Origin of the sequence: Mesorhizobium sp. M0018, from assembly GCF_040323955.1 — a bacterium.
In the GTDB taxonomy this organism is placed as follows: Bacteria; Pseudomonadota; Alphaproteobacteria; order Rhizobiales; family Rhizobiaceae; genus Mesorhizobium.
In genome coordinates this window covers 1-49419 of record NZ_JAMYVL010000031.1, presented here as the reverse complement: position 1 = coordinate 49419, position 49419 = coordinate 1, and the positions used below count along the sequence as shown (strand labels likewise).

Sequence of the window (49419 nt, the reverse complement as noted above, 5' to 3'; positions counted from 1 at the left end):
CGCTCTTCATCGACGCCCAGGCCTCGATCAGCGTCCCGTCGACCGAGAAGTGATCCGTCGACAGAAGCCTCTTGACCTTGGGCTGCGCCAGCACCGCGCTCAGGAACTTTGCGGCGATGTCGCCCTCCAGCAGCCGGTCGCGGTTCTTGGAGAACACAGAATGATCCCAGGCCGCATCGTCAACGCCAATCCCGACGAACCAGCGGAACAGAAGGTCGTATTCCAGCCGCTCCATCAACAGCCGCTCCGAGCGGATCGAATAGAACGCCTGTAGCAGCATCGCTCGCAGCAGCTTTTCCGGCGGGGTCGAAGGCCGCCCCATCGGCGAATACAGCGCCGCGAAGTCCCGCTCCAACGCCGAAAGCGCCTCGTTCACAATCGCCCGAATGCGGCGCAACGGATGATCGCGCCGCACCCGAGCCTCGAGATCAACATAACTGAACAGTTCGCCAGACCGGTCGTCCCCGCCGCGCATGCCTCGTTCTCCGAATCTCTCCGGAGACACTGAATCACGGCTCACTGCCTCGCTGCGAGCCACTTTTTCAACAGCCTGCTAGGGCCCGCAGGGTGGCGATCAAGCGACCTGAGAAGCCTTCAAATATTCTCTCCTTTGCGGCGGCTCCTTTCGACCTAGCTCCGGTAGCGGTGGCTTTTTGCAACGAGCGCAGGTGTTGCGAATAGACCCGGACCGCCGAGTGCAAGACTTTCAACTCCGCCTCCGTGAACCCGGTCTCCTTCTTTTCCTCCTTGCCCTTCGTGTTCGTTGCAATCTGATGCCGCACTGCCTTAAGGCAATGTCTGCGGATCAGCTCAATTGCTGGATCGAATTTTGCAATCGACATATCATTCTCCATTTTGTGAAGTTAACTTCATTTCCGCGGCAGACACCTGCGACGTCGAGTAGCGACGCCGCCCAGCAAGCCAAGCGTCGAGGTCGCTCATGTTATAAAGCACGATGCGATGGCCAGCCTTCATGTAGACGGGTCCGTTCCCCCGCATGCGCAGCTTTGCGAGCATGGAACACGAAACGCCGAGATAGCTGGCTGCTACCTTGCACCGAACGAATGTTGTAGGCGAATGCATGGGATTTATCCGGGTCCTTGATGAAAGCATGGGGACGGTAAGGCTGTTTGACCGGGCCACGCAAGCATCGAGCGTCGACCTGGGCCCAAACTAAGACCGGCTGTAGACGGCAGCGTTTCAGCGAAGGAGACCTAGTGCGCTGATCTACTGAGGGAATTGGTCCCCGGCTAAAATTCGATAATTGCCAAAACCAAGCGCGAGACGCTCCATAAGTAAAGCCACAGGCCGATTTGAGCCGTAGCGAGGAACGCAAATGCATCAGAGCGACCGGATGAAGGAGGCCCTTGTGTTATCGGCAGCGCAGCCCGATCACTCAATCGAACTTGCTCGATGTCTTGCCGAATTGAAGGCGAACAAGCTACTGCCCGAGTTTATTGCTGCGTCGGGATCGAGTCGTCGGAAATCATATTACTTGGCGCAGATCGGCAGGGAATTGGAAAAGTTGTCGGGGATTCCCGATGACCGACTGACCGCGATAGGGTGGACGAAACTCCAGATCGTCCTCCGGCATATTGACGACAGGGATGCCTTGGACCTTGTCGAACTCGCGGAGAAGCACAAAGCGCATGAACTGAAGCGGATGCTGCCGAAGGACCCTCTCGTGGGGCATTCTAGATGCGTGGTCCTGTATTTCAGCCCCGATCAATATGCCGATTTCGAAAAAGCCATTGTAGCGAATGGCGGCAAGCGTAGTCGTCGGGGACTAAGCCACAAAGAAAAAGCGCTCATCGCCATGATCGGCAGATTGAATTCGATCCACTCGAAATGAGGCCCGGAAATAGGGACATTCTGTTGTCACAGGGACACAAGCAGGTACACCCGTATTGACGAGATTACAGGGGGTTCGGAGAGTTCGATAGATACGCTATTTCAATGACTTACTCGATCGAACGGAAAAACCGTGCCGAGCGTCGATTTTTGTGGAAGAAAGCGTCGGGTTTCGGATTGTCGAATATCACCATGCAGGTCGTCGAAGAATTTCTTGCCGGAGACACTTTTGTCCCGCACTGTCCTTCCGGGTGAACTGCCTCGACAACAGCCGCTTTGAGTAGAACGTTGCCTTTCGAGTCGGACGGCCGGAACGGGCAGGTAGCGCCAATTCTGGACTTTTGCCTGTGATCCCGCGAAAGCAATATCTCGACTTTCAGACATCAAGAATAGTTCGTACAGTCTAACACTCCTCAGCGCATTGACTGTGGGATCGGTATGGCGGAACAGACGACGCGCCGGCTATCGGCCATCCTCGCAGCCGACGTTGTCGGCTACTCCAGCATGATGGGAATCGACGAGGCAGGTACCGTTGCAGCACTGCGGGAGGTTTGGCAGGAGACCTTCAATCCCGCTGTCACCGCTCGTCACGGCCGCATCGTAAAGATGATGGGCGACGGAGCGCTAGTCGAATTTCCAAGTGTGGTGAGCGCTGTGGAATGCGCAGCGGCGATCCAGCGTGCGATGGGGCAGCGCAATCTCGTCGCTGGGGCCCCAATTCAGTTCCGTATCGGTATCAATCTTGGCGACATCATCGTTGAGGGCGATGACATTTTCGGTGAGGGCGTAAACATCGCGGCGCGAATCGAGGCTATCGCTAAGCCCGGTGGCGTTTCGGTGTCCGCTTCTGTTCGGGAAAATGTCGGCAATAAACTCGAACTGGCTTTCGAGGATACCGGCGAGCACAGTCTTAAGAATATCGAGCAGCCGATGCGCGTGTACAATGTCCTTTTGGACGGTGCGTTACCCAAGACCGCCGCCATGCCGCGTGCTTCGGGGACGCGGGCGGGCAGCGTAGCCGTGCTGCCTTTCTCCAACATGGGAGGAGATCCGGAGCAGGATTACTTCGCTGAAGGCATCGCGGAAGACATTCTGACTGAGCTCTCGCGCTTCCGAAACCTGTTCGTGATTGCCCGAAATTCATCGTTTTCGTTCAAGGGGAAGGGCCTTGGCACTCAGGAAATCGCAAGGGCACTGAATGTCGAATTTATCGTAACTGGTGGCGTGAGGCGCATCGGCAAACGGGTCCGCGTGGCGGCACAGCTTATCTATAGCCCCACTGGTCAGGAACTCTGGGCTGAACGCTATGATCGCGAACTTGAAGATATCTTCGTCGTCCAAGACGAAGTTGTCCGGACCATTGTTGTCACGCTTGAATCGCGCCTTCAATTGGCCATAGCCAATGATGCGAGCAAGCGGAACATCCCGAGCCTAGCGGCCTATGAATGCGTTCAATTGGCAAAAAAATATGTTGCCTTGCACGATGCTCCACGAGCAATGCCATTTGTGGACAGGGCTCTCCAACTGGATGCTGAATACGCCGTTGCTTATGCTATGCGAGCCGCCACGTTCTACGTGCAGTACCTCCAAAACGCGCAAGCGAGCACGCTCGACGAAATGGCAGCCGCCGCTCGAACCGCCATTGGCTTGGATGAAGGCGACTCCATCGGGCATGCGCTACTCGGAATGGCCCTTATTCTCAAATGGCAATACGAGTTGGCAGCCTCTCACCTGGAGCGGGCCATCAGCCTAAATCCGGCCAATGCCGTTGCAATAGCATACCAGGCAGAGTTGTTCTTGCGAAACGGTGACTTCGCAATAGCGCTCAAGACGATGGATGAGTTGCTTCAGCGCGATCCAATTCCGGCGACATGGCACTGGGAAATCCGGGGCATGGCTCTGCTAATGCTGCGACGATATCAAGAAGCGATCTTGGCATTTTCTCGGCAGGTCCACCCGTTTTGGTACATTCATGGCGACTTAGCGATGTGCCATGCACGCCTTGGTCATGTAGGTGAGGCAAAGGTGGAAATTGAGAAACTCATGTCGGTAATGCCTGAGATGACAATCGGCCGGTATGTCGAAATCGACCCATTTCGAAAACAGGAGGATCGCGACTTCATCGCCGAGAGTCTTCGGCTGGCTGGACTGCCCGAGTAGCGATGCTGCCGGATTGGCGCGAGTGTTCGCGATGTCGTCCTAAGGTCAGGATTTGCCTATGCCCCGGCCTCGGGGAAGGTCCGCGAAGGGTTCGTTCTTGCCATCATTTACGGCTGCTAAGCGCGTCATCATCGAGAAAAACCGAATAATAACTTGCACATAGGTGAAATTCACCTACGCTCATAGTGGGACTGAAGTTCTCAGCTCTCCCCTTGAACTCTTCAAGGAGGAAGGCAATGAACGGTCCCGATATCCTCGCCAGCCTACGAGCTGATCTGGCGCAACAGGTACGACACTACACTCCACCTATTCCCGACCCACTCGAAATCTCGCCTTGGCTGGCGATGGCTTTGTTACAGAAGGCAATCCGGCGGGGGCATCGGCAATTTGCAATGCAGGCAGCCGCCACGCTACTTCGCCAAGCACACGCCGGGTTTTGGCGTCGCTGCGGCGTCATTGCATTCGAAGATGTGAGCGTGGCCGATCTCGATACTGTGAGCCTCGTGGTCGCGGCCCTGGCTGGGAAAACGTTCCGGTCGAGGGTCGGTGGGGAATGGGGTGTCGCGAGTTTTATTCTCGAGCGGCTGGTGAACGCACCGAAGTGTCGCGCTGCTGATGATCTCCTCATGGTTGCCGAGCGTCATCCTGCTTACGAGCATTGCAGGCTTGGCCTCACCTACAGCACGATGCCTGAACTGCTGCGGATCGCGGACAGCAATGCCTCCCTGCCGAAGCGAGCTTTGGCCCTTTGGTACGCCGTGGGAACCGACCGTTGCCCATCGCCACATCTGCGCACAAGAAAGGGGGATCCGCAGACGGTCTTCGATGCCATGTGCGAGACCGCTTATCCACATACCCTGGTCGAGGTTGCGCGGGAAGGGTTTCGGCGTACCAGCCAGGTCCTCTGTCCGCTTGTCGTCTTGATCTCGACGTTGAAGGCGGGCGGGCCAATGGCGGTCGAAGATGACGACTTTCCGCCGGCGACGATGTGCGGGGTCGTGCCGAGCTGGGCGTTGGATCGATATTCGAGGGAGGGACGACATGCGCTGCAAAGGTTGCTCAGTCGCGATTGTCAGACGGCCCGCTGGATCCGGCGGCACATCCCATCTTCGCAGCAGGTCAACTTCCTCGGAGATATTTTATTTGCAGTCGAAGGCGAGCGCTTGCGGAACCACTATCGGTGGCCGGTGGCGGACGAACTGCGACGGTCCTGGGAAATGGAATGCCAGGGGCCGTATTGCCCCCACGCGAGCGAAATTATCTCAATGCTTCGCGCCGACATCTCGATCCTGAACGAGGAGCGCCAACATGTTCTATAGTCGGCTAACAGCGGATAACTCTCATCTAACACGACTCAACAATGGCCAACGCGATCCAAATGCAGAGGCGGTGGACGGGGCAGACAAGAGGTGCGCGGAGAATGAAGTTAATTTCACTTGCTTACCAGATAGAGTGACCACGTACGTCGAGCAGAGTCTAGCGGCAAACACGAAACGCGCTTACTTGGGCGATCTCGCGCATTTCGAGGCCTGGGGAGGGACCATCCCGGCAACCGATACAGCTATTGCTAGCTATCTCGCGGAATATGCGGAACGCCTATCCGTTGCTACGCTCTGCAGGCGTTTGGCGACGATCTCGAAAGCGCACACCGCGAAAGGACTGATCAGTCCAACAGTGTCAGAACTAGTCAAATCCACCATCAAGGGGATCAAAAGAAGTCGCGGAACCGCACAAGCTGAAGCCAAGCCCCTCCTCCGCGACGACTTATTCGCCGTGTTGGAGCAGACTGGTAGTGACGTAAAGAGCGTCCGGGATCGAGCCTTGCTCCTGATCGGCTTCGCCGGAGGGTTCCGACGCTCCGAACTCGTCGGCCTTAATGTGGAAGACATCGAGCATGTCCGACAGGGTATAGTCGTCTTGTTGCGCCGATCCAAGACGGATCAGGAAAGCAGTGGGCGTAAGATCGCTATCCCATTCGGACGAACGCGCTGGTGCCCGGTGGCCGCTCTCGATCAATGGCTGTCTAGGACCGCTATTGCTGCCGGAGCAATATTCGTGGGGGTCAACCGCCACGGCCACTTGAGCGAACAGCGGCTTTCCGCAGAAGCCGTCTCGCTCGTGGTGAAGGAGCGTGTGGCCGACGCGAACATCGACCCGTCACGCTTCTCCGGCCATTCGCTTCGAGCTGGGTTCGTTACCAGCGCGGCAATGGCCGGGGCAAAAGCCTATAAAATCAGGGCACAGACCGGCCACGCCAGCGATGCCATGCTCGGTCGCTATATTCGGGACGGCGACCTGTTCAACTGCAACGCAGCGGGCACAATATTATGACGCATCTTCGTCGGCCGTGCATCCGAAGACATGCCAAAGTTTGAAAGTTCTGGTACTCTGATCGCGCAGTATCGGGGGGCTTGCGACCGGCGAGTCGGGAGAATTCCGGCTCCGATCACATTTAATAAGCAGCTCCCGTAGCGATGGGCAGACGGAGAGCAATGTCGTGGGCATATTCTGTCGTTCGCACGAGAATCGATCTGTGCTCCGGCTAGCTCTTGCCGCCGCACTGTTGCTCCTCTCTCCGGGCTGCAAGACACCGGTTGTGGCTCTGCACTCAAGAAATGTCGATCAGCGGCATGTTGAGACGTTTTTCATCAATCGGCGGGACGGCGCCGTGTGCGGTGTCTATCCTGTGTCTGATGTTGACTATCACCAGATCTGCGAGCTTGGCCGTCAGAACTGTGGTAAACATCCGACATTCTTCAACGATCAAACGGCCGACTACGAGAGCGGACGATACTGCCCCGGCGCATTCCATCCCGCCGGGTGGCCTGCATATCTGTGTCCACCTCACAAAGGTCTAGAGTCAGCTCAGGAGGTCTACGCGTCACGAAGCGGGGCGGCGGCGTGTTACTACAGTCGCTACCGGAAGACTGTGGCTACGTGTAGTGCCATATGGCACATGATCAATGCGGTCTGCGGAGACATCTCGTTTGGGGTCAACGTCTCGGTCGCTACGCGGGCGACGATGGGCGCCGATCTCAAGGATGCAGCCCTCGGGCGAATGCTGCTCGCCTATAATCTCCACAGCGTTTTCATCCCCAGTCGCGCTGCATCTTTCTTGCAAAACTGCATCTGGTACCGGTACGACAAGAGTAATTTTTCCTCAATAGCGGACTCCATGAAGATTTACATGGATACGCTCACGACCTCGGTCTCGGAAAAGACCTTCGTTGATGCCTTGAACAACGCTGGATGTTGACCGTGATGAAAGGGACGTTACTGACCTCGTGCCAAGCGGCAGGCGGGGTGACACAGGCCTCGATAGCAAAAATATCAGGTTAGACCAGTCACCGCCTGCGATGCCGTGCTCTCCCGTTACCTACCTGCCGAATAGGCACCGGTTTGCCGTCGGTGTACTGACCTTGATCGACCTTCGACAATTGCGCGGGCTGCAAACGATAGCTGAGGCAATGCCATCCGAAAAGATCCTTCAGCGTGCCGCCATGGCTTGGGTGACCGAACACCGTGGGGTAGCTATTCAGCCGCCCCTGGCCTAGCCACGAGTTTCTCGACTAGTCGTTTGAGTTCAGAAGGTGTCGTGTGACCGCCGACAATCTCGTGATAGCTGATACCTGCCCGTCGCAGGGCTTCTTTCTTGACGGCATCACGCGCTGCTGCCGTACCTTGATGATGCGCAATGCCTTGGTATTCGACTACATGTCGAGGCTGACAGGTCTCGTCCACAAGAAGAAGGTCCACTCGTTTCGAGTTGATGCAACTGTAAGCCTCTGCATTCGTGCTACGCAGAATTTCGCCCAATGACACTTGGGCCATTACTTGCCATCCGGGATTGCAGCTGATCACCATGCGGTCAAGTTCCTTGAAGACACGTACCTCGCTTTTGTTGAGAAGCGGCTGAACGGTGAATTGGGCTCCCATCACAATGCGCAACTGGTCGGCAGGATCAGTTAGTTTCGGTGGCGCCGAGACAGGCTTGGGAGTGACCCAGAGTCCGCTAAGTATGTCGCCACCACTACGCTCTTTCGCCCCGCGCCAGCGGTTCCTTTCCTTCCATGCCTGCCTCCGCTTCCTTGATAGGGAGCGTTCCAATGCCATGCCAGTAAGGACGCCAGCTAGCAGAATGCCGAATAGCAGAAGGACTTGCTGCATTGGCTCACTAAACTCGGGTGGCATGCAGAAAAGCTACCTCCGCGATGCAGATCGTTCGTTGGCACCTGAGGTTAGCTTATAGCAGTAAAGAGTCGAGCGGTCTGCAACGACGATTTTGCGGTGGCAAAGGGCATGGCCGTTGGGGCGACCGGGACGAGGTGCGAATTGATCCCTCCCATTACTCCCTGGATGCCGCCACCGACATAAAGGGGCGTGCATTCGTCTAGCTTGCGCGCACTCCCACAAATCCCGCTGGAAGCCAAAACGCGGCGACTCGCACTGCCTGCGCCGCCCGTAACAGCGGCGTTCTCAGGCGGTCGCGTCATCTCCTGATGCCGGTTCCTGGAATCGCTTTGCCGCCGCGAAAAGCCGATCCTGTAGCCATGCCTTGAACGCCTTGTCGGTGTTGTATAGCGCGTAGAGGTCGGTGTGATCGGCCAAGCTTCCGAGCAGCTCGTCATCAACCGCTCGGTCATGTTCGATCCGGGCGTTTTGGGGATCGCTGTTTCGCAACGCGTTCTGCACCCGGTCATTTGCGCCGATCTTTTCGGGCAGTTCCTCGAACAGGAAACGCGTGACGCGATCCTGATCGCGGAACTCTGTCGCTCCAAAACGCTCGTTGAAATCGCGGATGACCCTGCTGAGCTGGTCGATTTCAGGTTCGGGGCGACCGCCAGCGGCACCGGCAGGGACTGGATCAATCTCAGCGTCCGCATCGGCCAATGCTATCTCGATAGCTGTCTCGACTTCGACGCGGTAACTATCCATGTCGATGGTCTCGAGCACATCGACAGGCGTTTCGTCGCCTGCGGGACTCGGCAACTTCGGGATGAGCAGGGTCAGAAATGTCGACAGTTTTTCCCATTCAGGGACAGCGTATCTCAAGATCGCGCCGAGGAACGCGTAGGTCCGAACGAACGCCTTGGCCGAGCCCTTGAAGGCGATCTGATCGTCTTCCGGTAACTGCTCATATTGCGCCGAGCATGCATCCAGAATCGGGTCGAGCCGGTCCCGCGCTGCCGCCTCCAGGAATAGCGATACGATGTTTCCGACAACCTCATCAGTATAGATGCCGGCGCCGTCGAGCCCCCGCTTGAGATCGTGGAGCTTGTTGGGGTCGGTCTCTCCAGATAGGATCGTGGTCCTATAGAAATCCGAGAAGGCAGCCTCGATAACGGCCGGATCATTGCGGAAATCCAGCACGAACGGTTCCGTCTTTCCCGGCCGGGCCCGGTTGAGACGGGACAACGCCTGCACCGCCTTCACTCCCGCGAGTGTCTTGTCGATGTACATGGCGAACAGCTTCGGCTGATCGAAGCCGGTTAAATATTTGTCGGCCACCACCAGGAAACGATAAGGATCGGCTTCAAACCTCTCCTCCAACTCACTGCTTGGAAATCCGTTGAACGATGCCTCCGAACGTTGCTCGCCCGCATCGTCGACTGTGCCCGAAAACGCAATGATGGCCTTGTATGGCGAACCCCTCTTAGTGAGAGCGGCGTTGATCGCCCGCCAATAATCAATTGCACGCTCGATTCCGTCCGCCGCCATAATAGCGCGCGCCTCGCCGCCAACTTTGCGTCGTGCGATCACCTGGTCGAGGAAGTGATCGACCACGATCCCGGCCTTGGTGGCGATGGCGTGGTCGTGCCCTTCGACATAGTGCCGCAGCGACTTCAAGGTGCGCGAGACGTCGACTTCCGGGTCGTCCGCCGCTGTCTTGGCAAGCCGATAATAGCTGGAGACCGGTGTGTAGTGGGCGAGCACGTCGAGGATGAATCCTTCCTCGATCGCCTGCTTCATCGAATAAAGGTGAAACGGCCGGTGCTTGACCACTCCTTCTTCCTCATAGCCCTCGCCGAACAGTTCGAGGGTTTTATTCTTCGGCGTCGCGGTGAAGGCGAAGTAGCTGGCGTTATCCAGCATCCGCCTGCCCTCGATGACTGCGAGGATTCGGTCCTCGGTGGTCATCTCGTCATTGTCTTCTGTATCGCCGAGCGCCCGATTGAGCGCTCCTGCGGCACGCCCACCCTGGCTCGAATGCGCCTCGTCGATGACGATTGCGAAGCGCCGGCCGCGGTGCAAAGACCCCATTTCGTTGTAGATGACGCTGAATCGCTGGATCGTGGTGACGATGATCTTCTTGCCTGCCTCGATCAGGCTGCGGAGCGACTGGCCATCTTCCGCATGGCCCATCAGCCGGGCTGTCTGCCCGAAGCCGCTGATCGTGTCCTTCAGGTTCTTGTCGAGTACACGGCGATCGGTCACCACGATCACGGTATCAAACACCGGGGTGCCTTCGCGTTCCAGCCCCACGAGCTTGTGCACCGTCCAGGCAATCGAGTTTGACTTGCCCGAACCTGCCGAATGCTGGATCAGGTAGCGCTTGCCGGCGCCCCCATCAGTCGCGTCAGCGCACAGCGCCCGCACCACATCGAGCTGATGGTAGCGCGGGAAGATCGGCTTGCGCGCGGTGATCCTGCCGCGCGCGTCCCGCTCTTCGACGATGCCCGCGAAGTTTTCAATGATGTCGGCGAGGCTGCGCTTGGCGAGCACCTCGCGCCACAGATAGTCGGTCTTGATGCCGTTCGGATGGGGCGGGTTGCCCGCGCCATCGTTCCAGCCGCGATTGAAAGGCAGGAACCAGCTCTTCTGTCCGCAGAGCTGGCTGCACATCCGCACCTCGCGATCGTCTACCGCGAAGTGAACGGCACAGCGGCCGGGGCGGAAAATCAGCTCCCTCGGGTCGCGGTCGGTTTTGTACTGCGCCTCCGCATGAGCGGCTGTCTGGCCGGTCAGGCTATTCTTCAACTCGAACGTGGCCAGCGGCACTCCGTTGATGAACAGGCCTAGGTCGAGTGCGCGCCGCGCAGTATCGAGTGAGTAGCCGAGCTGGCGCGTGACCGAGAAGCGATTGTCCGCGAAGCGCATTGCCGCCGTGACGTTTCCCGGCGACGGCAATGAATAGTAAAGCCGCACTTCATAGGGACCGTGGCGGACGCCGGCACGCAGCACGTCGATAACGCCGCGCGCGGTTATCTCGCCGCGCACGCGCGCTAGGAATGAGCGCCGCACGGGCGTGTCCGCGTCAATCGACAGCGGACCGACAAGATCCGGCTGGGTGGCGTGGATGAAGGCTGCGAGTTGGGCGATGTCGAGCGCGTGGACCCGATCGAAATCGTTGGGGTGTCCCTCGACATAGTCGTTGGGGCCGATGTATGGGCTACTCTCTTCTGCGACGGCGGCCCTGGGGAAATCGTCTGTTGATGACGCGCCAGTCAACGTGCCGACGATCAAGGATTCCAGCCCCCCTTCGCTGATGTCAGTCGATCGGCTCAAGCTCGTCCTCCATTTCCTCGTCGCCCAACGGCTCGGCGGGAGGGACGTTCACCACCTCGCCCGCGGGTAGCCTCGCCTCCCGTACATCCAGTTGCCCCATTACGACCGCAGCGATTAGGGAATCGCGATACTCTAATATCAGATTGATCTCGGTACCGATGCGTTCCTTAGCAACGTCGAGAGGTTTCGTTTCCTCACGAACTGCATCCAGCATCGACTTCTGGATATTGGGGGCGGGTACCCGAATTTTCATAGCCCCTAAACGAGATCCAGCTATCTCCTGAAAAGTGGTGCCAGTCGCCAGAACCCTCATTTCAGGAACAAGACGACTAATGGCGAGAGCTAAAAACTCTGTCGAAATTTTGGAACGATCCGGCACTAGCGCTTTGCATCCTTGGTTGGTGGCAAGGGCAACGTCGGCGATTGCGATGTTGCCGACTGGTGCGCGTGTTGTGAGTATGACTGAGCCTGGCGGGACGATCGAAGCTGCACAATTGCGCAGCCCCGCCTCTGTCAACTTACGGCGTGAGTCAGAAAGGCGGTTAGACGCACTAATGTCAGGTGGAGTAACCCAGATAATGTCACCACCCCAAAAATCAGTATTGGGCGATGGTGTCGAACCTCCGACGATATCGTGCAACGCCCGTTTGAGCATCATTTCGATTCCGCTGCTGATATCATGCTTGGTCAGGACAGCTTCGATGATTTGCGCACGCTGCTCATCGAGGATAGCCACGGTTCGGCGTTTGGCAGCGACAAGGCGTTGCATTTGGGTCGTGTACGCGTCGAGGAAATGGGCGATCCGGCGCTGCTCGTCAGGCGGCGGCCTCGGAGAAAGCAGCGGCTTGAAGTATTGCCAGTAGAGACGGTTGCGATCCGGCACGATGCCCCGCGAAGCGAAATCTACTTCGCGCATATAGGCGGTAGTTCGAAACAGATGGGCGTAGAATCTTGGATCGACGCCGTCCTGCGGGCGGGCGACCACATAAGCTGGGCTGATAAGCCCGTCGCAGGGCGCAACGCCCACCGCGCCCTGCCACATGCGCATGATGTTATAGGCAATGTCGCCGTGGACCGCGCGCTTGTACTTCGCCCGATCTGCCATTTGTTGCTTGCGACCCCCCTCCATATCCCGGACTCGCACGCCCGTGCGCAGCGAAACCTCAAGGATAGGTAGGTCGGGGAAACCTGTTTCGTTCCGCTCGGCGAACAGCCGGCCGTTCCGGACGACATCCCAATGCGCAGGGATGCGACCGAGCCAATCGATGCCGCTGTCCCGGTATTCGGGATAAGGTCTCAACCTGGTGCTCACGCGCCGGCCTCGACCAGCACGGCATCGAGCAGTTGCTGAGTCTGGCGTTCCAGCGCGTCGATCTCTGCCTTGATCTCCGCCAGCGGTCGGGCCGGCTTCGGTTTGTAGAAGTGGCGGGCAAAGGATATCTCGTAGCCGATTTTCGTCGCGCCCCGGTCGATCCAGGCATCCTTCGCGTGTGATGCGACCTCGCGCTCGAAGAACGTCTCGATACCACCGGGCTCGTCGAAGGCGACTATCTCGGTATCCGACAGCATTTTGTCAGGCTCGTAGGCAACGACCGCCGCCTTGCCTTTCTGCGTGACAGCAAACAGGCCACCGAGTGGATCGGCAGACTTTGCGGACGGCTTGTGCGTTGCCTTCACGATCGGCTTGGCAACGTGGGAACGCCAACTCATCGCCCGTGCGATCAGCCGCGCCTCCGCAGGCTTCAGTGCAGGCGTGCGCACTTTGGCTGCCTCGAGCACCTTGGCCTCGAACACGCCATAGTCATCGTATTCGTCCTCGCCGACCGCCTTCATCAAAGCCTCGGCCGCTTGGTGCAGCCGCCGGTCCCGCGCCCAGGTCGACGGATCGAGCAACTTCTTCACCGTCTTCTTCGGAATGCGCGGCGTCGCCTCGACAGCCTCGGCGGACTCGTCCTGATCTCCTTCAGCTTCGTCGGTATCGGGCTCGGACGGATCGAGATGCAATCTCAAACGCTCGGCCACCGACGCGAAGTCGTCGAACAGAACGTCGCCGAACTCGGCGAGCAGCGCTTCGCGCAAGGGACGGTGCCCGCTCTGGAACCGAAGCGCCTCGATTCCCTCGCGGGTGAAGCGCGACGCCAGCCGCAACGGATGCTCCACCAAGATCTTCCAGTAGCCAAAGGAGTCGTTTGGCAACACGACGGAGATGTCGCTCGGCTTCATTGCAGCATACGCGCTCAATACCGTCTTGATGTGCGTGGGGGCCATCTCGCAATTACGCTTGCCTAGGTTCCGCGACAGTGGCTTGAAGAGCTTGGTCGCATTGATCAGCTGGACCTTGCCCTTGCGCGCTTCCGCCTTCCGGTTGCTCAAAACCCATACATACGTGGCTATGCCGGTATTGTAGAAAATGTTGAGCGGCAGCGCGATGATCGCTTCCAGCCAGTCGTTTTCGATGATCCAGCGCCGTACATTGCTCTCGCCGGAGCCGGCTTCGCCTGTGAACAACGCCGAGCCATTGTGAACGTCCGCGATACGCGAGCCCAGGGGCGTATCCTTCATCTTCGACAGCTTGTTGACCAGGAAGAGGAGCTGTCCATCGGACACGCGCGGAAAAAGGCGGAGCCGCTTGTCATCGCCCGCCACGCCATGGTGATCGACCACGAAGCGCGGATCGTTCGCTGCCGCTTTGCCGCCCATCTCGGCCAGATCGATCTTCCACGTTGTCCCAAAGGGCGGATTGGCCATCATGAAATCGAACTTCAGGCCGTTTCTTCCGTGAGCATCCGCCGACAAGGTCGAGCCGAAAGCAATATTCCGGGCCTCGTCTCCCTCGCCCTTCAAGAGCAAATCTGCCTTGCAGATCGCGTAGGTCTCGGGGTTGAGTTCCTGTCCATACAGGTGGATTTCAGTTTTTTTGCCTTCCTTGCGGGCAAGATCTCGCAGCTTGGCTTCGCCGACGGTCAACATGCCGCCGGTTCCGCAAGCATCGTCGTACAACAGGTATGTTCCGTCGCCGATGCGGTCCTTGATGGGACGGAAGACCAGCTCCGCCATGAGTTCTACGATGTCGCGAGGCGTAAATTGCTCACCAGCACCCTGATTGTAGTCTTCGTTGAACTTCCGCAGCAGTTCCTCGAAGATCGTGCCCATCGTATGATTGTCGAGCGCCGGAAGCCGAACCCGGCCCTGATCGTCCCGCACGGGGGTCGGTGCTAGGTTGAACCGTTCATCGCAGAACTTTTCAATGAGCGCGTGCAGACGATTGTGTTCGGCAAGACGACCAAGTTCCTCACGGAACTTGAATCGCGCGATGACCTCGCGCACGTTTTCTGAAAAGCCGTCCAGATATTCCTCGAAATCGGCCTTCTGGGTAGCAGGATTAGGCCTCGCAAGAAGCTGTCTAAGGGAGAATGGCGAGCGGTTATGGAAAGCTTGGCCTGCGGCCCGATCAAGCGCAGGCCCCTGTGCCGGTTCGGGCACGCCCGCCGCATCCAATTCGGCCTTGCGCGCGAGAACCTTCGCGCGCGTCGGCTCCAAGACCGCGTCCAGCCGACGGATGACTGTCATAGGCAAAATGATATCGCGATACTTGGTCCGGTCGTAAACGTGGTGGAGCACATCATCAGCGATGCCCCAGATGAACCCATTGATATTCATGCCCTTACCAGCCCGCCGGAAGAAACTAAGTGTGCGCCACGAGCGTCCCGGCGGTCTTCGAAACCGTCGATTGCCCTGATCACAGCTTGCTGAATGATATCACCTGTCGGCATTTCGTCGCTTCCCTTGATTGTCCCTAGCATCAGCTAGTCCGCGCGGTTTGCATCCAAACGAAATCGCACGCAGCCTTGTGAAATCGGCAAGGCTGGCATTCTCTCCCAATGGTGGGTACGCCGTGTCAAGCGGATCCAAGAAGAAACCGCTTGGCCCCGCGGCGAGCCAAGCAGCCTTCCATGAAGATGGCGGAAAAATAGATGTCGAGATTTGTCCTTTGATCCCATTCGAATCCGGGCCACAGCTTACGTGCTGGGTTCTGACAAGCGCAGCACCAGCAGGAAGTGAAGGCGTTCCGTCGTTGCGCGTTAAATAGGGGGGAACATGAACAAGATTTTCTGGACCAGCAGCACCGCTTACAACGCCAATCTGTTTGATGGGCTTCAGGCTGGACTAACCGTAAACATGATCATGACGCCTCGTGCGGACATTCTAACGTGTAAGTCCACTGAATCCATACCAGGCGTATTGGAGAGGAACCCTGACCGGTTCAGCTACATTCCAGTTGACGACAATGGCAGACTAATCGGCCTTTTTCATGCGGAGCGATGGTTTTCGAAACGAGCTCCAAATGAACAAGTCGGTAGCTATTTTGAACCCCTTTCCGAGGCAACCTTAATTGGCGCGAACGCAGGGATCATCGAATTTGTGCGACGCGCAGATGAACAACCATGCCAATTGGTTGTCTCCGGTTCCAGGATTGACGGTCTGGTCAGTCTTTCAGATATGCAGAAACTGCCAGTTCGGGCTGCATTATTCGGCCTTGTGACCGGAATGGAACTCACGATGTCGGAACTTATTCGCCGGCACTTCCACGATACCAAGGAATGGCTATCTGCCTTAAGCCGAGAGCGTCAGAGCAAAATATCCGATGAGATCGGACTATCAAGGCAAGCTGAAGGTTATGTCGATGATATTTTGTTCACTCAGTTCTGCGACAAAGCCGATATTATTCGGAAGAAGATCATATCGGGAAGCAGCAAAGGCTCACTTGATAAGAAATTCAAAGCCATACAACAGCTTCGTAACGACTTGGCCCATGCGAACGATTACGCGGCGACACCGCGCGCGGCGCACAGTGTTGCGGAGGTAGTGAGAGGCATTTTCGATCTGCAATCCAGATTGTCCAACCTCATCGATTGCGGGGCTACATCCGCCTCACCAGCGCAGGCTTAAGTAGCCGTCAAGCAAATGAAAGGCCCCTAAATTGCCGATACCTGACTACCAGACCCTCATGCTGCCAGTCCTGCGTCTAGCTGCCGAAGGTGAGAAGCGGGTAGCGGATGTCGCAGACCGTATTGCCGACGAGTTTGGCCTTTCGCAGGAGGCTCGCCAGGAGCTTCTCCCAAGTGGTCGACAACGCCTCCTACACAACCGCATCCATTGGGCAAAATTTTACATGTCAAAGGCGGGGTTGATTGCGTCACCCGCTCGGGGACGGTTCATCGCGACGGATGCTGGTCGAACCTTGCTGGTTACCAACCCGAGTCGCGTTGATGTCAACCTGCTGATGAAGCAGCCATCTTTCCAAGAATTCTACAAGGCCAGCAGCCGAGCCACTGATGATGCCCCCACGGGCCAGATCAAAGCCGATGTTTCTGATACCGCTATGGCGACACCGGAGGAGCAAATTGAAGCCGCTCATCAGACTGTCCAGTTAGCGTTGCGGGCGGAATTGCTGGAACGCATTGCTCAGAACAGTCCCGCGTTCTTTGAGCAGTTGATCGTCAATCTACTCGTCGCCATGGGCTATGGTGGTTCCCATAAGAATGCCGCCGCCCAACTTGGTCGATCTGGCGATGGCGGAGTCGATGGCGTCGTGAACGAAGATCCCCTCGGTCTCGACAGGGTCTATGTTCAAGCGAAGCGTTATGCAGAAACCAGCACAGTGGGCCGTCCAGATGTTCAGGCCTTCGTGGGCAGCCTTGTTGGGCTGGGTGCAACGAAGGGTGTTTTCGTCACAACATCCACCTTCAGCCCGCAAGCACGAGACTTCGTGAAGCATCTCTCCCAGCGCGTGATATTGATCGACGGTCAGCATCTCTCCGATCTCATGATGGAACATGGGGTTGGCGTGCGCATCAGCCGCGCCATCCAATTCAAGCGTCTCGATGAGGATTTCTTTGCCGAGGAAGACTGATGACCGGGGCAGGATCGCAACGGCTCAGCGCTTGCCGAAGGCCTCTATACGCTGAGAAGCTGATGTGAGGCTACGAGGGCATCAAGAAGAACCGGACATTGGTACCGTTCTCGCCGTTTCCCAACCACCACTATCGGCACCATTGCCTCTCCAGGGTTCACATGCCCTGCCGTCGCCGTCGGGATCATGCGAACAGCGTCGTCCTGGATGGCGGGACTTTCGTCTGCTCTTTGCGCAGCGAAGCCTCGCCCCGCAAACGGACCTGACGCAATGGAGCACAGGGCGGGGAAACTCGGATTTGGTGCTCTCTTCCTGGCATTCATTCCCACGCCAAAGGCCGGCAAAGGCACGCCAGTCGCCGATTTTACCCAGCATCCAATCCATCAGCCCATCTTGAGCAAGGCCGCCCAGAGCGAAATCACCTCGGTGTAGGCGATTTTTGGGGTCAATGGCACTGTTGCCTTGCTCGAATACCGACGTGCCGAAGCTGCTAAGCCCTTGCATCTCTAGAGCAAGCAGACCAGGCGGGTTAGGCAGGTCGTCGCTACCACCTCGGATCATCTGGACTGGGCACGTGAGCGGGCCGCCTTGCTCAATATTGCGTCTTTGGAAGATGCGGTTGTTTCGCTCAGCGAACGATTGTTCCAGAGAATATGCGTAGACAAGGCAGACCTCCGGTGGTGAACTGAAGCGTTGAAAAGAGAGGGCTGTGCAATGAAGTACCGTGCCGTAAAGTACCTGCTCGCGTTGCTCCCCCTGACGACGGGAACGATGGCTGTCGCCGAGGAAGGTCGAGACACACTGTTCGAGAAGTCCGACAAAATACCTATGGCCGCACCAAGTCCTCCGGACGCAGTTGTCCGGGTCTCAAGCTCCAACAACACTCCCGTCGATCTTGTCGATAATAAATACGCCACGCTCTGCGAGGTGACGATTACCCCGAGAGGGGGCGACGTTAAAATCGAAGGCCATGCGGTGCTACAGAACCTCTCCTACAGTTACGATGAGGCGCTTGGATCGTCTAAGAACAACATTACCGTGCGGGCTGCCATTAGGATCTTAGACGCTGACGGCCATCACGTGGGTGTCAGTGAGACCGGAGGACCCGCAGTTGACGTTCTGAATTCCGTCTTTGCACAGTGGTTCACTGTCCAACCAATGCTGTATTATCGCGCGCCTGCTGGAGTGCCGATCACCTTTGAAGTCGCGGCGGTCACTAGCTATCATCCTTATTATCACTCGGGTAAGATCGTCGCTAACAACTTGGGAAACCCGTGCTACATTTCGGCAACGGATTTTCCGAAGTAAGGCGGGGCATGACCCACGACCGCTGCGCTGAGGCAGTTCGCTAGTTCGTCATAATGCTCCCGCGAAGCTCGCAATTGGGTGCTATCGGGGCCAGTTCCTCGCCCATAGCAAGGGTGACAAGCCTCGTCAGGCAGTGCCGAAACATCCGAAAGGGCGAGCTGGCTCACATACTCCTTAGAAAAACATCGCGCCTCAGCGGCATTCCCTAGGCTTCAGTGAGGTTTTCAGAATTTCGAGCCGACGTTGCAACCGACGGCGAATTAGGCCGACCTTCGACTGAAATTGCGCGGGAAACCGACAGCGATTTCGTTCCCGTAAGTTCTCACTAAACCGGGACGGCTTGTTCATTTGTCACGGCCTTGCGCTCCACCTCCGTGTAGAGCATCGCCAGCCCTGCGGCGTGCCCTGAATTTGGCCGGGCGCAGCAAGCGCAATAGGTCTGTGCTACACTCTACCGCGTAAGGGGGGCATAGATGCGGGTTGTTCGATGGATTGGAGTAGGTTGTGTCGGGCTCGTGGCCATATTTGCCGGCCTAGTATTCCTCAACAGTTGGCTCAGCCAGAATAGCCCCCACGCGATTAGCGTAACTGCGGATCGTCCCGGTGCCTCAGAGCCGACGTTTGCAGCCTCCGACCCAAAGCACCCACCGTCTGAGGCGACGACGGCCGAAGAGCCCACAGCAATCGAGGTGGTGCGCCACCCCACAATCGACGCGCCTGATGAAGTCGTCGCCGGGGAGACGGTGACCGTATCGATCGCACTGACCGAGGAACAATTGACGCCCGAAGCGACGGTGATGGCCGCGCCGGGATCGTCGGTGACGGCGGACGGCGCGTTGACCATGGCGATGCCGGCCGGGACCGACCAATGGCCGATCGACATCGATCTGTTCGCAACCGGCTTCGATCTTGCCGATGGCGGCAAATGGAGCCGGCAGACGACGCTCTATCGTCAGAGCGATAGCGACTTCGTCCGCTTCGACCTCAAGGCGCGGCCGATCACCAAGGACAGCAAGCCAGGACGGTTCATCGCCCGCATTTACAATGCCGGCCGTTTTCTCGGCTCCGCATCGCGGCCCGTACTCGTCAAGCGATCACAGCCGGCAGGGCCGTCTGTCGAAGCCACCGCCAACGCAGCGCCTCCTGTAATGTTGCTCGCCGCACCTCCACAGCCGGCGGTGACTGGCAGTGTCGAACTCGGCGCAACCAATCCCGGTCATGTGCCCGATCTCGATGCGACGATCCTCTATGACGATCCGAGTGGGCTCGGCCCGGGGCAGATCATCATTCATTCGCCGTATCTGGCCGGTCCGGTGATGGACACATTCTCGACGCCGCCGGAAATGGCGGCATGGCTGGACTCAGAGTACCGCCGCCTTTTGCAGTTGGGATTGAGCCTGCGCGGCGCGACCTCGCTGCAGCAGCCCGCCACAAGCACCGACGCGGACGCACAAAAGCGTTTTGTCACGCTGGCCGCCGAAGGTTTTGGTGACGCGCTCTACCGCGACTATGTGCCCAAAGCCTTCAAGGACGTGTTCTGGTCGCTGCGCGACAAGGGCGAACTGCATTCGATCCAGATCACCTCGAACAGCCCGACGCTGCCCTGGGAACTGATCCGTCCGCAGAGTGGAGACGGCGCGACCCGAGATGGCTTCCTCGGCATGAACTATCGGCTGGCGCGCTGGGCACCGCGCAGCACGTCCTCGCAGGTCGACAATCCGCTGGACCGGATGGCCTTCACCGGCGTCGCGGCGGTCGCTCCGTCCTATCTCGACAAGCGGTCGCTGCCGTTCCAGCAGGTCGAGATCGACGCGCTTAGCAAGCTTGCCGGCTATCGCCGCTTCGACGGCGACTTCGCCTCCTTTGAAAGGCTTGTCGGCGAGGTCTCGACGGGATTCATCCATTTTTCCGGCCATGGCGAGGTCAACCAGCCGAGCAGCGGCCGGCCGGTGTTTGCCATCGACCTCGTCGACCAGTCGCTCGACCCCGATACCTGGCTCGCGCTGGTCATGGCCGCGCACGGCAAGGGCAACCCGTTCTATTTCTTCAATGCCTGCGACAGCGGACGCTCGCAGCTGCTCGGCGGCTTCGTGCAGGGCTGGGGTCCGGCGGTGCTGGCGGGCGGCGCTTCAGGCTTCATCGGCGGCATGTGGCCGCTGACCGATCGCGCGGCCGCAGCCTTCTCGACTGGTTTCTATGGCGGCATTACCGCCGGGCTCAAGGGCGGGCCGGTCTATCTGGCCGAGATCCTGCAGGGCGTGCGAAAACGGTTCTACGAGACCGGCGATCCGACCTACCTCGCCTATACGTTCTACGGCAACGCCAACTTGCTAGTGACTAGGTGAACTGTGGACCAGACCGGTATTATGGCGCCACGGGAAGTGAATCCGATCTGACCCTATCTTTCGGCCATGGATCACAAACCCGCACTTTACGCCTTGCTCCGCCTTCATGCTGAAATTGGCGGCAAGATCAAAGACAACAAGACCCAGGCTTTGAAGCTCATTCAAGACATGAAGCATGTCGAGGCGGTCTTGCACATGTTGGAACCGGGCTTCAATGCCCGCACCATCGCGCCGAAGCGGCGCAACAATCCAAACCCGCTATTCAAGCGAGGCCATGTCATTCGCGCCGCCATTGACGTTCTGAGGACCGCCACGGCTCCGATGAGCGCTGAGGACGTTGCGATGGCCTTGTTTCAGTCCAAGGGCGTGAAAGCGCCGACGATGGCCGAGACGCACCGCCTGTACGGGCGCTGTCAGCGCATCGCTTCTGAACAATAAGGACGTGACCCTGCATGAGGGGCGTCCGCGCCGCTGGATGCTGGCGGGGGAACTGACCGGCCCCAAAACGGTTCCTTAATGTCTTGTGACACAATGTTGGCAGGATAGTGCGACGCGGGATCTTTGCCGCACTGCACAATAACACCATATTGTGTGCATATCATATCCGGCATACTGTCCCGACTCGAAGCTCACGGGAGACTTCTTCGGATATGGGGCCGGAGAATGGAGCGCAGCGGGATGTTAATGCCAGGATATGATGTTGTGAAGGCGGCACAGGCTGCTGCGTTCTTTGCGCTGAAATCTGGCGGCAAAATAAATGTCCTGAAACTCGCGAAACTTCTGTACCTGGCGGAACGCGGCTTCATGAGCCGCTACGACGAGCCGATGTTTTACGATCATCTCGTTTCGATGCCTGACGGGCCGGTCACATCCATCACATTGAACCTGATTAACGGCGACGCCGAGGACGATACATGGCCCAAGTTTGTCGCGCCTAGGCAGGGCTATGACGTATCCGTCGCGGATGGTGTCACACTAGCCAATCTCGAAAATCTTAGCGCTGCTGAGATGGAACTTCTTGGCGAACTATGGGAAAAGTTCAAGACCTTTGACCGGTACAGGCTCCGTGACTGGACACACCAGAAGAAGAATGTACCCGAGTGGGAGGACCCAAAGGGCTCGTCTTGCCAGATTACTCACGAAGAGGTGTTTGAGTATCTGGGAAAGCCTGATGTGAAGGCACTCGTTGACAACATTCGCGATCGTCGGCATCTGGCAAAGGCTATTCGCCAAATTGTATGAGTTATGTGCCGTACCCAACTGGAACTCTTCTAGTCCCATCTGGTCCCGGCAAGCACCTTTTTATTGTCGTGACGAAGAAATGCAAGGACGGCTTTCACCTTCTTTTCTCTGTCTCAAGCGTCAAAGAAGGCGTCTTCTACGACAAGTCGTGTGAGTTCGCGGGTGGCGAGCACGTATTCATCAAGCATGCGAGTTTTGTTTTGTATCGCTTGGCCGACCAAAAGAAGGCCGCCGTGATTGCAAAACTTGTCGACAAAAACCTCTATTCGGTGAAGCCGGACCTCGATGAAAAACACTTCAAGAGGGTCTGCCGCGGCATCGGCACTTCAAAATTCGTCGCGCCTTGGGCGCTCAAATATTATCTCGCAAATAAGCCGTAGGACTGCCGACTAGGCCGCCTTGCGCCGCTGCCAATAGCCGGTGAAATCGACTGAGGGCTTCCGCTTCAAGGCGTTGCCGGCGATGCGCTGGACTTGTTCGCCGTTGGTGTTGCGTCGGTTGTCCTCATGCCATGCAGCTTCCTGAGCGTAGCGAAGTAGATAGACGCCAGCGATATGATGGTGGTGGCCAATTTCGGCGCGACGTAGACGGCTGAAATATTCCTCGGCCATGTTGGTGCAAGCGCCGTCCGCGCTATACGCCTCTTGATGGTTGATACGCTTCATTTCGAAGCGCGAATGCAAGCCATTCCATGCTGCCCCTTCGTCAGCGTTGACGACCGTGCCTTCGGCGATCCGCGACTTGATCCAATTGAGCGCCGCACCTTCCGTGCCGAAGACTGCCGGCAGGGAATTGCCGCCGCGCTCTCGAATGATGACTGCTTTGCGCTTGCCGCTCTTGCTTTGCAGATAGCGACGGTCAAGACGGTTTTCCTTGCGGTTGGCCGGCTTCACGTAGCCGCCAAAATGCCCACCATCAACCTCAGCGACCTTGCCAACGCCGCCGATGGTCCGGCCCTTCATTTCCTCAGCCATGGCTTCGCGCATCTTGTGGCCAAGGACGAAAGCGGTCTTGTAGGATAGGCCCAGGTCGCGGGACATAGCCCACATGCTCTTGCCCTTCACCCCATTGCAGAAGATCGCGATGGCGGCGAGGTAGCCGCGCAAGGGCAACTTGTGCGAGGCGAACAACGTGCCCGAGGTGATGCTGAAATCCTTCTGGCAAGCGCGGCAACGGAAGCGGCTCGCACCTTCGGGCGGCGGCAATCGTAGGCGTCAACGCCGCCACATGACGGGCAAACCGGCTCGCCATTCGTCTCAGCCCAACGGACCTTGCGGAACATCTCTTCCGCCTGCGCATCGGTCGTTCGGAAGACCTGAGCGAGGCTCAGGGTCTTGGCAGCCGAAGAGAGGAGGAAATGTTGCGACATGGTGTTCCCCGTTTCTGAGAACACCTTATCGGATATAGTATCATGGTCAACATGAAATTATCGTATATGATAACGAGTACTCGAATATGAGATTGGAGATCACATGGGATTCGCTACCACTGAGAAAGAATGGGCCGAACGAGCCGCGCGTCACCTAAAGGTCGAGCTAAAGCGAGCCGATCTGACATATGACGAACTGGCCGAACGGCTCAAAGAACACGGCTTCAACGAAACAAAGGCTAGCATTGCCAATAAGCTTGCCCGTGCGACGGTTTCCGCGCATTTCTTTCTTGCTGCCCTTGCGGCCACCGGCAGTGAAGGTGTCAAACTAGAAGATATCTAATTCTTCAGGTCGGGGGATCGGGGAATGCTGAAACCTACGCCGCTAAAGACAATCGCGGTTGTTACTATTGTTCTTGGATTGCTTCTCCTGGCAGCATGGCAGTCAGGTCTTACGGGCGATATTTGCGAAAAAACGGCCAGCCAACAAAATGAAAAGTGCGCCACTCATAGCCTCGCTCTTTTCCTTGTCATTAAGCTCGGAGAATTTCTCGATAACAACGACGGGCTTATTACCGCGCTGGCCACGCTGGCCATCGCTGCGTTCACCTTTACCCTCTGGACGTCCACCCGAGATTTGGGGATCGCTGGCGAAAAGCAACTCGAATCTCTCAAACAATCGGAGATGGCTAATATCGTTGTAAGAAGGGTCGAATTTATCAAAGACAAAGGGCCGACGCACAGACCTCGCTTCAGAATCTTCTTCCAAAATTTCGGCAAAACGCCCGGCTTTATACATACTACTCGGCTGCACTTCGCACCTGCGCGGAGTGGAAACGAGCCCGGCATTATTGATGCCGTGAAGGAGAACGCGCGCGGCGGCTCTTATAACAATGGGTTCCTTCTCCCTCCCGGCGCGCCCCAACCTGCGGGCGACACGTACGGGGATCGCGTTTTGAATGCAGAAGAATTTAATCGGCTGGAGGCAAGCAAAGATGAACAACTCTTTGTTTGGGGGGAGGTCGAGTTTTCTCCCATTTTCGGAGAAACAATTTATGGCGAGCGGTGGATTTCCCAGTTTGCCTATCGCATAAATCTCACTCCAGTTTCCCCCCCAAAAACTTCGCAAAAAAACGTTTCGGTCGGTGGCGCTGGCTACTGGCGCTACTACCAAAAGCCCAGCGAGTCCAAGTAAGGTCGCGGCCAACGCTACGCGCTGCGCGCATATGAAAAACCTGATCATGCCGGTTCACCGGAATGATATGTGTGGCTGCTGGGTCGGCAATTCTTGTGGCGGTTGCGCCATAATACTGGACCAGACTACGTTAAGAAGCAGCAGTGAACTCACCTGAATTTCGAGCCGACGACGGTTCCGAGCCGAAACAAAGCCGCTCCGCCGTGCGAAAATTGGTGGAAATTTTGATGAAGAATCAAAAGCGCAACTGCGCACATTCCACTGTACCTGGTACAGAGTTCTGGTACAGTTTCGTGAGCTTCCAGGTCTGCGATCTCGCCTAAGTCTTTGAAAGCGTTGTGCGAGGGTTTCCGGGTTCTTCTCCCTCCCTCTCCGCCATACGACATTGTTTACGTTGATAAAAATACAAGAATAGATTGCGCGTCCGCCATAAAGCCCGCCAACCGAAAAAGGCGTATTCGCGGCACGTCAGCTTACGACACAAATATGCGGGGTTGATGCTTCGAGCTGGGAGATGGCAGAGATCAACTTCGGCTTCGCTAAGCGAAGTCGTGGGATTCATGCGACAGCGGAATTAGGATATGCGACGAGCACCCCGTGCCGGGTCAACCTCGCCGTCGGGAAGTACCGATCGGTGCGGAACCGAGCGGATTCACGCTTGTCGGCAGCGGACGGCGGCGGTGGCGGTCAGCATCCGAGCAGGCTCCCAATTAACGAGACAAACGTCCAGAGCGGAGGGACTTCGCCAGCCTGAACGACCGCTCTCCTCGGCTTAGTCAAGCATACCTACGGAATGATGCGCCTGGCCGGTGACAAATGAATCTCTGCTGGCCTCCGATGATATGGGGAGGCGCTCGCAAATCGCGCCCTACGCGCGGGTTGATCGGTTGATCAACATCAAAGCTTGAATATGAGAAATGCGCTAACTGTGACGGCGGTGGTCACGGTGGCTCGAGTGTCAGCAGATGTGGTAAGGTTGAGTGTCGGCGAGTAGCAGAGGTCCAGCAACAATGACTTTGAGGCGAACCAGAGCTTACGGCGCATCCGGCTTGGTTCTAGCGGTTTGCACTGTGTTTGCTTGGCAGAACGCCACTGCTGCTCACAATTGCGACGCAGCCGCGACGCCTGGCGTCAATTGGCACGAGTGTGACAAGAAGCTTCTCATCCTAGAAGGACAAGACCTGAGCGGGGCGAACCTGTTCGGTGTTGATTTCACTTCGACCGACCTCAGGAACAGCAATCTCCTTGCGGCAAATCTTGAGAAGGCAACGCTTGTGCGTGCTTCCCTGGCCGACTCGACCGCCAAAGGCGCCCGGTTCGACAGAATCGAGGCCTACAGGACCGACTTCAGCCGTATGGACGCGCAGGGCGCTGTGTTTGCGAGCGCGGAAATACAGCGCTCGAATTTCCAGGGCGCCAATCTGACCAATGTTGATTTCACAAAGGCAGAATTGGGGCGTGCGCAGTTCCATGACGCCGATATCAGCGGCAGCCGCTTCTCGTTTGCCAATCTCGCACGGGCGGACTTCCGAGGAGCGACGTTCACCGCGCCGATAGACTTTGACCGCGCCTTTTTCTTTCTGACCCGTATCGAGGGCGTCGATCTTTCCAATTCGGCGGGTCTGTCCCAGTGGCAGCTCAACATGGCTTGCGGAGACGCCCGGACCGAGTTGCCTTCTGGCTTGACGAGGCCTGAAGATTGGCCCTGTCAATTCCAGCAGGAATAGTTGTCGGCAAGCGAACTGTGCAATGCTGCACCCGACAGGATTTGAACCTTTAACTTCTGCCTTCGCGAGAGGAACTCGCCATGGCTACCCTGTCGACCGATGCACCAATCTCTCCGCTTCGCCAGCGCATGCAGCACGACATGCTCATGCGTGGCCTGGGCTCCCATACCCAGCAGGACTACGTTCGTCACGTCCGGCGCTTCGCTGTGTTCCTTGGCCGCTCGCCCGACACTGCGACGGCTGAGGACATCCGTCGATTCCAGCTGCATCAGCATGAGAGCGGCGTCGGCTCTGCGACGATCAATGGCGCGGTCTCGGCACTGCCGTTCCTGTCCCTCGTGACGCTGAAGCGTCGGGATCTGGCGCGTGCGCTGGTGATCATGAGGTGTCAGCGCAAGCTGCCCGACGTGCTGAGCGTGGAGGAAGCGGCGCGGCTGCTCGAAGCCGCATCCAGCATCAAGGCATCAAGTACAAGGCGGCACTTGGCGTCGCCTATGGCGCGGGCCTGCGCGTGTCCGAAGTCGCGCAACTCAAGATCGACGACATCGACTCGACACGCATGCTTATCTGCGTCGAACAGGGCAAGGGACGCAGTGCCGCGCGACAATCAAGTTGAGAGCGCGTGTTGCCTTGATTGTCGCACGGCAAAGACGAGAGCCGCGTCCGTAAAGACCATTCGGCGCGCAACCTCGCCATGATCCGCCGCGGGGTGCTCAACATGCTCCGTCGCGAGCCTTCAAACTCGCTCAAGCGTAAGCGCCTCAAAGACCTCATGAACCCGACCTACCGCCAAGCCGTCCTTGCCGGTTAACGATTCATGATTTGGCCCTGCGTTGGCTTTCGTGTGCACTGTGTGTGCATTGAGAGATGTGATGTGGCCAAATGGCTTTCGGTCGCGGCGGCGCAATCGTAAAATAGGTTATGTCTGAGTAAGCGCCGTCTGACGAAATACTCAGTCTTTCCGACCGGGCATTGGACGGACTGAAGGAAAAAAAAGATAATGAAATGGATAAGATAGAGCGGCATCTTGCTCTTGCTCCTACGATGGACTGGATGAACGTGGCGATCAACATCTTTCGGATACATTGGTGATTGCGGCGCAGCAGCCGCCAAGGCTCAGATAACAGGACATCTGTTTAGAAAACAAAACATCAGATTTGATATCCGGCAGTCGACGTGCTTGCGGCTCGTAGCGGGCTTGCGAGGGCAAGCGTGTGGTCTGCTCTCGCAACCTTGGAGGGGATTGGCATCGTATCTTCAGAGGGAACGGGCAGGGCTCGTCTTTATCGGTTGAATGATCGCCATCCACTGGCGACATCACTGGAAGCCCTCTTTGAGCAGGAGGCGCTTAGGTATTCCAACATTCGCGCTTTAGTCACTGAGGCGGTCTCCGCAGTTCGGCCGAACGTACTCGCGGCCTGGATTTACGGCAGCGTGGCGAGGGGCGAGGACCGTCCAGACAGCGATCTCGACATCGCAGTGGTTACGCCATCCGAAAAGCTAGAAAGCGCGCTCCAAGAGATCCGTGAGGCACTGGTGACCCACGGTGAAGAGCTTGGCTTCAATCCCTCGGTGGTGGGACTCACTCCGCAGGATGTGGCGAGGCTGTCGAGCACGGGAGACCCTTGGTGGGGCGGCGTCGAAGCAAATGCCCTGCTCGTCTTGGGTCCACGCCCGGACGAACTCGCAACAAAAACTCGCCAGAAGGCGTTGGCATGACCAGAAGAGGTGCGACGAAAGTAGTCGAGACAGGCTTTGGCGAGGAGCGATTGCGCATCGCCCGCTCATATTTGAAGGCTGCCCGTTTGGAGGTGCAATGTCTGAAACGGGTAACATCGGCAATCCGGCTATGTCGCAGATCGTGAATGCGGCAATAGCATACGCCGTGCGCTCACTGCCCGATTTGCAGGAACGATCAACCGCGCGGATCATGCGGCCGTGGTGAAAACCATGCGCGATGCGCTTGGAAATCGCCTTCCTGCAGCGCAGGCCAGCCGGTTGCGGAGCATTCTCCATGAGAAGGACGAAGCTCAATACGGAATCAGGGCAAAATCACTACCCGAAGCCGAGAGCTTGCTCGACAAGTTGGAAGAGTTCGCGGAGTGGGCGGAAAAAGAACTGGAAGTCTGATCAGCAATGGAGGCGGCATGTCGCTTGTGGCGACCTGAATGTTACTTCAGCAGTTTGATCAGCACTGTGAAAGCCGCGTCGATGTCAGCGCGAACCGCGGCCCGGACAGCTTCCGCGTTGCGGTCTCGCAGCGCTGCAAACATCTGCTGATGGTGCTGGTTGGCGGTCGAATAGTTTCCAGAATCGTGCAGCATGTTGAAATAGGGACTGATCTGCAGCCACAGGTTCTCGATGATGTTGAGCATGTTTTCCGAACCCGCGGCTCGATAGATGGAGAAATGAAAGGCGTAGTTGGCCCTGAGGTAGGATTTGACGTCGCCGGCGGCATTGGCCTGTTCGAGTGCGTCCAGATGCTGGCGCAGCAGCGCCACGCTGGGATCGTCCATTCGCTCGGCCGCCCATGCGGCGGCGATCGCCTCGATCTCAAACCTGACGTTCCTGAGATCGATGAGTCGCGCGCGGCTTAATGCCGGGATACCGATCGAACGGCCAGAAACCACCATCAATGCGTTGGCGGCGCTCAGACGCCGCAGTGCCTCGCGAACCGGCATCGGGCTGACGCCGAAAGCGTCTGCGAGGCTCTGCACCGTCACCATTTCACCTGGAACGATACTGCCGTCGAGGATCAACTCGGTGACGTGCCGGTAGACCCTGTCCTGCAGGGTTTCCCTGGACAGCGGCGTAATCTCGACGCCCGGCTTCCTGAATGCCGCCCCAGCCATCTGTGCCTACCTTTCCCCAAACGGCGACGCTCTTGTCCTACCCGGCGCCTGTGCCCGGAATGCAAGGTTCGGATTGCCGCGTCAAGCGCCGGCGTATCCGGCTTTTACCCATTAGCATTTCATCATTGATCTTTGATCAAATCATGATACGGTCAGCTGCGTCGAATGACAAGGAGCACGTTTCGTGCCCTTGGGAGGCATTTGGTCGTCTGAATTGGGAGGAGTTTCGAATGGGTATCGGATCGAAAGCCCGGCGGCTCGCGCTGCTTGCCGGCATGGCTGTTTGCGCCTTTGGGATGTCGGCGGCCGAGGCGGCCGGAAAGCACAAAATATTTCTCAGCATGAGCTTCATCGGCAATGATTGGCAGGCCGAGGCCGCCAACATGGTCAAGGCGATGGCGTCGCACAAGAGCATGGCCGACAAGGTCGACCTCCAGGTTCAGGTGGCCGGGCCGAACGCACAGCGCCAGATCCAGCAGATCAACGCGATGGTGCAGGCAGGTGCCGAAGCCATCGTGATCTTCCCGATCTCGCCGACAGCGCTCAACCAGGTGGTGAAGAACGCCTGCGACAAGGGGGTAAAGGTGTTTGCCTACGATGCCGAGATCACAGAGCCCTGCGCCTACAACGTCCATATCGATCAGGAAGAGGCTGGCCGCGTGACGGCGGAGTGGCTGGTCAAGAAGCTCAATGGCAAGGGCAACATCATCGCAGTGACCGGCGTTCCCGGCACCTCGGTCGACGATCTGCGCACCAAGGCCGCAAAGGAGGTGTTTGCCAAGCATCCCGACATCAAGATCGTGGGCGAGGCTGTCGGTATGTGGAGCCAGGCGGTGGCCCGCACCGAACTTTCCAAGATATTGGCGACGCGCAGCTGGGACGACATAAATGGGCTGTGGATGCAGGTCGGCTGCTTCACCGCCAATTCCATGCAGCTCGAGGCCGGCAAGAAGAGCAGCGAACTGCTGCCTTGCGCCGGCGAGGGCTCCAATGGCGGGCGCATCCAGATGCTGCCGGAGGGCACGGAGGTCGAGGGCGCAGCCTCTCCCTATGCGCCGCTCGGCGCGCCGCGTATCTCCTATGCATCGCCGCCCTATTCCGGCGCGCTTGCCCTTAAGCTTGCAGTCGAGGCACTTGACGGCAAGGAGGTTGCCAAGAAGACGATCCTGCCACTGCCGGTCGTCACCAACGACACGATAAAGCTTTGTAACGAAGGCACCTGGGCAGAGATGAAGGCTGGCTGTAACGCCTTCAAACCGTCGCTGGTCTCCAACCCCGGCTGGTTCGCCTCGATCTTCTCCGACCAGACACCTGAAATCGGTCTCGCGGCCGCCCTTGTCGGCCAGCCCGAGGAGTAAGGCTCTCCGAATGGGGCCTGGGGTGCTTTGGAGGCCCTCCCACGCACCCCGTGCAGGCCGGGACTGGGATCATGATGTCAGCGCAATCGACAGCTGTCGGCATAGAGGGCGTCCGCAAGGCGTTTGGTGCGACGGTCGCCCTCGATGGCGTCTCCTTTGAGATCGTTTCGGGCAGCGTGCACGCGCTGCTCGGCGAAAACGGTGCCGGCAAGTCGACGCTCGTCAAGCTGCTGTCGGGACTGGTGCGGCCCGACGAAGGGCAAATCACCATTCTTGGTGAACCGGCGCCACTCGGTTCGCCGCGCGCCGCGCACGCCAAAGGCGTGCAGACAGCCTTCCAGGAAATGACGCTGGTGCGCGATCTCAGCGTTCTCGACAACATGCTGCTGCCCTACGCGCCTGTCGGCTCGAGCGGCCTGATCAGGCGGGCGAGCGCGCGCAGGGCGGTGCGCCAGCACATTTCAGATCTCGGCTTTTCGGTCGATCTTGACGCCGAGGTCGCAACCCTCGATCTCGCCGTCCGCCAGAAGATCGAAATCGCGCGCGCGCTCTATCGCAAGCCGCGCATCCTCCTGCTCGACGAACCGACCTCGACGCTGTCGGGCGGCGATGTCGAGTGGCTGGGCGGCATCATCGCGCGACTTAACGCCGCCGGCACGACGGTCGTGTTCATCACCCACCGCATACGAGAGGTGCGGGCCTTCTGCGACACGCTGACCATTCTCAGAAACGGCCGTCACATCGTGACGGCGCCGGTGGCCGACGTCCCGGATGGAGAAGTGATCGAAAAGATCATCGGTCGCAGCATCGCCCAGACCTTTCCGCCGAAACCCGAAAGCGAGGCGGTCTTCGGTCCGCCGGTGCTCGGCGTACGCGATCTCAAGACCGGCATGAAGCTCGACGGCGTCGGTTTCGACCTGCGCAAGGGCGAGATTCTCGGCATTGCCGGGCTTCAGGGCATGGGCCAGCTCGACCTGTTCCTCGCCTGCTTCGGCATGGCCGAGATCGAGCGCGGCCATATACTGGTCGACGGGCGCGAAGTGTGGCTCGGCTCGCCCGCCGATGCGCTCAAGGCCAACATGGCGATCGGGCTGGTGCCGGAGGACCGCAAGACCGAAGGCCTGTTCCTGAAGCTCTCGGGCCGGCAAAACGTATCGCTGCCGGTCGTCGCGCGTTTTACCCGATTTGGCCTGATCAGCAGGCACGAGGAGGCGCGGGCCGTCCAGTCCGCCTTCTCGGCGGTCGAGGTCGACCACCGCGCCATGTGGACGAGGGCGGGGGCGTTTTCGGGCGGTAACCAGCAGAAGATCGCCATCGCCAAATGGCTGGTCGCCGAGAGCCGCATCCTGCTGCTCTTCGACCCAACCCGCGGCATCGACGTCGGCACCAAGCACGAGCTCTATGTGATGATGCGCGACTATGTGGCGGCCGGCGGCTCGATCCTTCTGCATTCAACCGAAATTCCCGAGCTGGTCCATCAATGCGACCGAGTGCTCGTCCTCTATGACGGTCGCCTGGTGGCGGAGCTTGCCGGCAACCACATCACGGAAGGCGCGATCATGCGACCGGCGCTGGGGCAAGGCGAGTTGGTCCGGGAGGCGGCGGAATGAGCGTGACGAGTTTGCCCGCCGCGGCACCGGCCGCGACATTGACGCGGCTTCTCGCGCGGCACAGCGGCGCGATCATCGCGGCGATCGTCTTTGCGGTGCTCCTGCTCATCGTCGATCTGGTCAGTGCCGGGCGGCTCACCTATTTCGACATTTCGTTTCTCTCCAGCGGCGGCGCCACCTCGGCGCTGGCGGCGATCGGCCAGACGGTGGTCATCCTGTCCGGCGGTTTCGACCTGTCCGCCGGCGCGGTGATCTCGCTGGTCAATGTCGTCCTGGCAAAAGGTATGGATCCGATGGCGACCGGCACCAGTGTCGCGCTGTGGACCTTGGCCGGAATTGGGGTCGGCATGCTGGTCGGCGCCTTCAACGGCTTCTTCATCGCCGTCCTGCGCATGCAGCCAATCGTCGTCACGCTGTCGACCATGTTCATCCTGCAGGGGGTAACACTGCTGGTCATGGACAAGCCGGGCGGCTTCGTCTCGCCCGATCTTGGCGCCTTCTATCTCGGTGATGCTATCGCCGGCTGGATACCGATGCCGCTGGTGGCCATCGGCGTCGTCCTGCTCGGCTGGTTCTGGCTAAAAGGCACACGCTTCGGGACGGCGCTTTATGCCGTCGGCAGCGATCCGGACGCGGCCGCTTCAGTCGGCGTGCGCGTCGTTCTCGTGCGCTTCCTGGTCTATGTCATAGCCGGCGGCTGCTACGGGCTCGCCGGCGTCTTCATCAGCGCACAGACGGGCAGCGGCGATCCGCTCGTCGGTGACCCGTTGTTGCTGTCGATGTTCGCGGCGGTCGTCGTCGGCGGTACAAGGCTGGGCGGCGGTCAAGGCGGGCCGGTTGGCACCGTCTTTGGCGCCTACATCCTGATGATGGTCGTCAACATCCTGCTCGTACTCAACGTCTCGGCCTATTATTCGACGATCGCCGAGGGCACGATCCTGATCCTTGCCGTGCTTGCCGGCTCGCTGTCGCATGGCTCCGTGCTCGCCCGCCAACTGCGTGCGCTGCGGGCGCGGTCGGCCGCATGGCGCGCCGGAATGCTGCCCTCGCAGATCGATCGCACCGACCGGCGGCTATGGATCGCGCGTGGCAGCACCGACGATCAGCAGGCGCCGCAGCCGGCCTTCCATATACGCAATGCCGAGACGCTGCGTTATGCGCTGCCGGCCTATGTCTGCCTGGCCGTCGTCGTGATCGTCACCCAGATCTGGCTCGGACGCGCCATCGTCAACGTCACCTACTGGAACTCGCTTTTCGTGCTGTCGAGCTTCCTCGCCGTCCTGGCGCTTGGGCAAGGCAGCGTAATCCTCACCGGCGGGCTCGACCTGTCTGTACCGTGGACGATCGGTCTCTCGGGCATCCTGCTTGCCGGCATGGTCAACGGCTCGGATGGTGCGCTTGCCTATGCGCTGCCGGCGGTGCTGCTCACAGCTTGCCTGATCGGTCTTGCCAACGGCATTGGCATCGTCTTCCTCGGCATTTCGCCGATCGTGATGACGCTGGCCACCAACGGCATTCTGCAAGGCGTCGCGCTGCTTTACTCGCAGGGTACGCCGGCCGGCTTCTCCTCGCCGATGCTGCGCTGGTTCATGACCGGGAAGGTATTCGTTGTGACGCCGGTGGTGCTGTTCATGATCGCCTTCGTCGTCTTTGCCGTGCTGCTGCTTGGCCGCACCCCTTTTGGCCGCCGGGTTTATGGCATCGGCAACAGCCTGCGCGCGGCCCAGCTCTCCGGCATCGCGGTCGGGCGCACGCTCATCCTCGTCTATGTGCTGTCGGCGGTCTGCGCGGGGCTCGTCGGCATCATGCTGACCGGCTTTTCCGGCCAGGCCAGCCTCGGGATGGGTGACGACTATCTGCTGCCCTCGATCGCCGTAGTCGTCGTCGGCGGTGCGCTGATCACCGGCGGGCGCGGCCACTATCTCGGAATGCTGGGGGGCGTGCTGCTTTTGACGGCGTTGCAGATGCTGCTCGCCGGCACGACGCTGCCTTATGCAACGCGGGCGATCCTGTTCGGGTTGGTGGTGCTCGCTGCGGTCATGGCGCTGCGCGAAAGGCGGATTCAATGAAAGGAATGGAATAATGAGCTCCAGCGCACCGGCATCGGCGGACGAATTCCTGACCGGGCTCAAAGGCCAACGCGTGCTGGTCACGGCGGGCGCCGGCGGCATCGGCTTTGCCATTGCCGAGACGCTGTCGAGGCTCGGCGCGCGTGTCGTGATCTGCGACATTTCCGACGAGGCGCTGGCCGCCGCTCCAGAGAGGCTCACACTCGCCGGCGCAGTCAAAGCGGACGTTTCACGCGACGACGATGTCGACCGGCTGTTCGAGACCATAAAGGAGAAGCTCGGCGGGCTCGACGCCCTGATCAACAATGCCGGCATTGCCGGGCCGACCGGCGGGGTCGATGAGATCGATCCGGCAGACTGGCGGCGCTGCATAGATATCTGCCTGACCGGCCAGTTCCTGTGCGCGCGCCGTGCCGTGCCGCTGATCAAGGCGGCGGGCGGCGGCTCGATCGTCTCGATGTCTTCGGCCGCCGGCCGCCATGGCTACGCGTTCCGCACGCCGTACTCGGCTGCCAAGTTCGGCGTTGTCGGCCTGACCCAGAGCCTTGCCAAGGAACTCGGACCGCATGGGATCAGGGTCAATGCCATCTTGCCCGGCATCATCGAAGGGCCGCGCATCGACAAGGTCATTGCCGACCGGGCAAAGCAGCTCGGCGTTTCAAACGAGGAGATGACACAACGCTATCTGCAGAACATCTCGCTGCGCCGCATGACCAGTCCATACGATGTCGCGGCGATGGTGGCCTTCCTGCTTTCCGATGCGGGCATCAACATTTCCGGCCAGTCGCTCGGCGTCGACGGCAACGTCGAGACACTCTGAGGGGGGAGATCATGGCGAACGTAGCAATTGTCGGAAGCGGCTTCATCGGGCGAGCGTGGGCGATCAGCTTCGCTCGTGCCGGCCATGATGTGCGCATGTGGGACCAGGCGCTGGCCGCGGCCAGCGGTGCGCGCGACTATATCGCTGGGGTGCTCGGCGACCTTGCCGCCAACGATCTGCTGCGGGGACAGGCGGTCGATACCGTGCTTGGCCGCATCACCATTGTGGAGGAGCTTGGCGAGGCCCTGGCCGATGCCGTCCATGTCCAGGAGAACACGCCGGAAAACCTCGAGGTGAAGCGTGACGTGTTCTCCCGCATCGACGCACTTTCCGGTCCGCAGGCGGTGATCGCCAGTTCCACCTCGGCGCTGTTGCCGTCGAGATTCACCGATCATCTTGAGGGGCGCCATCGCTGCCTCGTCGTGCACCCGATCAATCCGCCCTATCTCATCCCGGCAGCGGAGGTGGTGCCGGCGCCATGGACCTCCGCCGAAACGGTGGAAAGGACCCGCGCGTTTCTTGTCGAGGCGGGCCATGCGCCACTGGTGATGAAGCGCGAGCTCGACGGCTTCATCATGAACCGCTTGCAAGGCGCGCTGTTGGAGGAGGCGTTTCGGCTCGTCGCCGACGGCTATGCCAGCGTCGAGGACGTCGACACTGGCCTGCGCGACGGGCTGGCGCTGCGCTGGTCGTTCATGGGTCCGTTCGAGACGGTCGACCTCAATGCACCGGGTGGTGTGCGCGACTATGTCGAGCGCTATCAGGCGATCTATTCCAACATCTTCCCGCAGATGCTGCGCCGCGTCGACTGGGCCGGCGAGGTCATGGAGACGATCGAGGCCGAGCGCCGCAAGCGCCTGCCGCGGGAAGAACTCGGCGAACGGCAGGTCTGGCGCGACCGCCGGCTGATGGCGCTGGCGGCGCACAAGAAAAAGTCGGATCAGGAGTTTGGACAATGACGCAAACAAGCCGCAAGCCCGGCGCCCAGCAACCCAGCGGCAAGGTCATTATCACCTGCGCGGTGACGGGGGCGATCCACACGCCGACTATGTCGCCTTATCTACCGATCACGCCGGACCAGATCGCGCGCGAGGCGATCGCGGCGGCGGAGGCGGGTGCGGCGATCCTGCATCTGCATGCCCGCGACCCCCAGACCGGCAAGCCCGACCAGACGCCAGAGGCGTTCGCGCGTTTCCTGCCGCGCGTCAAGCAAGGCACCAATGCCGCCATCAACATCACCACCGGCGGCAGTCCGTACATGAAGGTGGAGGAGCGTGTGCGCCCCGCCGCCCAATTCAAGCCGGAGGTCGCCTCGCTCAACATGGGCTCGATCAATTTCGGGCTCTATCACCTCGCCGACAAATACGAGACGTTCAAGTTCGATTGGGAAAAGCCGCATCTGGAAGCGACGCGTGATCTGGTCTTCCGCAACTCGTTCAAGGACATCGAATACATACTGGCAACCTGCTACGACAATGGGACGCGCTTCGAGTTCGAGTGCTACGACATCGCCCATCTCTATAACCTCTCCCATTTCGCCGATCGCGGGCTGGTGAAGCCGCCGTTCTTCGTGCAGTCGGTGTTCGGCCTGCTCGGCGGCATCGGCACGCACCCGGAAGACGTCGCCCATATGAAGCGCACCGCCGATCGCCTGTTCGGCGACCAGTTCCGCTGGTCGGTGCTGGGTGCGGGCGCCAGCCAGTTGCGCATCGCGGCACAATCGGCAGCGCTTGGCGGCAACATTCGCGTTGGGCTCGAAGACAGTCTTTGGGCCGGTAGGGGCAGGCTTGCCAAGTCGAATGCCGAGCAGGTGGTGCTCGCCCGCAAGATCGTCGAAGGCCTCGGCATGGAAGTGGCAACGCCCGACGAGGCCCGCGAAATCCTGTCATTGAAGGGCGGCGATCAGGTCGCGTTCTGACCGGTTTCTGCAAGGTTCGAACAGAGGAGGACGGCATGAAGATCGAAGTCGTGGTGGACGTGAAGACCACGCTGGGCGAGGGACCGCTGTGGGACGTTGAACAGGAGCGCCTCTACTGGATCGACAGTTTCGACGGGCGTGTGTTTCGGGCAACCGCCGACGGGAGCGAGATCCGTTGCTGGGACGTGCCGATGAAGATCGGTTCGATGGCATTGCGCAAGGACGGAGGTGGCGCGGTGGTATCGCTGCAGCGCGGTTTCCATCTGCTTGATTTCGCCACCGGCGAGGTGACGCCGATTCACGATCCGGAGCCGGACAGGCCGATGAACCGGCTCAATGACGGCAAGGTCGACCGGCGCGGCCGCTTCTTCGCCGGCTCAATGGACACGATGGAAGAGGGACCCTCCGGCGGACTCTACCGGCTCGATCCGGATTTCTCGGTTACCAGAATAGATTCCGGCATCATCTGCTCGAACGGTCCGTGCTGGAGCCCGGACGACCGCACCTTTTATTTCGCCGACACCTGGACCGGCGAGATCTGGGCCTACGACTACGACATCGCAACCGGTGCCGCCACCAACCGGCGCACCTTCACGCGTGTCGATACCAGCCGGGGCGGGGCGGCTGACGGCTCGACCGTCGATGCGGAAGGATTCCTTTGGAACGCGCTGGTCTATGACGGCAGGCTGGTGCGTTACGCGCCCGACGGCAGCGTTGATCGCATCATCGACATGCCCGTCAAGAAGATCACCAGCGTCATGTTCGGCGGGCCGAGGCTCGACACCCTGTACGTCACTTCGATGGCCAAGCCGCCGCTGCCGCGCTTTCCGGGCGACGGAGTTTTACGAGGCAGCCTTTTTGCCATCACCGGCCTCGGCGTGACGGGAGTTCCCGAGCCAAGATTTGCCGCGTAAATCGGTGCGTAATGGCGATGTCCTTCCTGCCTGCTTGGTGCCACCCCAACCTCCCGCCGCAGGGCAACCGGCGCTGGAAACTCGTGCCCTGCGGTTCTGATGGAACCCACAATGAGAGGCTTGAGGCGCTTTCGCCTGACGTGCGCGTTCCTGGAGAAACCATCAAGCGAGCCTTGGAAACCTGCTCGCAACAAGAAATCCACCCATTAGCAACTCCAATGCATCGAGTGCCTCTTCGTCCCGCAAATTGGTCAGAGCTACGCTGTCCACGAAGACAACCTTTTCATTGTCTATGTCATAGACCTCCCAAAGCCCGTCCTTGATCCTTCGGATGGCGTGTCGACGCTCCATAAGTCGAACCTAATACTCGAATCGCGGCGACGTTGGTAGAAAATTCGGGCACGAGCCGATCATAATAGTGGAAAACCGCAGGTCGCCCTGACGATGCTCTTACGATTGAGTCCACGAAAAAGCGCTTCAGAAAACGAAGAGCACCGATGGCGGCAGCACGACAGGCGGTGCGCCGGCTATCACCAGTCCTGTGTTGAGGGCAGGTTGGTTTCCGCTATCAACCGCTTCGTCATCGACCACAAGCTGCAGTCATAGCCCTTCGTCTGGACCGACGATCCCGACAAAATCATCACGGCCGCCGCGCGTGCACCAGGTGCTGGAGTCGATCCATAGCATTGACTATAGCAGTGTGGCGGTCCGCGAATGTCCGCTCTCCCAATAGGCAAGTTCGACCCCAAACAGACGTCCTCGTCAGTCTTTCGCTAGTCGACACGCAGGCCTCGATGGCGACGACGTCCGTGAACGACAGGATTGGATTCGGTACTGACATACGGTTCTACCTCAGGCAAAGAGCAAATCGTGGACTACGGCGCCCATCAGGACAACGATTGCGAGCAGGGAGACTGCAAAAGCGATCGTGCGCCAAGGCTGCATGGCCTTCAGATAGACTATCGAATGTACGATCCTGGCGACTACAAAAATTGCGAAAATGGGAATTGCAATTGCTGCCTTTCCTCCCGTGAAAACAAAGAGCAGGCCCAGCAGCAGAAATGGATAGATCGTGGCCTCGGCATTGCGGTGTGCGCGCAGGAGCCGCGCGACAGTTGGCGGGTCAATTTCTGACACGGGTACACCATAGCGAGCCCCATCCTCCGGATTGATTGCCACGCCACCCTTCGCGCGGATCGCCCCGCTGGAAGCCCAGAGCATCAGAAGATTAAGGCATAGAACGACGCAGCTGATGGCATACGCCACCAGAGCCGCATCTGCCGCTGTCCAGATTGATTGTTGCATCTAATATTACTCGCCGCTGCTCGGAGCAGTTGACGGAGAGCTGGATGTCCGTTGTGCCATCGCGCCAATATGTGCGGCAAGGTTGTCCAATGTCTTGGCCGTTCCGGTGTCGATGCCCATTTTCAGATATTGCTCCAACCGTTCCGCCGAGCCGCACTCGATCCTCACCGTCAAAAACGTCTTGCCGCCAGTCTCGTCGAGAATGACACGCCCGATCGCCCCCATTGCTTCGAAGACGAGATGACGCGGCGGTGCGATCTCGCGATAGACGCCAGCGAACTGGTTGGCGCCAGGGGGGTGCCGGTTGACGAACCTGAAGGCCCCTCCCGGACGCAGGTCGATCTCGCATTGTGCGAGCGGTTCGCCTGATGGATCCCACCAGCATGCCACATGCTCCGGCCGCGTCCATGCCTCGAAGACCTGTTCACAGGGCGCAGCAAGCACGCGCGTCAGAATGATCGTGTGCTTGTCCCGGTCGAGTATCAGGTCGGTGTTCGCGATCCCTGCCAGCATGCTACTTCTCCTTTTTGCCCATTTTTTCGAGGTGGCGATCCAGATTGTCGAGCCTGTCTTCCCATTGGCTGCGAAACGGCTCTACCCAGTCGGCAATATCCTTGAGAGCCGTTGTCACCAGCTTGCGCGGTCGCCGCTGCGCATCACGTCCGCGTTCGATGAAACCCGCATCCTCCAGCACCTTGAGATGCTTGGAGATCGTGGGTTGACTGAGTTCGAATGGTGCCAGCAGTTCCGACACCGTGGCTTCGCCCGTCGCAAGGCGGGCCAGGATCGCGCGTCGCGTGGGATCGGAGAGGGCCGAGAATGCCTTGCTCAGACGGTCGCCGGTGGGTCCATATATTGCCATATGACTATATAGCCATATGGCGATTAACGAGTCAAGACCTTAGATAAGAGGCTGTCGGCTAGGCACGACGATTGCCTCGGGTGGGCGGGCTTCTTTTGCTTACCCTATCCGAGGAGTCCGATGGGTATGTCTGGGGAAGCCGCTCCAGATTGCCAATCGTTTTCCTGTTGAGCTGCATACCGATTGCCTATTCGGCACCGGGCGGAGATGTTTCAATGGCCAGGACCTGCAAGCCGTCAATTTCTTGCATCACCTTTCCAGCGATGCCTTGCAAGTCGCCGTACATCCCCGCGGTCGACTCGATTACGCCTTGTATTTGAGCCTCCCGCTTGGCCCACAGGCGTGTTGTGGCCTTGCGTTCCTTGGCCAGGTCCTCCTGCATATCAGAGAACTTTTCGACGATGGCCTCGACGCGATGGCGGAACCGCGGACCGGTCAGATAGCCATAGACCTGCTCCATTTTAGTGGCTTGGCCGTCCTGGGCGAGGCGGGAGTTCGCCAGCTCGATGAGTGATTGTCGCAGCATGATTGCGATCGGCATCGCGCATTTGGGATGGGCGACATAGACCCCGTCCAGAAGATCGAAGGTTTCCACACCGGCAGGCAGAGCTTCCGAGATCATAAGCGCAATGTCCGCCTTTGCGGCCCGCCGATCAGCCCTGAGCTTCCCCAACCAACCCTGGCTCCAGTTCTTGGTGCGTTTCGATTCCCACAAAATGGCGCCGCATGGCTGGCCGGCCGGTCCGACGACGCGGTGCAGGACATCTCCGCCGAACTCACCCTTGGCAACCGGTTCAATGACGTCCATCGGGAACCGGCCGGCAATGAGGGCTTCCAGCTGAAGCTCCAGAACTTCACCCTGCAGCTGCTGGGAACCCTGTTCCGCACGGCGCTTCAGCTCCTCAATCTGACGCTGCATGCCTGCGATCTGTTCTTCCTTTTCCGCGACCTTCATTTTGAGCCCGTCTTCCGCTTCCGACCTCGCCTTGACGCGAACGGCGTCCAGCCCCTCCTGGATCTTCCTTTCGATGGTCAGCGCCATCTCCCGGCTTTCGTCGTCAAGCGCACGCTGCTTTTTCAGGAATTCCGCCTGTTGCTGCTGGGCCTCGGTGAGCTTTTCGTCGCGCGCCTTCAACGTCGCCTCCAGCTCGGCAAGCTTCTTATCCTTGTCCTCCAGGTCTACCGAAAGCAGCAATTTTGCCTTGCGGGCTTCCTCGACCGCGATTCCGGCACGCTCAAGCTTGATTTGCCCAGCCACCTGGTCGGCGATGTCCTCTTTGGCGGCGACGATCTCGGCCTGCTGGCGCTTGAGCTCCTCTTCTCTGGCAGCCATCGATGCCTGGCTCTGCGCCAGGCGCATTTCGTATTCTTCACGCGTGGCGGCAATCAAAGGGGCCGCGAGCGACTCATTGAGCTTGATTTCCGTCTTGCAGCTTGGGCAGCTGATTGTCGGTTCATTGAGAATCCTGTCCCCCTGCAGCATGGTATTGATGGGCTGGACGGTCATCTGCGCGCTGCCTCCCTGAGGAATCAGTTAAAGGACACGCCAGACTATATATCTCGCCACGCGTTTTCGGAAAAGAACAAAAAGTGAACCATTTTTCTGCGGCTCCATGAAGTCCATGTGATCGGCGATGTATCTGCGCGTGCTGACTGAGAAGGCGAGGGCCCGGGAGTTTTCGGTCGGGCCTATGCTGATGGCTGCTTTGAAAGCTCGTGGGTCACCGACCAGGATGGCCGGTAACGGAATCGCCTAGCCTTGCTCTAATTTAGCTTGGGCCATATTTGCTGTGACTGAGTGGTGATCCCACAGGAATCGAACCTGTGACCTACAAATTAGGAGTTTGTCAGGCGACCTTTACTGTTGTTTCCCAATGCCGGTCTTTGTACGATTGCGCTGCCACTAACATGTTCAAGTTGTTGTAGTTTTCGTACTGCACGGCTATAATAGCGTAGACAAACCAACAGAGCGCGTGGCATTGCTTACTATGCGTCGGCCAAACCGGACTGCCGCAACTGCGCGACGGCGTCGACCTCGCCTGGTATAGCGGTCTTACCACCATGGTTGACGCCTGCGAGGTCCAGCAGCACGCCCCTTGTCATCGGTCCAGCGTGACCAAGAGTCCGGTGTGCGTCAAATCCCGAACAAGGCCATGGTTTCTTCTTATTCCTTCTTGGGTCAGGGCGGGCAGGCGCTCTCGATTATCCTTGCCGACAACCAATCCAGGCCAACGTCCGACGTCGATCGTGCATGCCGCACGAGGCTGAACGTAAACGGATCAATGGCGAGTGGCGTTTTCAGGACCGCAAGCCCGAACTGATCGGCGTATTTGGCGGCGAGCCGGGCCGGGACCGTTGAAGAGAGATCGCCGCTCGCCACAACGCCCATGGCCGTCATGAACATCGGGACGCTGGCGACAACCCGGCGCCGAAGCCGGCGCTTCTTCAGAGCCTGATCGACCATCCCATGAAATCCACCCCTGAATGAGACGAGGATGTGATCGAGCGATAGGTATTCTTCGAGCGACATCGCCGCGTCGTGAGCGACCGGATGGTCTTTCCTGACAACAACGACAAAGTCTTCTTCGAAGACTGGCACGGCCCGGAACTCGTCGGGCAGATCCCAGACGCGCCCGATCGCCATCTCCATTTCGTTGGTGCGCAGGGCGTTCAGGCTTTCGGTTCCGACAGCGAATTGAAACGCCACCCGGCATCCAGGTGCCTCGGCACGCAACGTCCTTATCAGCGGCGGGGCAATCACGGCGCCGACAAGGTCGTTGCCGGCGAGCCGGAACGAGCGCGTGGATGTTTCGGCGTCGAAGTGCGTGGGAACCTTGAGTGCATCCTGGGCAAGTCGAAGAATGACTTCGACTTGTGGGAGAAGCTGTGAGGCACGCTGTGTCGGTTCCAGACCGTTCGGGCGCCTGACGAACAGGGGGTCGTCGAAGAGTTCCCGTAGCCGAGCCAGCGCATGGCTGACGGCAGACTGGCTGACACCCAGCGTAGCCGCAACAAGCGTTGTCTTTTGCAATCGAACGAGATCCCGAAAGATCGTCAGCATGGTGAAGTCGAGCCGGCGCAGTTTCTGCTGATCAGTGTTGGCTTTGCTAGTCAACTGCATCTCCTACTTGCTGCACCAGCCATCCTGTTCGGCCATGATATCCGAATTGTTCATATCACATATCCAGCGATTTCAGTTGAACGAATAATGACCCATCCTATGTTCGAAGGCGAGAGGTTCGGTCGTGGCAGTGGCCGGTCGCAAGAAGGGATCGCTGAACTTGATGGATAGTCCACTGGGCGCACCGACCAAGGTCGGACCACTGGATCGAAGGCAATTGCTGGTCGCGACCGGCGCTCTGCTCCTGTCGGCGCAGGTCACCGTCAAAGCGCGGGCCGCATCTTCACTCCCCGACAAATTCATCAATGCCTGGCTGCGCATCGATCCAGACGACATGGTGACGATCATGCTCTCCCAGTCGGAAATGGGACAGGGCATCCAAACCACCCTTCCTCTGGTGCTCGCCGACGAACTCGGCGCCGACTGGTCGCGCGTCGCGCTTGAATGGGCCGATTTCGATCCCGCATACCGGCACCCGCAATATCAATGGATGTTCACCGGCAACAGCGAATCGATCTCGACCTTCTTCCCGATCATGCGCACCGTTGGCGCCGCCGCACGCGAGATGCTCGTCGGCGCGGCCGCGACGCGTCTGGGGGTTGCCGCTGCGAGCCTTCGCGTCGACCAGGGCCGCATCCATCATGATCCGACTGACCGGGTGGTGAGTTTTGGTTCGGTTGCCGCTGACGCGGCAAGGCTCGATATCCCAAAGGATCCTCATCTCAGGCCGACAAGCAGCTTGGAACTGATCGGCAAGCCGCAGCCACGCGTCGACATACCCTCGAAAGTCGATGGCTCGGCGATTTTCGGCATCGACGTGAAAGTGCCCGGCATGGCGGTGGCCGCCATCCGCCGCGCTCCTTCGCAAGGGGGATCGCTGGCGGCCTTCGACCCAACGGCGATCAAGGCTGAGCGCGGTGTGCTTGCCGTCGTCGAAATCCCGTCCGGCCTCGCTGTCGTTGCCAATGACTACTGGACGGCGAAGCGGGCTCTCGATGGCGCAGAGCTTACATTCAAGCCGGGTCCACTCGCCGGATATTCAACCAGTGGCCAAAGGGCCGAATATAGCGCGCTGCTGAAATCCGCGTCGTTCGACACGAAAGTCAAAGCGGGCGACGCTTCTGCCGTTCTGGCGGCTGCCGACAGCCCGCTGGAGGCTATCTTCGAAATCCCGGTGCAGGCGCACGCGACGATGGAGCCGATGAACTGCACGGCCCATGTGACGGACGATCGGTGCGAGTTGTGGATCCCGACACAGGGCGTCGAGATCACCCACGCTGTCGCCAAGCAGATGCTGGGTCTCGCCGACGACCAGATCATCATCCACAGAACGTTGCTGGGCGGCGGCTTTGGGCGGCGGCTGCTCGCGGATTTCGCGAAGATCGCGATCCTGGTTGCAAAGGCCGCCGGCCGCCCGGTCAAGGTCATCTGGAGTCGGGAAGAGGATTTCCGCTACGACGCCTACCGGCCGCCAATGGTCCATGCGGTGAAGGCGTCTCTCGGCAATGACGGGTTGCCGGCGGCGATGACGCATCGTGTCGTCTCGCCGTCCCACATGCTCTACATATTCCCGCGCGGTGTCATCAAGGCACAGGGCGACTGGGCGCGGCCGATCATGCCGCCGGCGGCATACGATGGCATGGCCGTCGAGGGCCTGACTGAGACGCCTTACGCCATTGCGAACTATGCGGTCGAACAACATCGCGTCGACACGCCGCTCTCGGTTTCCGTCTGGCGCACGACCGGCCACGGACCGAACAATTTCGTCCTGGAAAGCGTCATCGACGAGTTGGCGCACCGCGCCAATGCTGACCCGCTTTCGTATCGGCTGAGACTTGCCGCTTCCGATCCCCGCGCGGTCGCGGTGCTGAACGCTGTCGGCGCGCTGTGCGGCTGGCAGGCTGCATTACCGGCGGGGCGATTCCGCGGTCTGGCGCTCGCCAAAGCATTCGGCGGCTATATCGCGCAAGTCGTCGAACTCTCCGTCAAGGACAAGACCATCAAGTGTCACCATGTCTGGAGCGCCGTCGATATCGGCCAGACCCTCGACCCAGGCATTGCCAAATCCAACATCGAGGGCGGCGTGGTCTGGGGACTTTCCGGCCTGCGCACCGAGGTAACCTTCGCAGACGGCGAGATCGAGCAGACGAATTTCGATCAGTTTGACCCGCTGCACGTGTCCGAGACGCCTGTCATCACGACTCAGTTCGTCGAGAGCGGCGCCAAGCCGACAGGCGTCGGGGAGATTGGTCCCGTGCCGACGCACGCCGCTTTCTGCAACGCCGTGTTCGCCGCGACAGGCGAGCGCATCCGAGCCCTGCCGATTTCGCGCAGCGGCTACCAGCGGATCTGACGGGAGCAACGCAATGACACGATTTTCCGTCAATGGTCGCGCGGTCACGGTCGACGCCGAGCCGGACATGCCGCTGCTTTGGGCATTGCGCGATCACCTCGGCCTGACGGGCACTAAATTCGGTTGCGGCATCGCTGCCTGCGGCGCCTGTACAGTGCATGTCGATGGCCAGCCCGTGCGCTCCTGTTCCTTTTCGCTCGGTGAAGCTGAGGACAAACATGTCACGACGATCGAGGGACTTTCGGATAACCGCTCGCATCCCTTGCAGCAGGCCTGGATCGCAGAGCAGGTTCCACAATGCGGTTATTGCCAGTCCGGCATGATCATGGCCGCCGCCGCGCTGATCAACGACAAGCCGCATCCGACGGATGAAGACATCGATGCGGCAATCACCAATCTGTGCCGCTGCGGCACCTATGCCCGCATCCGCGCCGCGGTGCATCGCGCTGCGGGTGATGCGTGATGACTGGCCATCGGCTTGCGCTGGGAGCGCTCGTCGGCGTGACGATTGCCGCCGTCTCGGCGTTCGTGCAGCCGCTGTGGTCGCAAACGAACGGCGGCAGTACGGCCTCAGCCGACGCCTTCGCGACGGTCGCCCGCGTCATGACAAGCCCGCGTTGCCAGAATTGCCACACATTGACTGACTATCCGCGCCAGGGCGACGACCGGCATCGACATCTGTTTCGTGTGGCGCGTGGACCCGCGGATCATGGTGCGGCGGGCCTGCCATGTTCATCCTGTCATGGAAAATCGAACAATGCGGCCAGCGGCGTCCCCGGCGCCGACGAGAACTGGCGCCTCGCGCCACTCAGCATGGGCTGGGACGGCCTTTCGACAATTGAGCTCTGCGAACATTTGAAAGACCCGCGGCACAACGGAAACCGCACTGGCGATCAGGTCATCAACCATCTCAGATCGGCGCTTGTGAGATGGGCCTGGTCACCAGGTACCGATCGGACCGGGCAAGCACGAACGACCCCGCCGATCCCCTATGAGGAATTCGTGATGGATGCCGAAACCTGGATGAGGAGCGGAGCTGAGTGTCCGAAATAGCCAACCCTGAGGATCTGCCGGATCGCAACTCACTGAACAAAGGCGCCGCCGACCGAGGTCGCCGCCACTTCCTGCAATATGTGGCCGGTGCGACAGCCGCCCGGGCCGGGTTGTGCGGGTGCGGCATTCATCCCGCCCTTGCGGCCAGCAGCACGACTACGACGCCTGGTGCGGGACCTGTGGTCGACCCTGGCAAAGGCTACCTTGTCCAGCAGATTGGCGATGGGCTTTATTGGGTTACGGATGGTGCCTACAGCACCATGTTTCTTGTCTCTTCGACCGGGGTGATCGCTTGCGATGCGCCACCCAGCCTTGGGGAAAACTACTTTAGGGCTATCGCGGACGTCACGGACAAGCCGGTGACGCATCTGGTCTACAGCCACGAACATGTCGACCATATCGCCGGCGCGCATCTGTTTGCAAAGGACGTTACGATCGTCGCCCACGCCCGGACAGCCGAACTGCTCTCATCGCGGAAGGACCAGCGGCGCCCGGCTCCAACTGTAACCTTCGAAACGACCTATACCCTTGAGCAGGGAAACCAACGCCTCGAACTGGCCTACAAGGGCATCAACCATTCGATCGACAACATCTTCATCTTCGCGCCACGCCAGAAGACCCTGATGTTCATCGACGTCGTTTATCCCGGCTGGATGCCCTATAAGAATCTCGGCGTCGCCGTCGATATTCCCGGCTTCGTCGAAGCACACCGCACTGTTCTTGCCTACGACTTCGAGACGCTGGTCGCCGGCCACGTCAGTCGTCCTGGAAACCGCGCGGATGTCGAGACCCAGGTCGAACTGGTGAAGGACCTCGTCGAGGCGGCCGAACAGGCCTACGCGAGCCTGTCCTTTCCCGCCTTCCTGAAGCAGCATCCGCCAGGGCGCAGTGGCAAAACAGCCTGGGACCTTCATCAGGGCTATGAACAGGCCCTGGTCTCCCAGATGCATGATGGGCTGCTAACGAAATGGCGCGACAGGCTCGCCGGGACCGAAACCTACCTGCGCGACAATTGCTGGGCGATGCTCGAAACATTCGTCGTCCAGGGCAAGCCGGATATCTCCGGGCTGTAACGCAATACTGTTTGTGGATTCAACCTTCACGGCCTGCGAACCTGAGCAGGTATTGGCAATGGTCGAACGTCAGAACCTATCCACAGCAAAAGCCTTCGCAATTGCACGGCGGCAGGGCTTGACGTGCCCCACGGCAGGGCATTGACGAGGAGTTGACGGATGGCGAACGTTGTTATCGTGGCGGGCGGCTGGCATGGAGGCTGTGAGATCACGCCTTTCGCGCGCAAGCTGCGTGAACTTGGACATGAAGTCGTTTCTGCAGCTATGCTGGACCGACGTAGCAGACCAAAGTGGGTTGTCACAGCCTTCGGAGTCACCCAAGGCAGGCGCGCATCAATGTGGCGCATATCTAGCCCGGATATCTCACACAGTCTTTCGGCGCGAGGCTGGCGGCGGAGATTTGCCGGCGCTTGAGCTGCGGGCAAAGGATGTCGGCCGCTTGGAGCGGACACCGCCGCGCTCAAGGCCGAGTGCGAGGCTGGCGACCGGGCGAAGGATCTGCTGGAAGCGTTCTCAACGACGCCTGCCACGACTGTCGCCGGCGTGGCGGGCAAGCTTGAGGCCGTGTTGCACGAGGGTAAGGCCTGGGGGGATGCTCCGAGTTCCCCTGGCCGCAAATCCGCTCGGCGCTTAGCGATCTGGTGCGCATCGCCCGGCAGAACATGCCGGAACAGTTCTTTTCACGGCGAGCAGCGTCCTAAGATCCTGAGGCGGCGGGCTGGCTGCTGTTTCCGCGGCTGAAAAATGGAGGCGCGATATTAAGATCCCGTCCAACCCAACTTCCGGCTTCAGCCGAGAACCCCTCAGCTTGCAGTGAAGCGTCTGCCTCACGTCACCCTTCAACCGCCATGGAATTGCCAGCGCAGAGCCCTCTTGCGGCATCTCACCATCGGGCGGTGAGCGATCCCAATCTGTTGGATGCCTTCAACCGCGATGCCGCCGTGCAGAAACGGACCGTGCCTGAAGCTGCAGAGGCAGCGACTGCCCTGTGGGGAAAGACAGCCGCAACCGCAATCGCCTGGTGCGCGGTGTCGGCGTATTGCTACGGGCGGATACGGGAGTACCGGTTCTGGTTTCGGGTATTCGCCTATCTTTGCCGAAGTGGGAGCAGAGTCGGAGAAGGTTCGTCCAGGCTTTTCCCGATAGGGAAATCATGTTCGACGAGGGAACTGCCTGCTTGTCGAGAGAACGCCGGACCGAAGCCAGCCCGTCAAGGCCAGAGCCGCATCGCTGTGGCGCGTGCTGCGCCAGCCTTGACTGGCAGTCCTCCGCCCGGCGGCCGCTTTGGACGCAGGCAAAACTCCGGTACGAGCCGTACCGCTCTACCCCTCGGGGTACATTACTCCGGCAATTCATCGCCCTTGATCGGCGCCTTCCCTTTGCCGGCCCGCTTCAGGATATGCAGCGCCTTGGGAAGGTCGGCACGGGCGGCGCGTTCCTGAAAGTAACTTTCCGTGCGCAGCGCCGAAAGCTTTTCAGCGACTGCCACGTTAA

Annotated in this window: 44 protein-coding genes and 1 pseudogene; 31 read left to right on the top strand and 14 right to left on the bottom strand. The window is 59.4% G+C overall.

Translation table 11 applies throughout. The features are described 5' to 3' along the window. Together NKJ81_RS29165 and NKJ81_RS29160 are read right to left on the bottom strand one after the other, a co-directional pair. Positions 1-475, bottom strand: a 475-nt coding sequence (locus NKJ81_RS29165) for a transposase (RefSeq protein ID WP_352542560.1), incomplete at its 3' end; no start/stop codon positions are given. Positions 476-542: 67 nt separating this feature from the next. After that, positions 543-842 carry a hypothetical protein gene (locus NKJ81_RS29160; protein WP_352542559.1) on the bottom strand — a complete coding sequence of 100 codons (300 nt, stop codon included), beginning with the start codon at positions 840-842 and terminating at the stop codon, positions 543-545. Between the two features lie 494 nt (positions 843-1336). Between NKJ81_RS29160 and NKJ81_RS29155 the strand changes: the two genes are divergently transcribed. From NKJ81_RS29155 to NKJ81_RS29140, 4 genes are all read left to right on the top strand, one after another. After that, entirely contained in the window at positions 1337-1852 is a 516-nt protein-coding gene (locus NKJ81_RS29155) for a hypothetical protein (protein ID WP_352542558.1), read from the top strand. 437 nt (positions 1853-2289) lie between these two features. After that, positions 2290-4011 (top strand): adenylate/guanylate cyclase domain-containing protein, encoded by a 1722-nt coding sequence (locus NKJ81_RS29150; RefSeq protein ID WP_352542557.1) that lies wholly within the window; start codon positions 2290-2292, stop codon positions 4009-4011. 236 nt (positions 4012-4247) lie between these two features. Further along, positions 4248-5330: a hypothetical protein gene (locus NKJ81_RS29145; protein WP_352542556.1), complete on the top strand. Its 1083-nt coding sequence runs from the start codon at positions 4248-4250 to the stop codon at positions 5328-5330. After that, positions 5320-6342: a site-specific integrase gene (locus tag NKJ81_RS29140; protein WP_352542555.1), complete on the top strand. Its 1023-nt coding sequence runs from the start codon at positions 5320-5322 to the stop codon at positions 6340-6342. Before NKJ81_RS29145 ends, NKJ81_RS29140 begins: the two co-directional genes overlap by 11 nt. A 277-nt stretch (positions 6343-6619) precedes the next feature. Here the strand turns inward: NKJ81_RS29140 and NKJ81_RS29135 are convergent, their stop codons facing one another. Beyond that, positions 6620-6757, bottom strand: a complete 138-nt coding sequence (locus tag NKJ81_RS29135; protein ID WP_352542554.1) for a hypothetical protein — start codon at positions 6755-6757, stop codon at positions 6620-6622. A gap of 210 nt (positions 6758-6967) precedes the next feature. Between NKJ81_RS29135 and NKJ81_RS29130 the strand changes: the two genes are divergently transcribed. Next, positions 6968-7267, top strand: coding sequence for a hypothetical protein (locus NKJ81_RS29130; protein ID WP_352542553.1), 300 nt, complete (start codon positions 6968-6970; stop codon positions 7265-7267). Between the two features lie 275 nt (positions 7268-7542). Here NKJ81_RS29130 and NKJ81_RS29125 read toward each other — a convergent pair whose 3' ends face one another. From NKJ81_RS29125 to NKJ81_RS29110, 4 genes are all read right to left on the bottom strand, one after another. Beyond that, complete coding sequence (locus tag NKJ81_RS29125) at positions 7543-8202, bottom strand: DUF2726 domain-containing protein (RefSeq protein ID WP_502904350.1); 660 nt, start codon at positions 8200-8202, stop codon at positions 7543-7545. Between the two features lie 285 nt (positions 8203-8487). After that, complete coding sequence (locus NKJ81_RS29120; protein WP_352542551.1) at positions 8488-11475, bottom strand: type I restriction endonuclease subunit R; 2988 nt, start codon at positions 11473-11475, stop codon at positions 8488-8490. Positions 11476-11500: 25 nt separating this feature from the next. Continuing rightward, positions 11501-12829, bottom strand: coding sequence for a restriction endonuclease subunit S (locus NKJ81_RS29115; RefSeq protein WP_352542550.1), 1329 nt, complete (start codon positions 12827-12829; stop codon positions 11501-11503). Further along, positions 12826-15177 (bottom strand): type I restriction-modification system subunit M, encoded by a 2352-nt coding sequence (locus NKJ81_RS29110; protein WP_352542549.1) that lies wholly within the window; start codon positions 15175-15177, stop codon positions 12826-12828. Before NKJ81_RS29110 ends, NKJ81_RS29115 begins: the two co-directional genes overlap by 4 nt. A gap of 438 nt (positions 15178-15615) precedes the next feature. On the opposite strand from NKJ81_RS29110, the gene NKJ81_RS29105 reads away from it, so the two are divergent. The 7 genes from NKJ81_RS29105 (at position 15616) to NKJ81_RS29075 (ending at position 22706) form a co-directional block, all read left to right on the top strand. Continuing rightward, complete coding sequence (locus NKJ81_RS29105; RefSeq protein ID WP_352542548.1) at positions 15616-16467, top strand: CBS domain-containing protein; 852 nt, start codon at positions 15616-15618, stop codon at positions 16465-16467. Positions 16468-16525: 58 nt separating this feature from the next. After that, complete coding sequence (locus tag NKJ81_RS29100; RefSeq protein WP_352542547.1) at positions 16526-17431, top strand: restriction endonuclease; 906 nt, start codon at positions 16526-16528, stop codon at positions 17429-17431. 714 nt (positions 17432-18145) lie between these two features. Continuing rightward, positions 18146-18739 carry a hypothetical protein gene (locus NKJ81_RS29095; RefSeq protein WP_352542546.1) on the top strand — a complete coding sequence of 198 codons (594 nt, stop codon included), beginning with the start codon at positions 18146-18148 and terminating at the stop codon, positions 18737-18739. 692 nt (positions 18740-19431) lie between these two features. After that, positions 19432-21084, top strand: coding sequence for a CHAT domain-containing protein (locus tag NKJ81_RS29090; protein ID WP_352542545.1), 1653 nt, complete (start codon positions 19432-19434; stop codon positions 21082-21084). Positions 21085-21150: 66 nt separating this feature from the next. Next, positions 21151-21522 (top strand): hypothetical protein, encoded by a 372-nt coding sequence (locus tag NKJ81_RS29085; RefSeq protein ID WP_352542544.1) that lies wholly within the window; start codon positions 21151-21153, stop codon positions 21520-21522. A gap of 225 nt (positions 21523-21747) precedes the next feature. Further along, positions 21748-22326, top strand: coding sequence for a type II toxin-antitoxin system antitoxin SocA domain-containing protein (locus tag NKJ81_RS29080; RefSeq protein WP_352542543.1), 579 nt, complete (start codon positions 21748-21750; stop codon positions 22324-22326). Next, entirely contained in the window at positions 22323-22706 is a 384-nt protein-coding gene (locus tag NKJ81_RS29075; protein ID WP_352542542.1) for a hypothetical protein, read from the top strand. The genes NKJ81_RS29080 and NKJ81_RS29075 overlap by 4 nt, the downstream gene beginning before the upstream one ends. A 9-nt stretch (positions 22707-22715) precedes the next feature. Here NKJ81_RS29075 and NKJ81_RS29070 read toward each other — a convergent pair. Next, a pseudogene (locus NKJ81_RS29070) lies at positions 22716-23695 on the bottom strand (IS1595 family transposase). 103 nt (positions 23696-23798) lie between these two features. On the opposite strand from NKJ81_RS29070, the gene NKJ81_RS29065 reads away from it, so the two are divergent. From NKJ81_RS29065 to NKJ81_RS29030, 7 genes are all read left to right on the top strand, one after another. Continuing rightward, the gene (locus tag NKJ81_RS29065) at positions 23799-24038 is read left to right on the top strand and encodes a DUF6471 domain-containing protein (protein WP_352542541.1); all 240 of its coding nucleotides are present in this window, start codon (positions 23799-23801) and stop codon (positions 24036-24038) included. 24 nt (positions 24039-24062) lie between these two features. Further along, on the top strand, positions 24063-24890 hold the full coding sequence (locus tag NKJ81_RS29060; protein ID WP_352542540.1) for a hypothetical protein: 828 nt from the start codon (positions 24063-24065) through the stop codon (positions 24888-24890). A 1010-nt stretch (positions 24891-25900) separates the two neighbouring features. Beyond that, entirely contained in the window at positions 25901-26617 is a 717-nt protein-coding gene (locus NKJ81_RS29055) for a pentapeptide repeat-containing protein (RefSeq protein ID WP_352456374.1), read from the top strand. A gap of 80 nt (positions 26618-26697) precedes the next feature. Further along, positions 26698-27315 carry a phage integrase N-terminal SAM-like domain-containing protein gene (locus NKJ81_RS32755; protein ID WP_502904348.1) on the top strand — a complete coding sequence of 206 codons (618 nt, stop codon included), beginning with the start codon at positions 26698-26700 and terminating at the stop codon, positions 27313-27315. 514 nt (positions 27316-27829) lie between these two features. Beyond that, entirely contained in the window at positions 27830-28336 is a 507-nt protein-coding gene (locus NKJ81_RS29040; RefSeq protein ID WP_352542539.1) for a nucleotidyltransferase domain-containing protein, read from the top strand. Between the two features lie 97 nt (positions 28337-28433). Beyond that, positions 28434-28562 (top strand): hypothetical protein, encoded by a 129-nt coding sequence (locus tag NKJ81_RS29035; RefSeq protein WP_352542538.1) that lies wholly within the window; start codon positions 28434-28436, stop codon positions 28560-28562. A gap of 5 nt (positions 28563-28567) precedes the next feature. Continuing rightward, positions 28568-28747 (top strand): hypothetical protein, encoded by a 180-nt coding sequence (locus NKJ81_RS29030; RefSeq protein WP_352542537.1) that lies wholly within the window; start codon positions 28568-28570, stop codon positions 28745-28747. A gap of 41 nt (positions 28748-28788) precedes the next feature. Here NKJ81_RS29030 and NKJ81_RS29025 read toward each other — a convergent pair whose 3' ends face one another. Continuing rightward, on the bottom strand, positions 28789-29469 hold the full coding sequence (locus tag NKJ81_RS29025) for a GntR family transcriptional regulator (RefSeq protein ID WP_352473177.1): 681 nt from the start codon (positions 29467-29469) through the stop codon (positions 28789-28791). 230 nt (positions 29470-29699) lie between these two features. Here NKJ81_RS29025 and NKJ81_RS29020 point away from each other — a divergent pair, with 230 nt between their 5' ends. From NKJ81_RS29020 to NKJ81_RS28990, 7 genes are all read left to right on the top strand, one after another. Beyond that, positions 29700-30827: a sugar ABC transporter substrate-binding protein gene (locus NKJ81_RS29020; RefSeq protein WP_352542536.1), complete on the top strand. Its 1128-nt coding sequence runs from the start codon at positions 29700-29702 to the stop codon at positions 30825-30827. A gap of 71 nt (positions 30828-30898) precedes the next feature. Continuing rightward, a complete protein-coding gene (locus tag NKJ81_RS29015) occupies positions 30899-32437 on the top strand; it encodes a sugar ABC transporter ATP-binding protein (protein ID WP_352542535.1) in 1539 nt (512 codons plus the stop codon). Next, positions 32434-34506: an ABC transporter permease gene (locus NKJ81_RS29010; RefSeq protein WP_352542534.1), complete on the top strand. Its 2073-nt coding sequence runs from the start codon at positions 32434-32436 to the stop codon at positions 34504-34506. The genes NKJ81_RS29015 and NKJ81_RS29010 overlap by 4 nt, the downstream gene beginning before the upstream one ends. 13 nt (positions 34507-34519) lie before the next feature. Then, positions 34520-35326 (top strand): SDR family oxidoreductase, encoded by an 807-nt coding sequence (locus NKJ81_RS29005; RefSeq protein WP_352542533.1) that lies wholly within the window; start codon positions 34520-34522, stop codon positions 35324-35326. Between the two features lie 11 nt (positions 35327-35337). Next, a complete protein-coding gene (locus tag NKJ81_RS29000) occupies positions 35338-36285 on the top strand; it encodes a 3-hydroxyacyl-CoA dehydrogenase (protein WP_352542532.1) in 948 nt (315 codons plus the stop codon). Then, the gene (gene kce, locus NKJ81_RS28995) at positions 36282-37244 is read left to right on the top strand and encodes a 3,5-dioxohexanoate:acetyl-CoA acetone transferase (RefSeq protein WP_352542531.1); all 963 of its coding nucleotides are present in this window, start codon (positions 36282-36284) and stop codon (positions 37242-37244) included. Before NKJ81_RS29000 ends, kce begins: the two co-directional genes overlap by 4 nt. 35 nt (positions 37245-37279) lie before the next feature. After that, positions 37280-38158 (top strand): SMP-30/gluconolactonase/LRE family protein, encoded by an 879-nt coding sequence (locus NKJ81_RS28990; RefSeq protein ID WP_352542530.1) that lies wholly within the window; start codon positions 37280-37282, stop codon positions 38156-38158. Positions 38159-39010: 852 nt separating this feature from the next. Here the strand turns inward: NKJ81_RS28990 and NKJ81_RS28985 are convergent. The 5 genes from NKJ81_RS28985 to NKJ81_RS28965 form a co-directional block, all read right to left on the bottom strand. Next, entirely contained in the window at positions 39011-39463 is a 453-nt protein-coding gene (locus NKJ81_RS28985) for an MAPEG family protein (RefSeq protein WP_352542529.1), read from the bottom strand. Between the two features lie 6 nt (positions 39464-39469). Then, positions 39470-39976 carry an SRPBCC family protein gene (locus NKJ81_RS28980; protein WP_352542528.1) on the bottom strand — a complete coding sequence of 169 codons (507 nt, stop codon included), beginning with the start codon at positions 39974-39976 and terminating at the stop codon, positions 39470-39472. 1 nt (position 39977) lies between these two features. Next, positions 39978-40325 (bottom strand): ArsR/SmtB family transcription factor, encoded by a 348-nt coding sequence (locus NKJ81_RS28975; RefSeq protein WP_352473191.1) that lies wholly within the window; start codon positions 40323-40325, stop codon positions 39978-39980. 187 nt (positions 40326-40512) lie between these two features. Next, a complete protein-coding gene (locus NKJ81_RS28970) occupies positions 40513-41832 on the bottom strand; it encodes a DUF2130 domain-containing protein (protein ID WP_352542527.1) in 1320 nt (439 codons plus the stop codon). A 672-nt stretch (positions 41833-42504) separates the two neighbouring features. Then, positions 42505-43440, bottom strand: a complete 936-nt coding sequence (locus tag NKJ81_RS28965) for a LysR family transcriptional regulator (protein WP_352542526.1) — start codon at positions 43438-43440, stop codon at positions 42505-42507. A 169-nt stretch (positions 43441-43609) separates the two neighbouring features. On the opposite strand from NKJ81_RS28965, the gene NKJ81_RS28960 reads away from it, so the two are divergent. The 5 genes from NKJ81_RS28960 to NKJ81_RS32750 all read left to right on the top strand — a co-directional run bounded on the left by NKJ81_RS28960 (position 43610) and on the right by NKJ81_RS32750 (position 49367). Next, a complete protein-coding gene (locus NKJ81_RS28960) occupies positions 43610-45799 on the top strand; it encodes a xanthine dehydrogenase family protein molybdopterin-binding subunit (RefSeq protein ID WP_352542525.1) in 2190 nt (729 codons plus the stop codon). A 13-nt stretch (positions 45800-45812) separates the two neighbouring features. Next, positions 45813-46262, top strand: coding sequence for a (2Fe-2S)-binding protein (locus tag NKJ81_RS28955; protein WP_352542524.1), 450 nt, complete (start codon positions 45813-45815; stop codon positions 46260-46262). 38 nt (positions 46263-46300) lie between these two features. Then, positions 46301-46852 carry a hypothetical protein gene (locus tag NKJ81_RS28950; RefSeq protein ID WP_352542523.1) on the top strand — a complete coding sequence of 184 codons (552 nt, stop codon included), beginning with the start codon at positions 46301-46303 and terminating at the stop codon, positions 46850-46852. Then, the gene (locus NKJ81_RS28945; protein ID WP_352542522.1) at positions 46840-47925 is read left to right on the top strand and encodes an MBL fold metallo-hydrolase; all 1086 of its coding nucleotides are present in this window, start codon (positions 46840-46842) and stop codon (positions 47923-47925) included. Before NKJ81_RS28950 ends, NKJ81_RS28945 begins: the two co-directional genes overlap by 13 nt. Positions 47926-48773: 848 nt before the next feature. Beyond that, positions 48774-49367 carry a Y4oE-related protein gene (locus NKJ81_RS32750; RefSeq protein WP_502904347.1) on the top strand — a complete coding sequence of 198 codons (594 nt, stop codon included), beginning with the start codon at positions 48774-48776 and terminating at the stop codon, positions 49365-49367. Positions 49368-49419: the final 52 nt, after the last annotated feature.

What these genes read in the sequence shown, in the direction of transcription:
- NKJ81_RS29085 (WP_352542544.1), top strand. Translation starts at nt 21,151, where the DNA reads ATGGATCACAAACCCGCACTTTACGCCTTGCTCCGCCTTCATGCTGAA.
- NKJ81_RS28970 (WP_352542527.1), bottom strand. Translation starts at nt 41,832, where the DNA reads ATGACCGTCCAGCCCATCAATACCATGCTGCAGGGGGACAGGATTCTC.
- NKJ81_RS29100 (WP_352542547.1), top strand. Translation starts at nt 16,526, where the DNA reads ATGCTGCCAGTCCTGCGTCTAGCTGCCGAAGGTGAGAAGCGGGTAGCG.
- NKJ81_RS29135 (WP_352542554.1), bottom strand. Translation starts at nt 6,757, where the DNA reads ATGTTTACCACAGTTCTGACGGCCAAGCTCGCAGATCTGGTGATAGTC.
- NKJ81_RS28990 (WP_352542530.1), top strand. Translation starts at nt 37,280, where the DNA reads ATGAAGATCGAAGTCGTGGTGGACGTGAAGACCACGCTGGGCGAGGGA.
- NKJ81_RS29130 (WP_352542553.1), top strand. Translation starts at nt 6,968, where the DNA reads ATGATCAATGCGGTCTGCGGAGACATCTCGTTTGGGGTCAACGTCTCG.
- NKJ81_RS32755 (WP_502904348.1), top strand. Translation starts at nt 26,698, where the DNA reads ATGGCTACCCTGTCGACCGATGCACCAATCTCTCCGCTTCGCCAGCGC.
- NKJ81_RS29080 (WP_352542543.1), top strand. Translation starts at nt 21,748, where the DNA reads ATGGAGCGCAGCGGGATGTTAATGCCAGGATATGATGTTGTGAAGGCG.
- NKJ81_RS29105 (WP_352542548.1), top strand. Translation starts at nt 15,616, where the DNA reads ATGAACAAGATTTTCTGGACCAGCAGCACCGCTTACAACGCCAATCTG.
- NKJ81_RS29025 (WP_352473177.1), bottom strand. Translation starts at nt 29,469, where the DNA reads ATGGCTGGGGCGGCATTCAGGAAGCCGGGCGTCGAGATTACGCCGCTG.
- NKJ81_RS28955 (WP_352542524.1), top strand. Translation starts at nt 45,813, where the DNA reads ATGACACGATTTTCCGTCAATGGTCGCGCGGTCACGGTCGACGCCGAG.
- NKJ81_RS29155 (WP_352542558.1), top strand. Translation starts at nt 1,337, where the DNA reads ATGCATCAGAGCGACCGGATGAAGGAGGCCCTTGTGTTATCGGCAGCG.
- NKJ81_RS28980 (WP_352542528.1), bottom strand. Translation starts at nt 39,976, where the DNA reads ATGCTGGCAGGGATCGCGAACACCGACCTGATACTCGACCGGGACAAG.
- NKJ81_RS29095 (WP_352542546.1), top strand. Translation starts at nt 18,146, where the DNA reads ATGAAGTACCGTGCCGTAAAGTACCTGCTCGCGTTGCTCCCCCTGACG.
- NKJ81_RS28985 (WP_352542529.1), bottom strand. Translation starts at nt 39,463, where the DNA reads ATGCAACAATCAATCTGGACAGCGGCAGATGCGGCTCTGGTGGCGTAT.
- kce (WP_352542531.1), top strand. Translation starts at nt 36,282, where the DNA reads ATGACGCAAACAAGCCGCAAGCCCGGCGCCCAGCAACCCAGCGGCAAG.
- NKJ81_RS29125 (WP_502904350.1), bottom strand. Translation starts at nt 8,202, where the DNA reads ATGCCACCCGAGTTTAGTGAGCCAATGCAGCAAGTCCTTCTGCTATTC.
- NKJ81_RS29020 (WP_352542536.1), top strand. Translation starts at nt 29,700, where the DNA reads ATGGGTATCGGATCGAAAGCCCGGCGGCTCGCGCTGCTTGCCGGCATG.
- NKJ81_RS29055 (WP_352456374.1), top strand. Translation starts at nt 25,901, where the DNA reads ATGACTTTGAGGCGAACCAGAGCTTACGGCGCATCCGGCTTGGTTCTA.
- NKJ81_RS29005 (WP_352542533.1), top strand. Translation starts at nt 34,520, where the DNA reads ATGAGCTCCAGCGCACCGGCATCGGCGGACGAATTCCTGACCGGGCTC.
- NKJ81_RS29000 (WP_352542532.1), top strand. Translation starts at nt 35,338, where the DNA reads ATGGCGAACGTAGCAATTGTCGGAAGCGGCTTCATCGGGCGAGCGTGG.
- NKJ81_RS29150 (WP_352542557.1), top strand. Translation starts at nt 2,290, where the DNA reads ATGGCGGAACAGACGACGCGCCGGCTATCGGCCATCCTCGCAGCCGAC.
- NKJ81_RS28960 (WP_352542525.1), top strand. Translation starts at nt 43,610, where the DNA reads ATGGATAGTCCACTGGGCGCACCGACCAAGGTCGGACCACTGGATCGA.
- NKJ81_RS29060 (WP_352542540.1), top strand. Translation starts at nt 24,063, where the DNA reads ATGCTGAAACCTACGCCGCTAAAGACAATCGCGGTTGTTACTATTGTT.
- NKJ81_RS29160 (WP_352542559.1), bottom strand. Translation starts at nt 842, where the DNA reads ATGTCGATTGCAAAATTCGATCCAGCAATTGAGCTGATCCGCAGACAT.
- NKJ81_RS29065 (WP_352542541.1), top strand. Translation starts at nt 23,799, where the DNA reads ATGGGATTCGCTACCACTGAGAAAGAATGGGCCGAACGAGCCGCGCGT.
- NKJ81_RS29015 (WP_352542535.1), top strand. Translation starts at nt 30,899, where the DNA reads ATGATGTCAGCGCAATCGACAGCTGTCGGCATAGAGGGCGTCCGCAAG.
- NKJ81_RS29145 (WP_352542556.1), top strand. Translation starts at nt 4,248, where the DNA reads ATGAACGGTCCCGATATCCTCGCCAGCCTACGAGCTGATCTGGCGCAA.
- NKJ81_RS29075 (WP_352542542.1), top strand. Translation starts at nt 22,323, where the DNA reads ATGAGTTATGTGCCGTACCCAACTGGAACTCTTCTAGTCCCATCTGGT.
- NKJ81_RS32750 (WP_502904347.1), top strand. Translation starts at nt 48,774, where the DNA reads ATGGAATTGCCAGCGCAGAGCCCTCTTGCGGCATCTCACCATCGGGCG.
- NKJ81_RS29010 (WP_352542534.1), top strand. Translation starts at nt 32,434, where the DNA reads ATGAGCGTGACGAGTTTGCCCGCCGCGGCACCGGCCGCGACATTGACG.
- NKJ81_RS29110 (WP_352542549.1), bottom strand. Translation starts at nt 15,177, where the DNA reads ATGAATATCAATGGGTTCATCTGGGGCATCGCTGATGATGTGCTCCAC.
- NKJ81_RS29140 (WP_352542555.1), top strand. Translation starts at nt 5,320, where the DNA reads ATGTTCTATAGTCGGCTAACAGCGGATAACTCTCATCTAACACGACTC.
- NKJ81_RS28975 (WP_352473191.1), bottom strand. Translation starts at nt 40,325, where the DNA reads ATGGCAATATATGGACCCACCGGCGACCGTCTGAGCAAGGCATTCTCG.
- NKJ81_RS29035 (WP_352542538.1), top strand. Translation starts at nt 28,434, where the DNA reads ATGTCTGAAACGGGTAACATCGGCAATCCGGCTATGTCGCAGATCGTG.
- NKJ81_RS29030 (WP_352542537.1), top strand. Translation starts at nt 28,568, where the DNA reads ATGCGCGATGCGCTTGGAAATCGCCTTCCTGCAGCGCAGGCCAGCCGG.